This is a genomic window from Angustibacter peucedani (assembly GCF_054779595.1).
Genome location: NZ_BAAGXY010000004.1, coordinates 1 through 57509, shown reverse-complemented (window position 1 = coordinate 57509; position 57509 = coordinate 1). Strand labels below are relative to the sequence as shown.

Sequence of the window (57509 nt, the reverse complement as noted above, 5' to 3'; positions counted from 1 at the left end):
AGGCGCTGATCGCCAGCCAGCGGCCGTCCATCGAGACCGAGACGCCGTAGTAGTTGGTCTTCTCCAGCCCCTCGCCGAAGACCAGCACGTCGTCGTCCGGGCTCTGGCCGACCCGGTGCAGCCACACCCGGCGGTGGTACTGCTGCTCGTCGTCGGGCAGGTCGGAGGTGTCGATGCGACGCACGTAGTAGAAGGCCTCGCCGCCCGGCAGCCAGGCCACGGGGGAGTAGCGCGCGCGGTCGACCGGGCCGTCGACGGTCTCGCCGGTGGCGACGTCCATGACGCGCAGCACCGACTCCTCGCGGCCGCCCTCGCTGAGCTGGTACGCCAGCAGGTGGCCCTCCTTGCTGGGCTGCCAGCTGTCGAGGGTCGTGGCACCCGTGGCGTCGATCGCCACGGGGTCGATCAGCACGCGCTCGGTGCCGTCGGGGTCGGTGGTCAGCAGGACCGCGTGCTCCTGACCGGCCACCCGGCGCACGACGAACTGCCGCTCGCCGCGCCAGACCGGCGCGCTGACGACGCCGGCGCCGAGCAGCTCGGTGACCCGCTCGCGCAGCCGGTCGCGGCCCGACCACGTGCCGCGGTGCTCGGCGAGCAGCTCGTCCTGCGCGCGCGACCAGGCCTGCGTCGCCTCGGACGTCGGGTCCTCCAGCCAGCGGTAGGGGTCGGCGACGTCGTAGGTGGGGTCCTGCTCGGGGAGCCGCTCGACGAGCGGGAGGCGCTCCGCCTGCGGGTAGGCGCGGGCGTGCTGCGGGGCGCTGGAGGGCATGCGGCGCATGCTACGTGGCAGGATCGGACGCTGCACCGCCCCCACGCCGCCCCCACACCGCCCTCCCGGACTGCGAGCCGATCCATGACCGACGTCCCGCACGAGCCTCCCAGCGCACCGCTGGTCGAGCTCGCGCGCCTGCACGGCGTGGCCACCGAGTACTGGGACTGGCTGGGCCAGCACGTGCTCGTGCCCGCCACCACCGTGCGGACGGTGCTGCACGCGCTCGGGGTCGACGCGTCGTCCGACGCTGCCGCCCAGGTGGCGCTCGAGGAGGCCGCCGAGAAGCCCTGGCGCCGCACGCTGCCGCCGGTGGTCGTCACGCGCAGCGGGTGGACGCCGTGGGTGCCCGTGCACCTGCCGCACGGCGGCACCGCCCAGGTGTGGGTCGACCTCGAGGGCGGCGGCCGCCGCGAGCTGGTGCAGCGCGACCACTGGGTCGAGCCGCGCGTCGTCGACGGCGTGCAGGTGGGCGAGGCGACGTTCGAGGTGCCGGGCGACCTGCCCCTCGGCTGGCACCAGGTCGTGGCCCGCACCGGCGGCCGGACGTCGTCCTGCCCGCTGGTCGTGACGCCGGCCGAGCTCGAGCTGCCGGCGGCGCTGAGCGGCGAGCACCGGGCGTGGGGCTTCATGACCCAGCTGTACTCGGTGCGCTCGTCGCGCTCGTGGGGCACCGGCGACCTCGACGATCTGGCCGAGCTCGCCGTGTGGAGCGCCGCCGACCTGGGCGCCGACTTCGTCCTGGCCAACCCGCTGCACGCGGCCGAGCCGGTCGGCGTCATGGAGCCCTCGCCGTACCTGCCCACCACGCGGCGCTTCGTCAACCCGCTCTACATCCGCGTCGAGGCGATCCCCGAGGTCGGCACCATGCCGGCGTCCGAGCGCCAGCTGGTCGAGTGGCAGGCCGACGCCGCGCGCGCCGCCAACACCGAGGACACGGTCGACCGCGACGCCGCCTGGACCGCCAAGCGCTCGGCGCTCGAGCTGGTCTACGCCCAGCCGCGCACCCCCGGCCGCGAGCGCGAGTACGAGGCGTTCTGCGTCGAGCAAGGCCAGGGCCTGGTCGACTTCGCGACCTGGTGCGCCCTCGCCGAGGAGCACGGGCTGCCGTGGGGCGCCTGGCCCAAGGAGCTGCACGACCCGACGTCCGAGGCGGTGGCCGACGAGCGCGACCGGCTGGCCGAGCGGGTCGAGCTGCACCGCTGGATGCAGTGGGTCGCCGACGAGCAGCTCGCCGCCGCGCACCGCCGCGCCCGTGGCGCCGGCATGTCCCTCGGGGTCGTGCACGACCTCGCGGTCGGCGTGCACCCCGAGGGCGCCGACGCCTGGGCCCTCGGGCCGGCGCTCGCCCGCGGCGTCTCCGTCGGGGCGCCGCCCGACCCGTTCACCCAGCAGGGCCAGGACTGGAGCCAGCCGCCGTGGCGGCCCGACCAGCTGGCCGAGCTCGGGTACGCGCCCTACCGCGACATGCTGCGCACCGTGCTGCGGCACGCGGGCGGCGTGCGTGTCGACCACGTGCTGGGCCTGTTCCGGCTGTGGTGGGTGCCGCAGGGCGCCCCGCCCACCGAGGGCACCTACGTGCGGTACGACCACGAGGCGCTCGTCGGCATCCTGGCGCTCGAGGCGCACCGGGCCGGCGCCGTGGTGATCGGCGAGGACCTCGGCGTGGTCGAGCCGTGGGTGCGCAGCTACCTGCGCGAGCGCGGCGTGTTCGGGACGTCGATCCTGTGGTTCGAGAAGGGCGAGGAGGGCCGCCCGCTGCCGCCGGAGTCCTGGCGCGAGCTGTGCCTGGCGACGGTCACCACCCACGACCTGCCGCCCACCGCGGGCTACCTGGCCGGCACGCACGTCGACCTGCGCGAGCGGCTCGGGCTGCTGACCCGGCCGGTCGAGGAGGAGCGCGCGGCCGACGAGGCCGACCGCGCCGCCGTGCTCGCGGTGCTGGTCGAGCGCGGGCTGCTGCGCGAGGGCGCGGGAGAGCGCGAGACCGTCGAGGCGCTGCACCGCTACCTGACCTGGACGCCGTCCCGCCTGATCGGCGTGGCGCTGCCCGACGCCGTGGGCGACCGCCGCTCGATCAACCAGCCCGGCACCGACGAGGAGTACCCGAACTGGCGGGTCCCGCTGGCCGGGCCGGACGGTACGCCGGTGCTGCTCGACGACCTGCCGCGCGAGCGCCGGGCCCGCGCCCTGGCGCGCGCCGTCCGCGGCCGCTGACCCGCAGGTCGTCGGCCGCGGACGGCGGTGCCGAGGTCAGGCCTCGTGGTCGCGGGCCTGGGCCCGCAGGGCGCGCGCGACGGCGTCGCGGTTCTCGGTGACGAGCCGGCGCATGGCCGGGACGGCGTCGGGGTGCCCCTCGAGCCACGCGTCGCTGGCGTCGACGAGCGTCTGGTCGGCCAGCAGCGTCGGGTACAGTCCGATGACGATCTGCTGGGCGATCTCGTTGGTGCGCGTCGCCCAGACCCGCTCGATCGCCGCGAAGTAGCGCTCGACGAAGGGGCGCAGCAGCTCGGCGTCGTGCACGCGGCCGATGCCGAGGATGACCGACTCCTGCACGGCGTTCGGCAGCTCGTCGGACTCGACGACGCTGTCCCACGCCGCCGTCTTGGCCTCGGCGGTGGGCGTCGCGGCGCGCGCCACGGCGGCCGCGCGCTGGCCGTTGGCCGTCGAGTCGCGGTCGAGCTCGCGCTCGATCGCGTCCTCGCCGACCGCGCCGGCCGACACCAGCGAGGTGAGCAGCGTCCAGCGCATGTCGGTGTCGACCGCCAGGCCCTCGAGCTCGCCCGTGCCCTCGTACAGCCCGCGGACGACGTCCACGTGCTCGGGCGTGCGGGCGGACGACGCGAACGCCGTCACCAGCTGCAGCTGGCGGTCGCTGCCGGGCTCGGCCGAGCGGGCGAGGTCCAGCAGCGTGGCGGTGACGTGCGCGACGACGTCGGCCCGGTGCTCGGGCGCCGTGTAGACGCGCGCGGTGGTCGACAGCTGCGCGAGGAGCAGGCGCAGCACCGTGGAGTCGGACTCGGTGGCGATCGCGCGCAGCGCCAGCTCGACGAACTGGCGGGCGGGCGACTCGGCGTCGCGGGTCATGTCCCACGCCGCCCCGAGCACCAGCGAGCGCGGCATCGAGTCGGCGAAGCCGTCCAGGTGCGCCACGGCGGTCGCGAAGGACGCGTCGTCCAGCCGGATCTTGCCGTAGGCCAGGTCGTCGTCGTTGACGAGCAGCAGGTCGGGACGGGCCCGGCCGACCAGCTCGGGGATCTCGGTGCGGTCGCCGACGACGTCCGTCTCGATCCGGTCGGTGCGCTGCAGTCGGCCGTCGACCAGGTCGTAGCAGCCGATCGCCAGGCGGTGCGGGCGCAGCACGGCGTGCGCCGCAGGCGCGGTCTGGACGACGGCGACCGAGGTGTAGCGGCCCTCGTCGTCGACCTGGACGTCGGGCACCAGCGTGTTGACGCCGGCGCGCTGCAGCCACTGGGCGCTCCAGCCGCGCAGGTCGCGGCCGCTGGTGACCTCGAGCTCGCGCAGCAGGTCGGCCAGCTCGGTGTTGCCCCACGCGTGCGCCTTGAAGTAGCGGCGCAGGCCCTGCACGAACTCCTCCTCGCCGACGTAGGCGACGAGCTGCTTGAGCACCGAGGCGCCCTTGGCGTAGGTGATGCCGTCGAAGTTCACCTCGACGTCCTCGAGGTCGCGGATGTCGGCGACGATCGGGTGCGTCGTGGGCAGCTGGTCCTGGCGGTAGGCCCACGACTTCTCGGCGGTGCCGAACGTCGTCCAGGCCCACGGCCAGCGGGTGTTCTCGGCCTGGGCGCTCGTGCTGGCCCACTCGGCGAACGACTCGTTGAGCCACAGGTCGTCCCACCAGCGCATGGTGACCAGGTCGCCGAACCACATGTGCGCCAGCTCGTGCAGCACGGTCAGGGCGCGGCGCTCGACCAGCGCCTCGGGCACCTTGGACCGGAAGACGTAGGTCTCGAGGAAGGTCACGGCACCGGCGTTCTCCATGGCCCCGGCGTTGAACTCGGGCACGAAGAGCTGGTCGTACTTCTCGAACGGGTAGGGCAGGTCGAAGACGCGCTCGAAGTACTCGAAGCCCTGCTTGGTGACCTCGACGAGGTTGCCGGCGTCCAGGTGCTCGCGCAGCGAGTGGCGGCAGAAGACGCCGAGCGGGATGGTGCGGCCGTCCGAGCTGGTGAGCTCGTCGCGCTCGACGTGGTACGGCCCGGCGATGATCGCGGTGACGTACGACGCGAGGCGCGGGGTGGGGGCGAACTCCCACACGGCCTTGCCCTCGGGCAGCTCGCGCGGCTCGGGGGTGGGGGAGTTGCTCACCACGGTCCAGTGGTTCGGGGCCGTCACGGTGAAGCGGAACTCGCCCTTGAGGTCGGGCTGCTCGAACACGGTGAACACGCGGCGCGAGTCGGCCACCTCGAACTGGCTGTAGAGGTAGACCTCCTTGTCGACCGGGTCGACGAAGCGGTGCAGGCCCTCGCCGGTGTTCATGTAGAGGCAGTCGGCCACGACGCGCAGCGTGTTCTCGGCGGCCAGGTCGTCGAGCTGCAGGCGCGAGTCGTCGAACACCGCGGACGGGTCGAGGGTGCGCCCGTTGAGCTCGACCGCGTGCACCGCACGGGCGACGAGGTCGACGAAGGTGCTGGCACCGGGGGTGCTGCTCGAGAACGTCACCACGGTCTCGGACCGGAAGACCTCCGGGCCGGTGGTCAGGTCGAGGACGACGTCGTACGACTGCACCGTGACGTGAGCGGCGCGCTGCGCGGCCTCGTCGCGGGTGAGGTTCATGCCAGGCACGCGGGTCTCCGGTCGTTCGGGGGCTTCGGGGGCTTCGGGGCTGCTGCGGGAACTGCGGTCGGGGGGCCCGACCGCACCGGCGGCGGGGCGGCGTCCATGCTCGCACGGATCCGGGAATGTCCACAGGGCGGGACGCCTTGACCCCAGCAGACGCCGCGGGCACCCCTGCCCGCGGCACGCCCCGACGTCCAGGAGAGCCCGTGACCGCGCAGACCGAGCAGACCACCGAGCCGACCGGCACCCAGAGCGTCGACTTCTGGTTCGACCCGATCTGCCCCTGGGCCTGGATGACGTCGCGGTGGATCGGCAAGGTCGAGAAGGTGCGCGACGTCTCGGTGACCTGGCACGTGATGAGCCTGGCCGTGCTGAACGAGGGCCGCGACCTGCCCGAGAACTACCGCGAGATGATGGACCGCGCGTGGGGCCCGGTGCGCGTCGTCGTCGCGGCGCAGAAGCAGTTCGGCGACGACGTCGTCAAGAAGCTCTACGACGCCATCGGCACCCGCATCCACCCGGGCGGCGAGAAGGACTACACCGTCGCCGTCGCCGGTGCGCTGGACGAGCTCGGCCTGCCGGCCGACCTGATCGAGGCCGCCACCTCGACCGACTACGACGACGCGCTCAAGGCCAGCCACTCCGAGGGCATCAGCCTGGTCGGCGAGGACGTCGGCACGCCCGTCGTGTCGGTCAACGGCACCGCGTTCTTCGGCCCGGTCGTCACGCCGGCGCCCAAGGGCGAGGCGGCAGGACGGCTGTGGGACGGCTGCGTCCTGGTGGCCGGCACCCCCGGCTTCTACGAGCTCAAGCGCACGCGCACCCAGGGCCCGGTCTTCGACTGAGACCGTCGGGCCGGCAGTCTGGCGATCAGTGCCAGACTGTGGGCCATGCGCGTGCACATCGGCGGCGACCACGCCGCGTACGACCTGAAGGTCCACCTCGTGCAGCACCTGCTCTCGCAGGGCTTCGACGTCGTCGACCACGGTCCCGAGTCCTTCGACAAGGACGACGACTACCCGGTCCACGTGCTGCGCGCCGCCACCGGCGTCCGCAGCGACGAGGGCAGCCTGGGCGTCGTCCTCGGCGGGTCGGGCAACGGCGAGCAGATCGCCGCCAACAAGGTGCTCGGCATCCGCGCGGCGCTCGCGTGGAGCGTCGAGACCGCCCAGCTCGCCCGCGAGCACAACGACGCGCAGGTCGTGTCGATCGGGGCGCGGATGCACTCGCTCGAGGACGCGACGGCGATCGTCGACGCGTTCCTCGCGACGACCTTCAGCAAGGACGACCGGCACCGCCGGCGCCTGGCGATGGTCTCGCGCTACGAGGACCACGAGGAGCTCCCGCCCTGGCCCGCCACCGAGGGCTGAGCGGCTAGAAGCCGAAGGTCGTCGCCGGCTCGACCGCCGAGCGGAAGGCCGCCGACGTCCGCGCCAGGACGCCGGGAGTGCGCTCGTGCACGAGCCCGGCCTCGGCGAGCGCCACGAGCGTCACGCCGCCGGCCAGCACCGAGCCGAGCTCGCGGACGTCGAGCGCCAGGTCGGGCGCGTCGTCCGTGCGCGTGCAGGTGGCTCCGTCAGGTCCGCCGGTGAGCCGCCAGGTGCCGGCGTTCCACGGGCAGAGCTCGTCGGCGACGTCGAGGACGAGGTCCATCGGGTGGCCGTAGCCGCGCGCGGTGAGGGCGCGGTCGACGTCGACCACGCGCAGCCACAGCTCGTCGGTGCGCACCGGCTTGATCGAGCGGGGGTCGACGAGCCAGGCGAGCAGCGCGTCGTCCGGCTTGACCCGCCAGGACTTGGTCGTCGACGTGAGGTCGAAGTCGGTGACCGCGCGCCACAGGCGGTGCTCGCTCTCGCGGTCGACCGCGGCGATCTCGAAGACCAGGACGGTGCCGTCCGGCGACCCGTCCTTCCACTCGACCGAGCGCCGCAGCACGGCGTAGCCGGTGGGGGTGCCGTCGCGCTCGGCGACCAGCAGCCGCAGCGGCTCGTCGCGCTCGAGCTGGCGCGGGGTCATCCGCAGCAGGTCGCGCGTCAGCGCCTCGCCGCGGTCGACCATGCCCGGACGACGGGCGCAGGCCCGCGTGTGGACGTCGGCGACCAGCTGCCAGTGGGTGTCGGGGTCGGCGCTCACGAACCTCAGCGCGACGTCGTCCGAGCCGGGCAGGTCGCGCAGCGTGGCGCCGCGTCCGAGCGTGACCTGGTAGCCGACGGTCGCCAGGCCGTAGCCGAAGCGGCCGTAGATGGCGGTCTCGGAGGCGTGCAGGCCCGACACCGGCTCGGCGCCGCGCTCGTGCAGGTCGTGCAGGTGGGCCGTGATCATCGCCCGCAGCACGCCGCGGCGGCGGTGGCCGGGGTGCACCGACACCCAGCTCAGCCCGGCCATCGGCACGACCGTGGTGCCGGTGCCGAGCTCGCCGGTGGGCAGGCTGACGCTCAGGCTGAAGACCGTGTTGACGCCCACCAGCTCGCCGTCGTCGGTGCGGACGCCGGAGGTGCGGTCCCACTCGAAGTAGTCCAGCGTGTGGCCGGGGTCGTCGGGGAAGACGAAGGCGGCCTGGTCGACCCACAGCAGCTCGGCGCGCTCGTCGGAGCCGATGGCGACGACGGTGCCGGGCGAGGGGCGGTCTGCGGGGTCGGTCGGGGGCATGAGGTCAGCTTGACGACGGGAGGTGGGCGGGCGCAACGGATATCCCGGACGCCCCGGCGCGCTCGAACGGTCATGCGTTGGTCAAGTGGTCCGGACGTGCCCGGGTGATCAGTAGGGTTCCCCCGTGGCGACGTCGCTGAGGGCGAGCGGGGCACCGCGCCGACGCCTGCCCCTCTGGCGCCGCGCGCGCTCGGTCGTGCGTCGGCAGGTGCTGCCGAGCTCGACGTTCCACCTCGTGGGGCTGGCCGCGCTCGCGGTCGCCATCACGTTCGCCACCCTCAACGCCAGCGACTGGGTGCCGGTGGCGGCCTTCGCGCTGGTGCTCACGGGCGGCGGCTTCCTGCTGCGCCCGATCGGGCTCGCGCTGCTGTACGTGCTGGTGGTGGGGTGCCTGGTGGTTGTGCAGGTCAACCGCACGCCGGGGCTGAACCGCGGTGTGGTCGTGGTGCTCGTGACGATGGCGCTGCTCATGTGGTTCGTCGCCCGCTCGAGGGCCCGGCTGGGGCTGCAGGGCAACCTCGGCGAGACGATGCTGGTCGACCTGCGCGACCGGCTGCGCCAGCAGGGCGAGATGCCCGCGCTGCCGCCCGACTGGCAGGTCGAGAGCGTGCTGCGCTCGGCCTACGGCGACTCGTTCTCCGGCGACTTCCTCGTGGCCAACCGCTCGACCGACGGCACCCGGCTGGAGGTCGCGCTCGTCGACGTCTCGGGCAAGGGAGCGGCGGCCGGCACGCGGGCGCTGATGCTGTCGGGCGCGCTGGGCGGCCTGCTCGGCGCGATGGCACCGCACGACTTCCTGCACGCGGCCAACCAGTACCTGCTCCGCCAGCGCTGGGACGAGGGCTTCGCCACCGCCGTGCACCTCGACCTCGACTTCGTCACCGGCCGGTTCCGGATCGCGGGCGCCGGGCACCCGCCGGCGGCGCACTTCCAGGCCGGCTCGGGCCGCTGGGTGCTCACGACGGGCGGCGGGGGCCCGCTGCTCGGCGTCATGGACGGCGTGAACTTTCCCGGAGTCGTCGGCACGCTCGAGCGCGGCGACGCTCTGCTGATGTACACCGACGGCGTGGTCGAGATCCCCGGACGCGACCTCGACCTCGGCATCGACCGCATGCTCGGGCAGGCAGAACGCCTGGTGCGCACCGGTTTTCGCGGTGGCGCCCGACGGATCGTCGAGGGCGCCCTGGCCGGCGAGACCGACGACCGCGCGCTCGTCCTCATCTGGCGCGCCTGACCCGCGCTGCCCACCATCCGGCCAGGTCAGCCGAAGCTGCGACCCTCGCCCCGGTAGGTCGGCGTCGAGCCGACCACGGCGTCGCCGTCCACCAGGTGCAGGACGTCGAACCGCTCGCACAGCTCGCCCGCCTTGGCGTGCCGGAACCACACGCGGTCGCCGACGCGCAGCGTGCGCGCCGCCGCGCCCCGCACCGGCGTCTGCACCTCGCCCGCGCCCTCGGTGCCGAGCAGCTTGAGCCCCTCGGGTGCGACGGGCAGCGGTTGGCGGGTGCGACCGGTCGGCCCGGACGCGATGTAGCCGCCGCCGAAGCAGGTGGCGACGTCGTCGGCCGGACGGCGCACGACGGGCAGCGCGAAGTACGCGGCCGGTCGGGCGGTGAACGCGTCGTAGCCGTCGAACAGCGTGGGGCAGTAGAGACCTGACCCGGCGGTGAGCTCGGTGACGGCGTCGTCGGCAGCCGTCGCCTCGAGGCTGCCGGTACCGCCGCCGTTCACCAGGTCGAGCGGGTGGCCCACCGACTGCTCGACTGCGCGGACGACGGCGCCGCGGCGGGTGGCGAGCTCGGCCAGCGAGCGCTGCTTGACCAGCCGCACGGCCGGGCTGCGGTCGGGGAGCCCTGCCACCTGCGCCTCGTAGAACATCAGCCCGACCACCCGCACCCGGGTGTCGGTCTCGGCGGCGCGCGCGAGCCGGGCGGCGTCGTCCGGGCTGCGCAGCGGCGAACGGCGCACGCCGAGGTGAGCGGGTCCGACGCGCAGCGAGGCGTCGACGTCCAGGCAGACGCGCAGCGGTGCGTCGCCGACGTCGGCGGGGAGGGCGGCAGCGGCCGCCCGCACCTGGGCCTCGTCGTCGACCATCACGGCGACGGCGCGCCGCAGGTCGGCGTCGGCGGCCAGCTCGGCGAGCGCCGCGCGGTCGACGCTGGGGTACGCGACGACGACGTCGTCGGTCGTGCCGCTGCGGACGAGCCAGAGCGCCTCGGCCACCGAGTAGGCCAGGACGCCTTGGAAGCCGTTGTGCTGCAACGCTTCTGAGACCATGCGACGCGACCGCACGGACTTGCTGGCCACCCGGATCGGGACGCCGCGCGAGCGGCGGGCCAGGTCGTCGGCGTTGGCGCGCCAGGCGCCGAGGTCGACGACGGCGAAGGGCGGGTCGAGGTCGGCGGTCGCGGCGTCGAGCCGACGTCCGAGGTCGCTCATGCGTCCACCTCCTGGCGGGCACCGCGCATCGTGGCGAAGGCCCGGGCCAGCACCGCCACGCCGACGCCCGCCACGAGCGGCGCGACGTAGCCGACCCGCAGGCTGCCCACCGTGCCGAGCAGGCCGACCACGACGCCGCCCAGCACGAAGCCGACGTAGTTCGACAGGTTGAGCCGGGCGATGGTCGCGTCGCGCACGGCGGGCGCGAGGTGGTCGGTCGTCGCGAACGACAGCGGCGCCACGACCGCCAGCCCGAGGCCGGCGACCGCGAAGCCCAGCACGGCGACGGCACCGCCGGGTGCCACCACGACGAGCAGCAGGCCCACCGCACCGACGACGCCGGCCAACCGCACCACCCGCACCGCACCGACCCGGCGCACCGCGAGGTCGGCCAGCGACCGCGACACCAACGAGCAGGCCTGGTAGGCCGCGTAGCCGACGGCGGCGAACGCCAGCGACGTGTGCAGCTCGTCGCGCAGGTACAGCGAGCTCCAGCTCGAGATGCCCGAGTCGACGACGTAGAAGCAGACGACGGCCAGGCCCACCAGCAGCATCGGGCGCCACGGCACGGTGGGCGTCTCCGCGGCGTGCACGGGGTCGGGCGCGGCGTCGGCCGCGGTCTGCGCGGGCAGGCGCGTCAGCACCACGGCCAGCACGTCGACCACCGCCGCGACGACGAGCACCGACGTCCGCAACCCGACGTGCCAGCGGTCGTCGGCCGACGTCCACAGGGCGCCGGCGATGCCGCCGAGGCTCCACGCCGCGTGGAACTGCGCGAGCACGCTGCGCCCGAGCCGGGCCTGCACGTCCACCGCCTGCATGTTCATGCTGGCGTCGACGCCGCCCACCGCGAGCCCCCACAGCAGGAAGGCCGGGAAGAACAGCGCCTTGTCGGGCGCCAGCACCGTCAGCGCGGCGCCGATCCCGATGCCCAGCACGGCACCCGACAGCGCCCGGCCGCTGCCGGCGCGTGCCGCGACCGCACCGGCCACCAGGCTGCCCGCGCCCGCGCACACCGACACGCCCAGCACCAGCAGCGTCACGGCCGCGTCGGACACGTCCCAGCGGTCGGTGTACGCCGGCAGGTGGGTCAGCAGCGTGGCGAAGGTCAGGCCCTGCGCGAAGAAGCCGGCTGCCACCAGGGCTCGCCGCCGCCCCAGCGGAGCCGGCGAGGTGGTCACGCGCCCATCATGCCGTCCCGGCACCGGCCGGCACGGCATCATCTCCCCATGACCACCTGGACCAACTGGGCCCGCACCGAGGTCGCGCACCCGGCCGCCGTCGTCCTGCCGCGCGACGTCGACGAGGTGGGCCGGGTGGTCCGCGCCGCGGCCGACGCCGGACGACGGGTCAAGGCGGTCGGGTCCGGCCACTCCTTCACGGGCGTGGCGGTCACCGACGGGGTCCACGTGCGCACCGACCACCTCAGCCGGAGGCTCGACGTCCACGGCGACGGGCTGGTGACGGTGGGAGCCGGCTGGCGGCTGCACGACCTCGGCCCGGCGCTCGCGGCGCGCGGGCTGGCCATGAGCAACCTGGGCGACATCGACGTCCAGACGATCTCGGGGGCGATCGGCACCGGCACGCACGGCACCGGCCTGCGGTTCGGCGGCATCGCCGACCAGGTCCGCGGGCTGCAGCTGGTGCTGGCCGACGGGTCGGTGGTCGAGGTGTCGGCGGACGACGACCCCGACCTGTTCGAGTCGGCGCGGATCGGGCTCGGGGCGTTCGGCGTCGTCACCGCGGTGACCCTGCAGTGCGAGCCGGTCTACGCGCTGCACGCCGTCGAGGCGCCGATGGGGATCGGCGAGGTGCTGGGCGGCCTCGACGACCTGGTCGAGGGCAACGAGCACTTCGAGTTCTACTGGTTCCCGCACACCGACCGCACGCTCACCAAGCGCAACAACCGGATGCCGGCGGGCTCGCCGACCGTGCCGCTGGGCAAGGTGCGCGGCTACGTCGACGACGAGCTGCTGTCGAACCGCGTCTTCGGGGTGCTCAACCACGTCGCATCGCTCGCGCCCGGCGCGGTGCCCGGCATGGCCGCGCTCAGCGCCCGGGCGCTGGGGCGGCGCGAGTTCAGCGACGCGTCGTACCGGGTCTTCGCCTCGTCGCGCACCGTGCGGTTCCGGGAGAGCGAGTGGGCGCTGCCGCGGGCGGCGATGCCGTACGTGCTGCGCGAGATCCGCACCTGGGTCGAGCGCAGCGGCGAGCGCCTGCCGTTCCCGGTGGAGGTGCGCTTCGGGGCTGCCGACCGGCCGTGGCTGTCGACCGCGCACGGCCGCGAGACGGCCTGGATCGCCGTCCACCAGTTCCACCGCATGCAGCACGACCGGTACTTCCGTGCCGTGCAGTCGATCGCGGCCGAGGTCGACGGGCGGCCGCACTGGGGCAAGCTGCACACCCTCGGCGCCGACCGGCTGCGCGAGCTCTACCCGCGCTTCGACGACGCGCTGGCGGTGCGCGAGCGGGTCGACCCCGGACGCGTCTTCACCAACGACTACCTGCGCAGGGTGCTCGGTTCCTGACCGACCACGTCGGCCACCGGCACCTGCGGGACGTCGGCGAGCTCGTCGCGCTGGCGGGCGCTGAGCCGCAGCGTGATGTCGGCGCACTCCTCGCAGACCGAGCGCGGGATGACGCCCGCCCGCATCAGCAGGCTGAACGCGATGCAACCGACGCAGAGGCCGAGGCCCGCCTCGAGCGCGGGGAACACCACCATGACCGCGCCGATCAGCCAGGTGGGCAGGTGCCAGCCGCCGGCGTACCAGGTCAGCGAGGCGCCCACGGTCATGACGGCCCCGATGGCCGCGGCGAAGCGCTTGGGCGGGCCGGGCGTCGGGCGCGGCGCCGCCGGAACACGAGGCCGGGCGACGGCTGCGAGCCGGGCCAGCGGGCTGACCTGCGGCCCGACCACCGAGCGCAGCACGAAGTCGACGGCCAGCACGACGTACAGCCACGGCTGCTGCAGCGCGAGCGCCAGGACGGCGAGCACCAGCACCTCGGCGGCGACGACGCGCACGGTGACGTCGTCGACCGTGCGGGGGAAGCGGGACAGGCTCATGACGGCTCCTCGCGGTGCGGACCCCAGCACCTCTAGCGAACCGCAGATCTCACGCTCTGATTCCGCCGTCTCACGTGCTGGAACGCCTTTCCGCCACGCCGACCGCTTTCCGCCGGAGGAACCGCTGCTGGGTGGCGCAAAGCGGTTCGGCTGGCGGAAAGGTCAGGGCCGGGCGATGGGGGCTGTGCGGGCGGCCCGGGCGAGCACGAGCGCGGCGAGCCCGGCGCCGCAGGTGCCGAGCACCATGTCGCCCAGCGTGTCCTGGTAGGCGGTGGCGAGCTCGGTGCCGCCACGGATGAACGCGAACCACTCGCCGACCTCCCAGGCGAGCGCGAGCACTGCGCCCCCGCCGACGACCACGGTCGAGCGGGCCCAGCCAGGGACGAGCCGCGCCGCACCGACGACCAGCGCCAGGCCGAGGCAGAGCAGGAACCAGTTCACGAAGTGGTTGGCGTCGTCCCACCAGGTGACCCGGTCGTACAGGTCGAGGGTGTTGCCGGTGACGTCGACGAGGAAGGGCGCCATGACGAGCGCGAAGCCGGCCCACGGGGGACGGCTCGCGGTGAGCCGGCGGCGGTGGGCGACCCACCAGAGCGCGGGCACCAGCAGCATCAGCACTGGGTACGCGACGAGCCGGGCGGCGAAGGCCTTGCCGGCGAACTGCGGCAGGTCCGTGGCGACGCTGGCCACCACGAGCTGGACGACGGTCGCGACGAGCACGAGGGCGCAGGTCAGGCGTCCGCGGTGCTGGCTCATGGCGCCAGGGTGCCACTCACCGGACGAGCTCGGCCCGCACTCCGACCAACCGCACCGGTCGCGCCTCGAACCGGTCGAGCGCCTCGAGCGCCGCGGCCACCACCGCGTCGGGGTCGGTCGTGGGGGCGGCGAGCGCCCGGCCGTGCGTCTCGGTGAAGAACGGCACGTACCGCACCTTGACCACGACGCGCAGCGCGTCGCGACCCTCGTCGACCACCTCGCCGGCGACCCGGCGGGCCACCTGCTCGACCTCGCGACGGACGTCGGCCCACTCGACGAGGTCGGTCTGGAAGGTGACCTCGCGGCCGAGCGAGCGCCGGACGTACGGCGAGCTGTCGATGCGCGCGCTGTCGCGGCCGGCGCCCACCCGTTGCAGCCACGGGCCGGTGGTGGGCCCGAAGCGCGCGGCCAGCGCGTCGACGTCCGCCTCGGCCAGGCCGCGCACGGTTGTGATGCCCAGCTCGGCCAGCTTGGCCGAGGTCTTGGACCCGATGCCCCACAACGCGTCGGGGGCGAGGTCGCCGAGCTCGGCGAACCAGGTCGCGCCGGTGATGCGGTGGGTGCCCGCGGGCTTGCCGTAGCTCGTGGCGATCTTGGCCTGCAGCCGGTTGCGGCCGATGCCGACCGAGCAGTCCAGCTGCGTGGCCTCCAGCACGCGGCGCTGCACCTCGCGCGCGACGGCCTCGGGGTCGTCGTCCGGCGGGTCGTCGACGCCGAGGAAGGCCTCGTCCCAGCCGAGCACCTCGACCTCGGGCGTCACCGTGCGCAGGGTGGCCATGACGACGTCCGACACGGCCTCGTAGTGCTCGCGGTCGACGGGCAGGAAGACCGCGTCGGGGATCCGCTTCAGCGCGGTGCGTAGCGGCGTGCCCGACCCGACGCCGCGCTCGCGCGCCTCGTACGACGCGGTGCTGACGACGCCGCGCTTGGTGGGGTCGCCGTCCCCGCCCACCACGACGGGCAGGCCCGCGAGCTCGGGGTGGCGCAGCACCTCGACCGCGGCCAGGAACTGGTCGAGGTCGACGTGCAGCACCCACCGGGTCACGGCGGTCAGTCTGCCCTGGGAGCGGCCCGCACCCGGGCTACAGGCAGAGGCAGAACGGGTGACCCGCCGGGTCGGTGTAGACCCGCCAGTCGTCGCCCTCGCCCACGCGCACCGCACCGAGCTCGAGCGCGCGGGGCTCGGCGGCGGCCAGGTCCGTCACCGCGAGGTCGAGGTGCGCCTGCTGCGGGTGCGCAGGGTCGGGCCACTGCGGCGGCGTGTAGCCCTCGACCTGCTGGAACATCAGGCTGCCGCCCTCGAACGCCACCAGTGCGCCCTCGGGCCCGTCGTACCCCACCTCGGTGCCGAGCAGGTCGGCGTAGAAGCGGGCGAGCGCCGAGGCGTCGGGCGCGTCGATCGTGGCGGCGTAGAGCACCGTGCCCGCGCCGATCCCGTCGGCCTGGCACAGGTCGAACGGGTGCCCGTCGGGGTCGGCCAGCGTCATCCAGCTGGCGCCGTCGGCCAGCCGGCTCGCGCCCAGGCCGACCGCCCGCTCGGCGGCGGCCTCGTGGCCCTCGACCTGCAGGTCGAGGTGGACCTGCTGCGGGCGCTCCTGCCCCGGCCACTGCGGCGGCTGGTGGTCGAGCGCGCGCTGGAAGCACAGCCGCAGACCGCCGGCGCCGGTGGCGGTCGAGACCCACTCGTCGTCCTGGTACGTCACCTCCCAGCCGGTCAGGGCGGTGTAGAACGACGCGGCCTTCGCCACGTCGGGGACGTCGAGGACCACGCTGCGCAGCGTCGGGGTGACCGTCATGCGGCGATCCTGCCGCGAGCCACCGACATCGGGCGAGGGCTACAGCTCCTTGCGCAGGTGGACGTCGGCCTGGTCCGGGGTCGGGACGCCGTCCCAGCGGAAGATCTCGCGGTAGCCGTGCCGCTCGTAGAAGGCCGGCGCCTGGAACGTGAACGACGTGACGAACACGTGCGTGCAGCCGCGGGCGCGCGCCTCGGCCTCGAAGGCGTCGAGCAGCCGTCGACCGGCCCCGGTGCCTCGCGCGTCCTCGCGCACCCAGACCATGGCCAGCCAGGCGGCGACGCCCCAGGTCCAGCCGCTCGCGCCGGCGACCAGCTCGCCCGCTCGGTCTTGCAGGTGCACGGTGAGCTCGACGCCCTTCTCGATGCCGGGCGTGGCGGCGGCGTTGAACCGGTCGAGCTCGTCGGACAGGCGCTGGTCGAGCGCGGCGTCCGCGCGGCCGACCGCGAGGCGGAGGTCGTCTGCAGAGGTCACGACCGCCGATGCTCCCACGCGGGGTCGATGAGTTCGGCCTCGTGTGGTGGTCTACACCGCATGACGTTCACGACGGCACACCTGTCCATCTCGCTCGACGGCTTCGCGGCCGGGCCGGACCAGTCGCTCGACCACCCGCTCGGCCGCGGCGGCTTCGACCTGCACCGGTGGCACATCGAGACCGAGGGCCAGCACGAGGTCGACGCCGGCTGGACCGAGCAGCTGCTGCGTCCGCGCGGCGCGTACGTCATGGGGCGCAACATGTTCGGCCCCGTGCGCGGCCCGTGGGAGACCTGGGACGGCGAGTGGACCGGCTGGTGGGGCGACGAGCCGCCGTACCACGCCCCGGTGTTCGTGCTGACCCACCACGAGCGCGAGCCGGTGGAGCTGCAGGGCACGACGTTCCACTTCGTCACGGGCGGTGTCGCCGAGGCGCTCGAGCGCGCACGCGAGGCGGGGGACGGGGACGTCGACATCGCCGGCGGTGCCTCGGCCGTGCGCCAGGTGATGGCGCTCGGCGAGCTGGACGAGCTCAGCCTGGACGTCGCCCCCGTGCTGCTCGGCTCGGGGGAGCGGCTCTTCGACGACGGCCTGCGAGGTCGGCTGGAGCAGGTCGAGGTGGAGCACTCACCGCTGGTGACGCACCTGCGGTACCGCGTCGCGCGCTAAGTCCGCGCGCTGAGTCCGCGCACTCAGCCCAGGACGCGGTCAAGGTCGTCGAGCGAGTCGTTCCAGCTGCGCGCCAGCACCGTCGGGACGTCGCCCGCCAGCGCCTCGGCCACCGCTCGGCGCAGCGCGCGCCGGGCGTCGTCCGGCAGCGGCAGCCAGGGGAAGGCCGCGCCGATGACGCGGCCCATCGCCTGCCCGGAGGCGCGACCGAGCGCTGCCGCGTCCACGACGTAGCGCTCGACGTACGGCGCCACCAGCTCGGCCTGCTCCCAGCCCCAGAAGCCCGACGCGACCGCGCGGAACTCGTGGCTGCCCAGCGTGCCGCCCATCAGCAGGTCCCACGCCTCGCGCTTCGCCTCCGGCGTGGGGACGGCGGCTCGAGCGGCCAGGGACGCGTGGTGACCCGGCACCGACCGGTCGCGCTCCTCCTCCGGCGCGATGAACGAGGCGTCGCCCAGGCTCGCCAGTCGCTGCACGGCGGCCCAGCGCACCTCGGGATCGACGTCCGGCTGCTCGAGCCAACGGACGAGGTGGTCGCGGTCGGCGGACGTCGACGCCACCGCCCGCGAGGCCGCCGGGGCGAGCGCGGGGTCGTCGCGGTCGAGGGCGGCCTGCGCCACGTCGCAGGTCCGGGCGAGCAGGCCCGGCACGTCCTCGGGCGCGGCGTGGCGCCGCACGGTGCGCAGCACCAGCCCGAGCACCGCCTCGAAGATCACCGGGTGCTGCTCGCCGCGCAGGTGCTGGTTGAGCAGGTCGACGAGGTCGTCGAGGGTGAGCGTCCCGGACTGCGCGAGCTCGATCGCCGTCCACCAGAGCATCGCGCGGGTCAGCGGTGACTCGACGGACGACAGGCCCGAACGGACGGCACTCCACGACTGCTCGTCGAGCCGGAGGGCGGCGAACGTCTCGTCGCCCGCGTTCGGGACGACGACGAGCCCGGCGAGGTCGTCGAGCCGCAATGGTTCGTCGGACAGGTCGACGGTCCGCGTCGACACCAGCCGCATCGCGTCGTCGTAGCCCGCGACGGTGAACCGGTGCGGTCGGGAGCCCTCGCGGGTCAGCACCGGCACGTCGCCGTCGCGGGTGACCACCAGCGTGTCGAACCCCGTCGAGCGCAGCCAGGCGTCGGCCCACGAGCGCACGTCGCGGTCGGTCTCGGACTCCAGGGCGTCGAGGAACTGCGCCAAGGTGGCGTTGCCGAAGGCGTGCGCCGACAGGTGCCGGTTGACGCCGGCGAGGAAGTCCTCACCCAGCCAGGTGCCGAGCTGGCGCAGCACGGCGTTGCCCTTGGCGTAGGTGATCATGTCGAAATTGGCGAACGCGGTGTCGACGTCGACGAGCGTCTCGGGGTCCTCGGCGATGCGGTGGGTGGAGCGGCGGCGGTCGGCGAGGTAGCCGGTCGGCTTGCGGGTCAGCGCCGCGCCCGTCCACGAGTCGGTGTAGCCCGCGGCGGCGCCGGCCACCTCGTAGCCCAGGAAGTCGGCGAACGACTCGTTCAGCCACGTGTCCTCCCACCACGTCATCGTCACGAGGTCGCCGAACCACATGTGGGCCATCTCGTGGGCGATGACGGCCGCCATGTCCTCCCAGTCCAGGGCGCTCGGCGTTCCCTGCCGCAGGTACTCGTCGCGGTGGGCGACCGCGCCCGGGAACTCCATCGCGCCCCAGTTCAGGCCGGGCGCGAAGACCTGCTGGTAGTCGCCGAAGGCGTAGGGCTCGTCGAAGACGGTCGTGTAGTGCTGGAAGCAGGCGCTCGTGATGCGCCGCAGCTCGTCGGCGTCGCGCCGCAGCTCGCGCTCCTGCGCCTTGCGGGCGTGCCAGCCGAACGGCAGCGTGCCGCCCGGCGCCGGCGCGTACGGCTCGTCCCAGGTGACCGACACCCACGGGCCGCCCGCGACGAAGAAGAGGTACGTCGCGATGCGCGGCGTCGGCGCGAACGACCACCGGACGCCGTCGCCGTCCGGGGTGGACCCGGTGTGCACGCCGTTGGCCAGCACGGTCCAGTGCGACGGCGCGGTGACCGAGACGGCGAACGTCGTCTTGAGGTCGGGCTGGTCGAAGCAGGGGATCACCTTCTGCGCGATGTCCATCGCGGTGAAGCCGCAGACGTAGCGCTCGCCGTCGGCCGGGTCGACGGTCACGGTCATGCCGTCCCCGTCGGTGACGTAGGGCAGGCGGGCCGTGACCCGCACCTCGTTGGTCGCGGCCAGGTCGGTCAGCGCGATGCGCGTGCCGTCGTACGTCGCCGGGCGGCCGTCGAGCGTGACGTCGGTGGCGCTGCCGAGCTCGAGGAAGGACGATGCGCCGGGCCGGGTGCAGCCGAAGCGGATCGTCGCCTCCACGGCGAAGTCCTCGCTCGACGTCAGGTCGAGGTGGACCTCCGTCTCGACGTCGGTGATGAGCGCGGCGCGCTCGCGGGCCTCGGTGAGAGTCAGGGACACCCGAGGGACGGTAGCGGCGACCGCCGAGAGGCGCCGGAGCGGATGACGGGATCCGGGTTGGAGCGGATGACGGGAATCGAACCCGCGTAGCCAGTTTGGAAGACTGGGGCTCTACCATTGAGCTACATCCGCGCGTGCGGCCAGGCGACGATCACCCGGCCGTGGACGCCGTCCAGCCTACCGGCCCTGCGCCCCGGTCCAGGACGTCGGCCACCGGGCGGGTACGGGGTGTGGCGCAGCTTGGTAGCGCGTCCGCTTTGGGAGCGGAAGGCCCCCGGTTCAAATCCGGGTACCCCGACCAGCACGACCGCGTGATGATGGCGCGATGAGCCGCACCACGCTGGGCCTGATCTTCCCGCCCGACCTGCCGCCCGAGCGGCTGCGGTCCGTGGCGCTCGCCGCCGACGAGGCCGGCCTCGAGCAGCTGTGGCTGTGGGAGGACTGCTTCAAGGAGGGCGGCATCAGCACGCTCGCCGCCGCGCTGGCCTGGACCGAGCAGGTGCAGGTCGGCCTCGGCCTGATGCCGGTGCCGCTGCGCAACGTGGCGGTGACGGCCATGGAGGTCGCGAGCCTGGAGCGCATGTTCCCCGGCCGCGTCGTCCCGGGCATCGGGCACGGCGTCCTGGACTGGATGGGCCAGGTCGGCGTCCGGGCGGAGTCGCCGATGACGTTGCTGCGCGAGTACACGACGGCGTTGCGGGCCCTGCTGGACGGCGAGCGGCTGACGACGTCCGGGCGGTACGTGCACCTGGACGACGTCGCCCTCGACTGGCCGCCCTCGCCGCCCCCGCCGCTGCTGGTCGGCGCCATGGGCGACAAGACCACCCGGCTGGCCGGCGAGCTCGGCGACGGCGTGATCTTCGCCGAGATGTCGCCCGAGCGGGTGCGCGCCGCCGTCGAGCACCTGCGTGCGGGCCGCGAGGCCGCCGGCCGCGAGGGCCTGGGAGACGTCGTCGTGTTCCTCGCGGTCACCGGGCCCCTGGACGTCGACCGGGTCGCCGCGCAGGTGGCCGAGATGGCCGACGCCGGGGCCACCCACGTGCCGGTGCTCGCGCTCGACACCGCCCACGGCAAGCACGGCGCGACCCCGCTGGAGGACGTCACCCGCTGGGTCGCCACCGAGCTGCGGGCCGCCGTCCCGTAGGCGGAGCCGCAGGTCAGGCGGGCGATTGGGTCACCACGGCAGCGGCGGATAGCATGGGCGGTCGCGCGCCAGCACGCGCGTCCCTCGATCCCGCCAGGAGAACACCGCAGTGAAGAGTGCCGTCGAGACCCTCAACCCCACCCGGGTGAAGCTCACCGTCGAGGTGCCGTTCGAGGAGCTCAAGCCGAGCCTGGACGCCGCCTACCAGACCATCGGGTCGCAGGTGCAGATCCCCGGCTTCCGCAAGGGCAAGGTCCCGGCGCGCATCATCGACCAGCGGGTCGGTCGCGGCGCGGTGCTGGAGGAGGCCGTGAACAACGCCCTCCCCACCTTCTACGGCCAGGCGGTCGAGGAGGCCAAGATCCGTCCCCTCGGCCAGCCCGAGGTCGAGATCACCGAGGCGCCCGACCCGGCGTCCGGCGGCGACTTGAAGTTCAGCGTCGAGGTCGACGTCCGCCCCGAGGTCGAGCTGCCCGACTACTCCTCGCTGAGCGTCCAGGTCGACGACATCACGGTGCAGGACGCCGACGTCGACGCCGAGATCACCGCCCTGCGCCAGCGCTTCGGCACCCTGGTGGGCGTCGAGCGCGCGGCCGTCGAGGGCGACTTCGTGTCGATCGACCTGAAGGCCGAGATCGACGGCGACGAGATCGACGCCGTCACCGGCGTCTCGTACGAGATCGGCAGCAAGAACATGCTGGAGGGCCTCGACGAGGCGCTCGTGGGCATGAGCGCCGGCGAGACCAAGGACTTCACCGCCCCGCTCGCCGGCGGCGACCGCGAGGGCCAGGACGCCGACGTCACCGTCACGGTGCAGTCGGTCAAGGAGCGCGAGCTGCCCGAGCTCGACGACGACTTCGCCCAGCTCGCCAGCGAGTTCGACACCCTCGACGAGCTGACCGCCGACCTGCGCACGCAGGCCGAGCGCACCCAGCGCCTGCAGCAGGGCGTCCAGGCCCGCGACAAGGTGCTCGACGCGCTGCTCGACGCCGCCGACATCCCGGTGCCGGCTGCGCTCGTCGAGGCCGAGGTGCACAGCCACCTCGAGGGCGAGAACCGCCTGGACGACGACGAGCACCGCACCGAGGTCGGCGAGAACGCCACCAAGGCCCTGCAGGCGCAGTTCCTGCTGGACGCCATCGTCGAGCAGGAGAAGGTCTCGGTCAGCCAGCCCGAGCTCGTCGAGTACCTCGTCATGAGCGCGCAGCAGTACGGCATGTCGCCCGACGCGTTCGCGCAGGCCGTCGACGAGGCCGGCCAGGTGCAGGCGATGGTGGCCGAGGTCGCCCGCCGCAAGGCGCTCGCCGTCGTCCTCGAGAAGGCCAAGGTCACCGACGCCAGCGGCAACGACGTCGACCTCGAGGCGCTGCGCCCCACGGCCGACGAGGCCGGCGCCCCGGTCGTCGAGGCCGAGCACGACCACGACCACGAGGGTCACGAGCACTGACCTCCCCGCACCACGACGAAGGGCCCCGGACGACGTCCGGGGCCCTTCGTCGTCCGGCCGGCTACGGCGCGGCGAACCAGGTGAGCGAGCGCTGCACCAGGTCGGCCCGCTGCGCGGCGCTCCCGTAGGCCTCGAGCGGGAAGGCCAGGAAGACCACCTTGTACGACCCGTCGGCCACGGACAGCGCGTCCGGGTCGGACGCGTCATCGGTGAACGCCGCGGTGGCCGGGGCGATCGGCGTGACCCGGTCCTCGAAGTTCGCGCCGAGCACCGAGTGGTCGAGCGGCACCGTGCCGATGCCGTTCGTCACCGGGTTGCCGCTCACACCGGTCACCGACGCCGTCGCCTTGTCGTTCTGGGTCTCCGTGCCGTCCCAGTCGACGTGCAGGTAGTCGTGCACGAACGCCGTCGTGCCCGCGGCCTGGTCGAGGATGTCCTGCCCCGACATCAGCAGCCGGCCGCCGCCGTCCAGGAACCCCTTCAGCACCCGCTCGTACGGCGTGATCGGGCCCGGGTAGGCGTTGCCGGTGAACCACACCGCGTTGGCGTGCGCGCTCAGGTACGACTGCGGCAGCTGCGGGTCCTCGGCGAGGTCCCAGCTGCCGAACGACGCTCCGGCCGCGGTGAGCGCCGCGCGGTACGAGGGCGCGGAGTCCACCGGGTCGTTCGTGTCGCCGTCGACGAGCACGGTGTCGCTGGCGACCGCGATGGTCGACAGGTCGGCCGACGCCTTCACCGACGCGTCGGCGGACGACGTCGCCGTCACCGTCGACGGGCTGCGCGCGTCGTCCGCGGCGCCGGACGGCACCGCGACCTTGACGCAGACGTCGGTCGACGCGCCCGGCTGCACGGTCGGCGTCACCGGCAGCGGCGTGGTGCACGACGCGTCGTACGTCGTCGTGGTCCACGCCCCGGTCGTCGACAGGGCGTAGGTGTCGGGCTCGTACCCCTCGTTGGTGACGTGCTCGGTGAAGGTCGCGGACGTGCCGACCTTCGCGCCCTCGAGGCCCGTCGCCGGGTCGACCGACACGGCGTGCGCGTCGGCGATCGGGGTCGCTTGCGGGCTGCCGCTGGTGCTGACGCCCTGGGCCGAGCGCACCTGGATCCCGTCGTTGACGATCGCCTGCACCGTCGACGGCAGGTTCTGGGCGATGGTCACGGTGAAGGTCAGGTCGACCTTCCCGCCGGCCGGGATGGTGAGGTTGCGCCACACCACCTCGCCGTTGCGGTAGCTGCCGCCCTGGCCGGCCGAGACGAACCGCGTGCGCCCGGGGAGCGGGTCGCGCACCGAGACACCCGTGGCGGACGCGTTGCCGATGTTCTTGACCGTCACCGTGTAGTCGATGTCGCGGCCCGGGCCCACCGGGACGCCGCTGTCGACCTTGGAGACGACCAGCGCGGGCAACGCGTTGCGGTTCTGCAGCGTGTACGCGCCGCGGCCGTGGGTGCCGGCCGCCAGGACGCCGTGGCTGGCGTCGTAGTCCAGCTGCCAGACGGCGACCTTGGGCATCCCGCTGCCGAGCCGCTTCCACTTCCCGCCGCCGTTGGTCGAGACGAACGCGCCGACGTCCGTTCCGGCGTAGACGGTGCGGGTGTCGGACGGGTCGATCACGACGCTGTTGACCGGGACGTCGGGCAGGTTGGCGCTGACGTCGGTCCAGTGCCGGCCGCCGTCCGACGTCGAGAACACGTGCCCGCTGCGTCGCGGCGTGGCCGCGTTGAAGCCGCCGTAAGCCGCGTAGGCGATCCGCCAGTTCGACCGGTCCACGGCGATCTGGTTGACCGGGCGGTTGGGCAGCACGTTGGTTCCGGTGCGCTGCCAGGTCGGGCTGTCGGACGTGACGGCGTCCGGGCTGACCTGGATCCAGCCCTCGTCGGTGCCGACGTAGACGCCGGTGCCGCCGTCCGCGAGGCCGATCGTCGAGATGAAGCAGCCGCGGGCGCCGTTGGGTGCGGAGCCGGTGCAGCCGCTCGTGAGGTCGTCGCTGACCTTCGCGAACGTGACGTCGCCGGCGGACGGCGCCTCCACGTTGTCACTGCGGTACAAGCGGTACGTCCCCAAGAACATCTGGTTGACGTTGCCGCGGTTCTGCGTCCACGGGACGTAGAACTCGGCCCGGTCGTTCAGGTCGATCCCGCCGTCGATCGCCTCGTTGCCGAAGAAGGTGTTCGTCTCGGTGGGGTCGTAGCGGTAGGGCGAGATGTCGAAGTACGTGCCGAACACGTACGCCGGCACGGACGGGTTGACGGTGTTGGGCGTCGTCTGGTCGACGATGACCTGGCCGCCGTCACCGCCGGCCTGGTCGAACCACCGGCTGTTGGCCAGCGACTTGCGCAGCGTGCCGTTGTCCTGCGTGCCGCCCCAGTACTGGCCGGGCACCAGCGGCACGGTGGCCATCGACGTGAACTGCGTGATCGCCAGGTGGCTCGAGCTCACGAGGGCAGCGGTGGCCGGGTCCACCTGGCCGTTGAGGTTCTCCCAGTCGGCAGCCGAGAGCGGGTCGCCGGCGCCGTTGCGGCCACCGCCCGTCGACGACTGCCACACGCCGCCGTCGTTGCCGATCGCCACGTGGCTGGTGTCGTCGGGCTCGAAGGCGACGGCGTGGAAGTCCGGGTGCAGGTCGTAGCCGAGGTTCTTCCAGGTCTGCCCGCCGTCCTTCGAGCGGTACACGCCGCCGGACTGCGGGACGTTGCCGTAGCCGTACGAGCCCAGGACGTAGACGACGTCCGGGTTCGTCGGGTCGGGCTTGACCTCGTTGTCGTAGAAGCACTGCGTGCCGCAGTAGTCCTTGATCGAGTCGGTGCCGGTGCCCGTCGCGGTCGCCGCCCACGTCACGCCGTCGTCGGTCGTCTTGTAGACCTGGCTCTGGTGGTAGGCGTCGCTGGAGTCGAAGTAGTCGAACCCGGTGTAGACCGTCGCGCGGGCCGCGTTCGCCGGGTGGGAGAGGCCGAGCGAGAAGCGCGTGCCGCCCTCGCTGAAGTTGCCGGCCGGCAGGTTGCCGAGCGCGCTCGCCCAGGTCTGCCCGCCGTTGGTCGAGCGGTAGATGCCGTCACCCCAGAACGACGCCCACAGCACCCGGGGGTTGCGCGGGTCCATCACGAGGTCGGTCGCGCCGTGGATCTCCTCCGACGTGCCCTTGCGCAGGTTCCAGCTCTGGCCGCCGTTGCTCGACTCCCAGACGCCGTACTTCACGTCGGTCGGGTGGGTGGTGCGGTGGTTGCCGCCACGGCCGCGGACCGTCGACACGTACAGGTGGTTCGCGTTGCCGGGGTCGACGACGATGTCCGTCACGGCCTGGCCGGTGAACAGGGTCGACACGTGCGTCCAGGTCAGCCCGCCGTCGCGCGAGCGGTACACGCCGTCGCCGTAGTACGAGTCGCCGGACAGCGCTCCCTCGCCCGAGCCCATGTACATCACGCGGTCGTCGCTGGGAGCGGTGGCGAGCGCCCCGACGGACTGGGTGTCGGCGTCGTTGGTGCGCGACGTCCAGGTGCCCGTGCCCTCGTCGTAGGTCCAGACGCCGCCCTGCGCCGCACCGAGGACGACGGTGCCGTCCTTGCGGATCACCAGGGCGCCGACGCGACCGGCGACCGCCTCGAAGGTGTTGCTCGTGCGGCCGACCTGCACGATCGGGTCGGGGCCCTGCGACGTCCACGTGCCGCCGCGGGCGGCGCCGCGGTTGCGCTCGTTGCTGATGGACGACGCACGCGTGCTCGCGGTGGAGCGGAGCTTCGCCGCCTCGCCGAGCGTCAGCTCGTCGTCGCCGGACAGCAGCCGGCTCCAGTAGTACGCGTCGCGCAGCTTGTCGAAGCCCGCCTCGTCCTCGCCGGTCTCGTGCTCGCCCTTCGGGGTCAGCAGCACGGGGGTGTCGTCGCCCGGCGGGGCGGAGTGCGCGGCGGGTGCCACGACCGTGAGCAGGCTCCCTGCCAGGACCAAGGCGAGCGCTGCCGAGCCAGCGGGCGAGGTACGAAGCGGCTTCATGTGGACCGACCTTCCGCGAGGGAGGGGGCGGCGCCTGGGTGTCGGCGCCGACGTCCCAGCAGGGGAGCGTGCTCCTGCTCTGGCCCGCTGCGCAAGAGGCGGCGCACACTGATCTGGACGGCGCCCGCCGTGCGAGCTCGTCGCCGCCGTCGGAGGTCATGATGACGTCGTGGTCCCGCGCGTGGATCGGTTGTGCCGCAACGGTGCTGCTGGTCGCCGTGGCCGGGTGCGGTGGCGGCTCGTCCGGCGGGGACGACGTCCCCTCAGCGGGTTCTCAGGCACCCCCTCCCGCGACGACCTGCGGGACGGTGCCGACGTCCGAGGGGCCGGCCACGGCGCTGGTCACGGTGCGGCTCGACGCGCCGTCGACGGCGAGCGCGGGCGAGGAGGTCGCGGTCACCGTCACGCTCGACGTGACCTCCGACGGACCGCGCCTGATCACGGTGCCGGCGTCGTCGCGGCTGCTGCTCGTGCGGGACGGTGCGGTGGTCGGCGCCAGCGGGCCGGGGAGCGGGCCGGCCGGCGTCCCCGTGATGCTGTCGGCGGGTGCGTCACGGCCGGCGCAGGCGGTGCCCGACCGGGTCGCGCTGGTGGGCTGCCCGACGGGGGACGGGAGCGCTGGCTCGCCGCTGGCGCCGGGTGCCTACGACCTGGTGGCGGTGCTCGGCTACGGCTCGGACCCGTTGCAGGGCAACGCTGGTGGGTCCGGGGGGCGGGCCTTCACGCTGGTCAGCGCACCGCACCGGTTGACGGTGCGGTGACCGGTCGCTCAGAGCAGGGTGACGACGTCCCCGACGCGCACCGTGCCCGGCGTGACGACGTCGCTCATCACGCCGAGCTCGACGTCGCGCGGACCGAGCGACTTCAGCAATCGGTTGTCGGCGGGCAGCCCCCGCTGGTCCGCCGACACCATGACGCAGCGGGGCATGCCCCCGCCGATCGCGAGCTCGACCTCGCCGACCCGCAGCCGCCGCCCGCGCCAGGCGTCCTCGACGAACCCGTCGTCCAGGGCGGGGTCGACGTCCACGAGGAGGTTCGCCCTTGCGCGGCGCGGGTCGACGTCGGCGCCGGCGAGCTCGCCCCAGGCGCGCAGGGTAGACGTCGTGACGAGGTGCACCGGGCACTCGTCGTGGTGCGGGACGTCGGACTCCTCGCGCACCCGCACCGGCCGGCCCAGCTGCTGCGAGAGCCGCTCGTCGAGCCCGGGGTCGTCGCCGGCCAGCTCCTCGCCGTCCGGCAGCCGCACGACCAGGCGCCCGCCGTCCACGCGCGAGGAGAGGTCGAGCAACCCGTCGACCCGGCGGAACCGCGTCGTGGCCTTGCCGCTGCCGATCCCGCCGTCCGGCAGGTACACCGCCCAGCGCCGGTCGTGCTCGAGCCCGCGCGGCGTGACGACCGCCGCGCCGACCGGCTCGCCGCCGACGGACTTGAGCGGGTGGCGGGTCACCCGGAGCACGCGGCCGACGTCCACGGCACGACCCTACGGCCCGCTGCGCGACCTTGCGCCGACGGCGAACACCGGGGGTTCGGGGGAGTGGACCGTCGGGACCCGACGTTAGGGTCACCGTCAGGACGGCGGAGGACGTCGTCCCAGATCGACCACAGGAGACCAGCGTGAGCGAGATCGGCACGGTCCAGGCCGCCCAGGGGCCGCAGCAGGGCATGGGGCTGGACGACAGCATCTACAACCGGCTGCTGAAGGAGCGCATCATCTTCCTCGGCTCGGAGGTGCGCGACGAGAACGCCAACGCCATCTGCGCCCAGCTGCTCCTGCTCGCCGCCGAGGACCCGGAGCGCGACATCTGGCTCTACATCAACTCGCCCGGCGGGTCGGTCTCGGCCGGCATGGCGATCTTCGACACCATGCAGTTCGTCCAGCCCGACGTCGCCACGGTGGCCATGGGCCTGGCGGCCTCGATGGGCCAGTTCCTGCTGTCGGCCGGCACCCCCGGCAAGCGGTACGCCACGCCGCACGCGCGGATCATGATGCACCAGCCCTCGGGCGGCATCGGCGGCACCGCGAGCGACATCAAGATCCAGGCCGAGCAGATGCTGCACATCAAGAAGCAGATGGCCGACCTCATCGCCCAGCACACCGGGCAGACCGTCGAGCAGGTCGAGAAGGACTCCGACCGCGACCGCTGGTTCACCGCGGAGCAGGCCAAGGAGTACGGCTTCGTCGACCACGTCGTCGAGAGCGCCAACGAGGCGCGCGGCGGCGGCGGCACCACCGACTGACGGCGCTCGCCGCCCCCACGACACCCTTCGACCGATCAGGAGAGCCAGCGCGATGAGCGTCCCCACCCCGTACGGCGGCCTGCAGGTGCCAGGCCCCAGCAGCCGCTACATCCTGCCCCAGTTCGAGGAGCGCACGTCCTACGGGATGAAGCGCCTCGACCCCTACACGAAGCTGTTCGAGGACCGCATCATCTTCCTCGGCGTGCAGGTCGACGACGCGTCAGCGGACGACATCATCGCCCAGCTGATCGTGCTGGAGTCGCAGGACCCCGACCGCGACATCCTCATGTACATCAACTCGCCCGGCGGCTCGTTCACGGCCCTCACGGCGATCTACGACACGATGCAGTACGTCCGCCCCGACATCCAGACGTACGTGCTGGGCCAGGCCGCGTCGGCCGCCGCGGTGCTCCTCGGCGCCGGCGCGAAGGGCAAGCGGTACGCCCTGCCGAACGCGCGCATCCTGATCCACCAGCCGGCCATGGAGGGCACGGGCGGCATGGCGAGCGACCTGGAGATCCAGGCCAACGAGGTGCTGCGCATGCGCGGCTGGCTCGAGGACACGCTGGCCCTGCACACCGGCCGCACCGCCGAGCAGGTCCGCGCCGACATCGAGCGCGACAAGATCCTCACCGCCGAGCAGGCGGTCGAGTACGGCCTCGTCGACGAGGTCCTCGCCAGCCGCAAGGCCTCGGCGGAGTGACCGCCGGCCCCGGGTCACGCCAGGTGCGCGACCCGGGGCGCGGCACGCCGTCGTCCGCTCTCGGCGTACAGGGCTGACGCGGCGGGCGACACCGGCGTTCAATAGGAGCAGGGCCGTACCCCAGGAGGTACCGTCGCTGCACGGATCGACGCCCCGGCCGGGGTGACGGTGATCGAGGGAGGACCCGCACGTGGCGCGCATCGGTGACGGTGGTGACCTGCTCAAGTGCTCGTTCTGCGGCAAGAGCCAGAAGCAGGTCAAGAAGCTGATCGCCGGCCCGGGCGTGTACATCTGCGACGAGTGCATCGACCTCTGCAACGAGATCATCGAGGAGGAGCTCGCCGAGACCAGCGAGCTGGGGCTGGACGAGCTGCCCAAGCCGCGCGAGATCTTCGAGTTCCTCGAGCAGTACGTCGTCGGCCAGGAGCCCGCCAAGAAGGCGCTCGCGGTGGCCGTCTACAACCACTACAAGCGCGTCCAGGCCGCCGAGCCCGCCCGCAAGGGCGAGGAGCCGATTGACCTGGCCAAGTCCAACATCCTGCTCATCGGCCCCACTGGCTGCGGCAAGACCTACCTCGCGCAGACGCTGGCGCGCATGCTGAACGTCCCGTTCGCCATCGCCGACGCCACCGCGCTGACCGAGGCCGGCTACGTCGGCGAGGACGTCGAGAACATCCTGCTCAAGCTGATCCAGGCCGCCGACTACGACGTCAAGAAGGCCGAGACCGGCATCATCTACATCGACGAGGTCGACAAGATCGCCCGCAAGAGCGAGAACCCGTCGATCACGCGCGACGTCTCCGGCGAGGGCGTGCAGCAGGCGCTGCTGAAGATCCTCGAGGGCACGACTGCCTCGGTGCCGCCGCAGGGCGGGCGCAAGCACCCGCACCAGGAGTTCATCCAGATCGACACGACGAACGTGCTGTTCATCGTCGGCGGGGCGTTCGCCGGGCTCGACAAGCTGATCGAGCAGCGCGCGGGCAAGAAGGGCCTCGGGTTCGGCGCGCAGCTGCACATGCCGGCCGACCCGACGTCCGACACCTACGCCGACGTCATGCCCGAGGACCTGATGAAGTTCGGGCTCATCCCCGAGTTCATCGGCCGCCTGCCGGTCATCACCACGGTGTCGAACCTCGACCGCGACGCGCTGGTGCGCATCCTCACCACGCCGCGCAACGCGCTGTCCAAGCAGTACCAGCGGATGTTCGAGATCGACGGCGTCGAGCTCGAGTTCACCCCCGAGGCGCTCGAGGCGGTCGCCGACCAGGCGATCCTGCGCGGCACCGGGGCCCGCGGCCTGCGCGCCATCATGGAGGAGGTGCTGCTGCCGGTGATGTTCGACGTCCCGAGCGACGACGGCATCGCCCGCGTGGTGGTCACCAAGGAGGTCGTGCTCGACAACGTCAACCCCACGATCGTGCGGCGCGACGCCCCCGAGCCGCGCAAGCGCGCGCCGCGCGAGAAGTCCGCCTGATCGAGGCCGGCTCGTGGCGGGGACCCGCGTGGTGCTCGAGCGCGGCCGCACGTGGACCTTCGCCTCCGCCGTCGACTGGCCGGGGTGGTGCCGGCGCGGCAAGAACCGCGACGGCGGTGACGAGGCCGCGCTCGAGGCGCTGCTCGGGCACGCCGACCGCTACGCCGTGATCGCCGGGCCGGGCTTCGCGCCGGGCGACCTCGAGGTGGTGGGGGCGTCGTCCGGCACCGTGACCACGGACTTCGGCGCGCCCGACGTCCGGGGGGAGTGGGACGACGAGCCGTTGGACGACGCCGCGGCCGACCGGCTCGCCGGGTTGCTGGAGGGCTGCTGGGCCGAGCTCGACCGGGTGGCGCGGACGTCGCCGGAGGAGCTGCGCAAGGGTCCGCGCGGCGGGGGTCGCGACCGCACCGCGATGCTCGACCACGTGCGCGAGGCCGAGCGGTCGTACGCGCGCTCGATCGGCGTCCGGCTGCCACCGCGCACGCCGTGGGACGAGCAGCGGGTCGCAATCGCCGACGCCGTGCGGACGGCCCCCGGTGCCGAGCCGCGCTCGACCGGTTGGCCCGTGCGCTACTTCGTGCGACGCACCGCCTGGCACGTCACCGACCACGCCTGGGAGATGACCGACCGCTCCACCCCCTGAGCCACTGGTGAAGGGTTTCCAACCCCTCAGCCGGTGCTGAGGGGTTGGCAACCCTTCACAAGTCCCAGAGCGCGCGGGTCAGGCGGGGAGGGGGTCGCCGTCGGTGGCGGGGGCCTTGCGTCGGCTGGCCGCGTGCTCGCTGGCCCAGGTCAGCACCTCGCTGGCCACCATCGGCCGGGCGAACCAGAAGCCCTGCAGGTCGTCGCAGTCCAGCTCCTGCAGCCGCTGCGCGGTGGCGGCGGTCTCGACACCCTCGGCCACGATCGAGAGCCCCAGCCGGTGGCCGAGCTCGATGATCGAGGTGACGACGGCGTCGTCGGACGGCGAGCGCTCGAGCGAGGTGATGAACTGCCGGTCGATCTTGAGCTGGTGCACCGGCAGCCCGCGCAGCTGCGACAGGCTCGTGAACCCGGCGCCGAAGTCGTCGACCGACACCTGGATCCCGCGGTCGCGCAGCGCCTCGACGACGGCCCGCGCCACGTCGGGGTTGTCGGTGACGGCGCTCTCGGTGATCTCGAGCACCAGGAGCTCGGCCGGCCAGCGGTAGAGCGCGAGCACTTCCTCGACGATGCCGAGCAGGCCGAACTCCAGCGACACCGGGCTGATGTTGACCGCCACGGTGGCCTCGAGCCCCTGCTGGCGCCAGCGGGTGGCGTCGCGCACGGCGGTCAGCAGCACCCAGCGGGTGAGCGCGTGGATCAGGCTGGTGCGCTCGGCGATCGGGATGAACTCCGAGGGCAGCAGCAGGCCGCGCTCGGGGTGCTGCCAGCGCAGCAGGGCCTCGAAGCCGGTGAGCGCGTGGTCCTCGGCCCGGATGACGGGCTGGTAGCGCACGTGCAGCTGGTCCTCGAGCATGGCCTCGCGCAGGTGGGCCAGGGTCTCGAGCCGGTCGGTGGAGTGCTCGTCGAACGCCGGGTCGTAGCAGGCGACGCCGCTGCGGCCGCGCTTGGCCTGGTACATCGCGATGTCGGCGTGCTGGAGCAGCTCGTTCAGCGAGCGACCGTCCTGCGGGGCGACCGTGACGCCGATGCTGGCGCGGATGTCGATCGCCACGCCGCGGGTGCGGAACTCGTTGAGGGTCAGGGCGCCCAGGATGCGCTTGGCCCGCACGCTGGCACCCGACATGTTGATGGGCCCGCGCACCAGGACGGCGAACTCGTCGCCGCCGAGCCGGGTGACGAGGGCGTCGGTGCCGGCGGCGGCCACCAGCTGCTGGGCCACCTCCACGAGCACCTCGTCGCCCGCGACGTGCCCGAGCGTGTCGTTGACGTCCTTGAAGCCGTCCAGGTCGACGAGCAGCAGGGCGGGCCCGTGGCTGCCGTTGCCGTCCATCTGGTCGAGGTCGCCGAGCACGCGGTCGGCGGCCTCGGCGAGCAGCGTGCGGTTGCCCAGCTGGGTCAGGGGGTCGCGGCGTGCCACGCGCTCGCGCTCGCGGTCGCGCTGCACGAGCAGGACGGCGAGGGCGACGGCAGAGACGACCGCCACCACCACGCACACCACGGTGATGATCAGCGCCAGCCCAGCCATGGGACATCCTCTCGCCGCTCGGCAGGCTGCTCCCGCCGACTCCTGCCCTTCGGCACGCAGAGGGGCCGCCTTGAGGAACTTCCCCCGACCGGGCTGGGCCGACCGGGTGACGGACCAGCGCGGTCCGTCACCCAGCGTGGTCGGGCCTCAGGCCGACTCGTCCTGGACGGCGAGCTCGACGTCCTCGACGACGGGCCCGGCCGCACCCGCGTCGGCCGCCGCCTCGACCAGCGAGAGGTCCTCGACCCGGCCGGCAGCGCGCAGGTCGGCCGCCGCCGCAGCCAGCCGCTCGACGTCCGCGGCCGACGCGCGCACGACCGCCCGCGTGACGGGCGTGCGCTGCGAGACCTTGGCCTGCGACTTGGCGCCGCGCACCCCGGCCAGGGCGGTGGCGACGGCACCCAGCAGCGCCGGGTCGCCGTCGCCGGTCAGGCCGGCCTCGTCGGGCGTGGGCCAGGGGGCGCGGTGCACCGAGCCCTCCTGCCACCACGACCACGCCTCCTCGGTGACGAACGGCAGCACCGGCGCGAGCAGGCGCAGCTGCACCGACAGCGCCACGGCCAGGGCGGTGCGGGCCGACTGCGCGCCCGGGCCCTCGGCGTACGCGCGCTCCTTGACCAGCTCGACGTAGTCGTCGCAGAAGCTCCAGAAGAACCGCTCGGTGACCTCGAGCGCGCGGGTGTAGTCGAAGGCTGCGAAGGCGTCGCCCGCCTCGCGCACCGTGCGCGCCAGGGCGGCGAGCATCGAGGCGTCGAGCGGCTCGGTGACCGGCCCGGCGTCCAGGCTCGCGCCGGCGCCCAGCACGAACTTGCTGGCGTTGAGCACCTTGATGGCCAGCCGTCGTCCGACCTTCATCTGGGTCTCGTCGAACGGCGAGTCCATGCCCGGGCGGGCCATGGCGGCGCGCCAGCGCACGGCGTCGGTGCCGTACTTCTCCAGGATGTCGGTGGGCACGACGGCGTTGCCCTTGGACTTGCTCATCTTCTTGCGGTCGGGGTCGACCACGAAGCCCGAGATCATCGAGCGCTTCCACGGCAGCGAGCCGTTCTCGTAGTGCGCCCGGACGACGCGCGAGAAGAGCCAGGTGCGGATGATCTCGTGGGCGTGGGTGTTGAGGTCCATCGGGAAGGTGCGCGCGAACAGGTCCGGGTCGCGCTCCCAGCCACACGCGATGTGCGGGGTGAGGGACGACGTCGCCCAGGTGTCCATCACGTCGGGGTCGCCGACGAACCCACCCGGCACGCCGCGCTGGTCGTTCGTGAACCCCGGCGCCGGGTCGGACGACGGGTCGACCGGCAGCGACGCCTCGTCGGCGACGAGCGGGTGCTCGTGGTCGACCTCGCCGTGCTCGTCCAGGCGGTACCAGACCGGGAACGGCACGCCGAAGAAGCGCTGGCGGCTGATCAGCCAGTCGCCGTTCAGGCCGCTGACCCAGTTCTCGTAGCGGTGTCCCATGAACTCGGGAACCCACGCCAGCTCGTGCCCGCGCTCGACGAAGGTCGCGCGCAGGTCGGCGTCGCGCCCGCCGTTGCGGATGTACCACTGGCGGCTGGTGACGATCTCGAGCGGCTTGTCGCCCTTCTCGTAGAAGTTCGCCATGCGCTGCGTGGCCGTCGGCTCGCCCAGCAGGTCGCCGCTCTCGCGCAGCGCGGCCACGACCGTCTCGCGGGCCGAGAACGTCGTCTTGCCGGCCAGCTCGGCGTACAGCGCGCCGCCCGCCTCGGACGTGATCCAGTCCGGGACGTCGCGCAGCAGCCGACCGTCGCGACCGACCACCGCGCGGGTGGGCAGCTGCAGCTCGCGCCACCACTGGACGTCGGTGAGGTCGCCGAAGGTGCAGCACATGGCGATGCCGGCGCCCTTGTCCATCTCGGCGGCGGGGTGGGCCAGGACCGGGATCTCGACGTCGAACAGCGGCGAGCGCACGGTGGTGCCGAACAGCGGCTGGTAGCGCTCGTCGTCCGGGTGGGCGATGAGCGCGACGACGGCCGGCACCAGCTCGGGGCGGGTCGTCTCGATCGGCACCGGGCCGTCGGCGCCGTGGAACGCCACGCGGTGGTAGTGCCCGGGGTACTCGCGCGCCTCGAGCTCGGCCTGCGCCACCGCGGTCTGGAACGTGACGTCCCAGAGGCTCGGCGCCTCGCTCTGGTAGGCCTCGCCGCGCGCGAGGTTGCGCAGGAACGCCCGCTGCGACGCCGTGCGCGAATCGACGCTGATCGTCTCGTACTGCGTCGACCAGTCGACCGAGAGCCCGAGCTGGCGCAGCAGCTGCTCGAACGCCTTCTCGTCCTCGACCGTCAGCCGCGAGCAGAGCTCGACGAAGTTGGGCCGGCTGATCGGCACCTGGCGCTTGGGGTCCGGCTTCTCCGGCGGCTCGAAGTCCGGGTCGTACGGCAGCGAGGGGTCGCAGCGCACGCCGAAGTAGTTCTGCACCCGGCGCTCGGTCGGCAGGCCGTTGTCGTCCCAGCCGATCGGGTAGAAGACCTGCTTGCCGGTCATCCGCTGGTAGCGCGCGACGACGTCGGTGTGGGTGTAGCTGAACACGTGGCCGACGTGCAGGCTGCCGCTGACGGTCGGCGGCGGGGTGTCGATCGAGAAGACGTCCTCGCGCTCGGCCGTGCGGTCGAAGGTGTACGTGCCCTGCTCGCGCCATACCGAGACCCAGCGGTCCTCGAGTCCGTCGAGGGTGGGCTTGTCGGGCACGCGCGGGCTGTTCGGCATGCCGTCAATCGTCCCAGATGCGCGCGGGCGTCCGCGCCAGGGTTTCGGTCAGCCGGTCGGGTGCACGTCGGTCACGTCGGCGACGTCCACCCAGTCGGTGCCGACGCGCACCTGCGCGGGGCGGCCGTCGAGCTGGCGCAGCGTGCCGAGCGCGCCGGTGGAGCCGTCCCCGGTGGCCGTGAGCTGGTGCTCGCTGCCCGCCGCGATCGCGACGACGAGCGAGCGCAGCTGGGCGTCGGTCAGCCCGGACGTCGAGCTGCCAGCCGTGGCGCCGGTGATCACCGCGTCGTCGTGGGTGGCCCCGAGCAGCGCGAAGTAGGCCTGCAGCACCGCGGCCCGGCTGCGCAGCTGCTCGTTCGTCGCCTCGGCGCGGCCGCGGACGTCGTTGGCCACGATGTAGGCGACGCCGAGCACCACCGCCGACGCGAAGACGGGGATGCCGATGCCGGCGCCGTCCTGCAGCGGCTTCGGGATCTTGTCCCACGCGGTGAGCGCGGCGGCGAGCGTGGCCGAGCCGACGCCGGCGGCGGACCACCACTTGGCGGCGGCCGACATGCCGGACTTGATGACGGCGACGCTGTCCGGGGTGCCCTTGACGGCGCTGACGTCGTCCGCCGAGCCCGACGGCAGCAGCTGCCAGGTCTGCAGCATGGCGGTCGCAGGGGCCACGAGGTCCTTGGCGTCCGGGGCGACGAAGCCGCCAGGCACCTGGGTCCCGCTGTCGGTGTCGGTCATGGGCCCTCCCGAGCCGCGCGCCGGAGTTCCGTGGTCGCGACGCTAGCCCTGGGGGAGACCCGCCGTCCGGCGTTCGGCCGAAGCGCCGCGGAGAAGGGGCGTGCGGCGGGACGTGCCGCGTCGGTAGACTGGGCACCAGGCGTCGACCCGGCCATCACCGGTGAGCCTCCGGAAGAACAGGTCCGACCCCGCGAGGGGCCGGGTCCCAGTAGAACCGGGCGGACCGGCCCGCACCCCCGCCGGCCAGAGCGGCGTCCCACCCAGGGGCGCAAGCGAGGTGGTACCGCGGTGCCGCCCGGGACGTGCCGGGCGACGTCGTCCTCGTAGGAGCGACCAGACGCACCGCGAGAGGCACCGATGACGTACCCCAAGGTCGGCCCCGACGCCCACGGCAGCACCGACGTCCCCGCCAGCCCGCGCTTCCCCTCGGTCGAGGAGCGCATCTCGCGGTACTGGGACGCCGACGGCACCTTCCTGGCCAGCGTCGAGCAGCGCGAGGCCGGCGAGAACGGCAGCAACGAGTTCGTCTTCTACGACGGTCCGCCGTTCGCCAACGGCCTTCCGCACTACGGTCACCTGCTCACGGGCTACGTCAAGGACGTCGTCCCGCGCTACATGACGATGCGCGGCCGTCGGGTCGAGCGCCGCTTCGGCTGGGACTGCCACGGCCTGCCCGCCGAGATCGAGGCCGAGAAGCAACTCGGCATCACGCACAAGTCCGAGATCGACGCCATGGGCATCGAGACGTTCAACGACGTGTGCCGCTCGTCGGTGCTCACGTACACCAAGGACTGGGAGGAGTACGTCCACCGCCAGGCCCGCTGGGTGGACTTCGAGCACGACTACAAGACCCTCGACACCGACTACATGGAGTCGGTCATGTGGGCCTTCAAGTCGTTGTGGGACAAGGGACTCGTCTACGAGGGCTTCCGGGTGCTCGCGTACTGCTGGCGCTGCGAGACGCCGCTGTCGAACACCGAGACCCGCATGGACGACGTCTACCGCCAGCGCCAGGACCCCGCCGTCACCGTGGGGCTGCAGCTGGAGACCGGCGAGTACGCCCTGATCTGGACGACGACGCCGTGGACCCTGCCGAGCAACCTCGCGGCCGCGGTGAACCCGACGATCGACTACGTGGTCGTCACGGGTCCGGCCGAGGGCGCCTTCGCCGGCGAGAAGGTCGTGCTGGCGGCAGACCGGTTGGGGCACTACGAGCGCGAGCTCGGGCTGAAGGACGTCGCGGACGCCGAGGCGCAGGGCCGGCTGGTCGAGCGGCTGACGGGCGCCGACTTGCTGGGCCGTCGCTACACGCCGCCGTTCGACTTCTTCGCCGGGCGCACCAACGCCCACCAGGTGCTCGAGGCCGACTACGTCACCACCGACGAGGGCACCGGCATCGTGCACATCGCCCCCGCCTTCGGCGAGGAGGACAAGGTCGTCACGGACGCCGCGGGCATCGAGCCGGTCGTCCCGGTCGACTCGCGCGGCGAGTTCACGGCGGAGGTGCCGACGTACGCGGGGCAGCACGTCTTCGAGGCCAACAAGGCGATCGCGCGCGACCTGCGCGAGGCGGGTCTGCTGCTGCGGCTGGAGACCTACGACCACCCGTACCCGCACTGCTGGCGGTGCGACCAGCCGCTGATCTACCGCGCGGTCTCGAGCTGGTTCGTCAAGGTCACGCAGTTCCGCGACCGCATGATCGAGCTCAACCGCGACATCACCTGGGTGCCCGACCACATCCAGGACGGCTCGTTCGGCAAGTGGATCGAGAACGCCCGCGACTGGTCGATCAGCCGCAACCGCTACTGGGGCAGCCCGATCCCGGTCTGGACGTCGGACGACCCGACCTACCCGCGGGTCGACGTGTACGGCTCGTTGGACGAGCTCGAGCGCGACTTCGGCGTACGGCCGGACGACCTGCACCGCCCGCACATCGACCAGCTGACCCGGCCCAACCCGGACGACCCGACCGGCAAGAGCACCATGCGCCGCGTGCCCGAGGTGCTCGACTGCTGGTTCGAGTCCGGGTCGATGCCGTTCGCCCAGGTGCACTACCCGTTCGAGAACGCGGACTGGTTCGAGCACCACTACCCGGGTGACTTCATCGTCGAGTACATCGGCCAGACCCGCGGCTGGTTCTACACGATGCACGTGCTGGCCACCGCGCTGTTCGACCGGCCGGCGTTCCGCAGCTGCGTGAGCCACGGGATCCTGCTCGGCGACGACGGCCGCAAGATGAGCAAGAGCCTGCGCAACTACCCCGACGTCCGCGAGGTCTTCGACCGCGACGGCTCGGACGCGATGCGCTGGTTCCTCATGTCGTCGCCCGTCCTGCGCGGCGGCAACCTCGTCGTCACCGAGCGCGGCATCCGCGACGGCGTGCGCCAGGTGCTCATCCCGCTGTGGAACGCCTGGTACTTCTTCTCGTTGTACGCCAACGCGTTGCACGACGGGAAGGGCTACGACGCGCAGTGGTCGACGTCGTCCACCGACGTGCTCGACCGATACCTGCTCGCCAAGCTGCGCGACCTCGTCACGGGTGTGCAGGCCCAGCTGGACGTCTACGACGTGAGCGCGGCCTGCCAGTCGGTGCGCGACTTCCTCGACGTCCTGACCAACTGGTACATCCGGCGGTCGCGCGAGCGGTTCTGGGGCGAGGACGACACCGCGGCCTTCGACACGCTCTACACGACGCTCGAGGTGCTGACGCGCGTCGCCGCGCCGCTGCTGCCGCTGACGACCGAGGAGGTCTGGCGCGGGCTCACCGGTGGGCGCAGCGTGCACCTGACGGACTGGCCGGACGCCGGGCAGCTGCCGGCCGACGACGCGCTCGTCGCGACCATGGACCGCACGCGCGAGGTCTGCTCGTCGGCCCTGGCGCTGCGCAAGGCCGAGCAGCTGCGGGTGCGGCTGCCGCTGCCCTCGCTGACCGTCGTGGCGGGCGACGCGCAGACCCTCGGCGACTACGCCTCGCTCGTGGCCGACGAGGTGAACGTGCGCGAGGTGCGGCTGGTCGACCTCGACGACGCGGGTGACGCGCAGTTCGGTGTCTCGCAACGGCTCACGGTCAACGCGCGCGCCGCGGGGCCGCGCCTCGGCAAGGACGTGCAGGTCGCGATCCGTGGCAGCAAGAGCGGCGACTGGCAGGTGGCGGACGACGGCACGGTGACCTCGGGCGGCATCGCGCTGGCCGAGGGCGAGTACGTCGTCGAGACGGTCGTGGCCGGCGGAGACGAGTCGGACCACCGCGCGGTGGGTGTCCTGCCGCGCGAGGGGTTCGTCGTCCTGGACACCGAGGTCACGCCCGAGCTCGAGGCGATCGGGTTGGTGCGCGACGTCGTCCGGGTCGTGCAGCAGGCGAGGCGCGACGCCGGGCTGCACGTCAGCGACCGCATCCGGCTGACGCTCGCCGGCGACCAGCCGGTCTGGGAGGCCGTGATGGCGCACCAGGACCTGCTGATGTCGGAGACCTTGGCCGTGCAGGTCGGTGCCACGGCCGACCTCGGCCAGGTGCCGCTGGACGACGACGTGAGCGAGCAGTCGGTGGGCGACGGCCTGCGGGTGCGCGTGAAGGTCGAGCGCCTGGACCAAGCCTGACCTTCGGACCTCGACATCTCGGCAGGTCGTGTCACCCGAGTGACACGACCTGCCGAGATCCGGCCACAGGGCAGTGGTCGTCGCACGGGCGGAGCCGGCCGCGCCACCCGTGGCGCTCCAGCACGGCAGCGACCTCCACGGCGGTACGGCGGCGGTGCCGCGTGACGTCGATCCACGTGTAGCGGAGGACCGCGACCCCGACCACGAGGCTCGCGTTGTCGCGACGGTGGTCGTCGGCGAGTTGGGCCACCGCGTGGCTCGCGGTGCCGTCGAGCTCGACGCTCACCTGGAACTCGTCGTACAGCACGTCGCGGTACCGGCGACGTCCCGCCAGCACCACCGCATGGTTGAGCGACCCTCTCGGCAGCCCGTGAGCCCGCTCCACGTCACGCCGGTAGCGGAGCTCCATTGGCGAGGCGACGCCGTCCTGGACGTCAGCGAGCACGACACCCCGTCGCCCGGGTGAGCCAGCCGACGACGCCGCCTTCGTCCTCCGCCAGCTCGACCAGGTCCAGGGTGGTGTCCTCGACGTGGGTCTGCGGCGGCACGCGCGCGGGGTGGCGCCGACCGGCCAGCTGGGTTGAGCGCCGCACCCGCAGGCCGGGGCGGCCGGTGACCCGGTGCTCGTCGGGCACGAGCACGTCGACGAGCGCCGGCACGTCGTCGAGCAGCCCTTGGAGGGAGGCCGCTGTGGCGTGGCTGAGCACGGCATCCGGACCGGCGTGCGCGAGAGCTGCCCAGCACCGCGCCAGGTGGTCGGGCGACCCGGTGTACGTGAGGTAGACGCCCGGGTGCAGGCGCTGCCACCGGCCTGAGCGCACCAGGTGGCCGACCTGCGCCGAGGTGAGCCCGGCGTCCAGCGCCTGGATCCGGTGCACGACGCCGGCCTGGGACGCCGCGACCTCGGGGGTGATGGGCACCACCGCGATCCTGCCGCGTCGGGCGCTCAGCCCTCGGCCGTCGTCCACAGCCCCTGGACGTCGGCAACCTGTGTCAGCCCGTTGACACCCGTTGCCGAGTTGACGGGCTCGACGCTCGCGGTCAGGGCGTGAGGCACACGGGCGGCAGCTCGAACCACCGCAGCCGCTCGAACTCCTCGTCGACGACGCCGTCGCGCACCAGCCGGGGCGCGGCGGCGTCGTCGTCCCCGGCGCCGTCCCCCTGCTCGTCGGCGCGGGCGGCGAGGAGCGCCCTCGCCTCGTCCAGGTAGCCGCGCAGCGCGCTCTCGGGGGCGGGGTCGTGGTGCGCCTCGTAGGCCAGCGTGCCGTCGTCCGCGTAGGTCAGGTCGTGCAGGCGCAGCGGCGGCTCGGCCGCGCCGTCGCGGTGCTTCCACAGCCCGGACGTCGGCTCGAACCGGTAGTCGGGCAGCAGCCGCCAGCCCTCCTCGGCGACCAGCCGCACCGCCTCGACGACGTACTCGAGCACGGCGTGCGAGATGAAGTAGTTGAAGTTCACCCGCACCCAGCCGGGCTTGATGCCCTCGCAGCCCCGGCTGATCTCGCTCTCGAACTCGTGCGATCGCTCGAGGTCGATGCCGAGCAGCCGGTGGCCGTACGGGCCGGCGCACGAGCAGCCGCCGCGCGACTGGATGCCGAACAGGTCGTTCAGCACCGCCACGACGAAGTTGTGGTGCAGGTAGCGCCCACCCGGACGCCGGACGACGAAGCTGACGATCGAGAGCCGCTCGGCGTCGAGGTTGCCGAGGATCTCGACCGACGGGCACTCGCGCCAGGCAGCCACGGCCTGCTGCAGGAAGTGCTCCTCGTGCGCCCGGATGACGTCGATGCCGACGGCCTGCTTGAGCTGGAACACCAGCCCGGCGCGGATCGACTCGACGATCGCCGGGGTGCCGGCTTCCTCGCGGTGCTCGGGCTGGTCGAGGTACTTGTGCTCGCTCGGGTTCACGTAGGCGACCGTGCCGCCGCCGACCACCGTCGGCACCCGGTTGGTCAGGAGCGAGCGCCGGACGACGAGCACGCCCGGGGTCCCAGGTCCGCCGATCAGCTTGTGCGGGCTGATGAACACCGCGTCCTTGCCGGCGGCGAGGTCGCCGCCCGGCGTCATGCAGATGTCGACGTAGGGCGCGGCGGCCGCGAAGTCCCAGAACGCGAGTGCGCCGTGCGCGTGCAGCAGCCGGGTCACCCGGTCGGTGTCGGTGACGATGCCGGTGACGTTGCTGGCGGCCGAGAACGAGCCGATCTTGAGCGGCCGGTCGGCGTGCCGCTCCAGCTCGCGCTCGAGCTGGTCGAGGTCGATGTGGCCGTCGGCGTCCTCGGGAACGGTGACGACGTCCGCGATGCTCTCGCGCCACGGCAGCTCGTTGGAGTGGTGCTCGAACGGGCCGATGAACACGACCGGGCGCTGGTCGGCCGGGATGCGGTGGCTGAGCTGCCAGCGGTCCTCGAGCGGCGAGGGGATGCGCAGGCCGAGCAGGCCGACGACCTTGTCGATCGCGCCGGTCGAGCCCGATCCGCAGAACAGCACGGCGCAGTCGTCGCCGGCCCCGACGGCGTCCGCGACGATGCGGCGGGCGTCCTCGCGCAGCCGGGTCGTCTGCAGGCCGGTGCCAGAGGACTCGGTGTGGGTGTTGGCGTACCGCGGCAGCACCTCGGCCCGGATGAAGTCCTCGACGAAGTCCAGCGACCGCCCGCTCGCGGTGTAGTCCGCGTAGGTGACGCGGCGCGGCCCGTACGGCCCGGGGAGGGTGAGGTCGTCGCCGACGATGCCCTCCCGGATCCGGCGCAGCAGCGCGGTGTCCGGCGGGCAGGTGTCGGGCGTGCAGGGCACGGGTCTCCGTCCGTCGTCGGCTTCGTCGTCGGGCTGCCCTGCAGTGTGCCGTACCGTCGTGGCCGTGAGCAGCAGCCCCGACGAGGACGTCTCGACCCGGCTGGCCGAGGTCGAGCACGCCGTCCTGGCCCGCACGCCCGAGCACCAGGTCGACCCGTCGCTCGACGCGATCCGCGCCCTGACCGACCTCATGGGCGAGCCCCAGCGGGCGTACCCGGTGGTGCACATCACCGGCACCAACGGCAAGACGTCGACGTCCCGCATGGTCGAGCGGCTGCTGCGCGAGCTCGGGCTGCGCACCGGGCGGTTCACGAGCCCGCACCTGACCGACGTCCGCGAGCGCATCGCGCTCGACGGCGAGCCGATCTCGGCCGAGAAGTTCGTCGCCGCGTGGGACGACGTCGCTCCGTACCTCGAGATCGTCGACCAGCGCTCGCGCGACGCGGGCGAGCCGGTCATCAACTACTTCCAGGTGCTGACGGCGATGGCGTTCTCGGCGTTCGCGGACGCGCCGGTCGACGTCGCCGTCGTCGAGGTCGGCCTGGGCGGCACGTGGGACTCGACCAACGTCGCCGACGGCCAGGTCGCCGTGATCACGCCCATCGCGATCGACCACGAGCGGCTGCTCGGCTCGACCGTCGAGGCCATCGCGGGCGAGAAGGCCGGGATCATCAAGGCCGGCGCGGTCGCGGTGCTCGGCCAGCAGCCCCGCGGCGCGGCCGAGGTGCTGCTGCAGCGGGCCGGCGAGGTCGGCGCCGACGTCGTGCTCGAGGGGCAGCAGGTCGGGCTGCTCTCGCGCGAGGTCGCGGTGGGGGGCCAGCTGGTGAGCTTGCGGGGGATCGGTGGCGACTACGAGGACCTGTTCCTCCCGCTGCACGGCGAGCACCAGGCGCACAACCTGGTGACGGCGATCGCGGCGGTCGAGGCGTTCGTCGGTGGCGGCACCGACCGGCTCGACGTCGACGTGGTGAGGGCCGCGGTGGCCGACATGGACTCGCCCGGACGGCTCGAGATCGTCCGCAGCAGCCCGACCGTGCTGGTCGACGCGGCGCACAACCCGGCCGGCGCGCAGGTCGTGGCGGCGTCCATAGCGGAGTCGTTCGGCTTCACCCGGCTCGTCGGCGTCGTGGCCGTTCTGGCCGACAAGGACGCCGTGGGCATCCTGGCCGCCCTCGAGCCGGTGCTCGACGAGGTGGTGCTCACCCGGACGACGTCCGCGCGCGCCACCGACCCCGAGTCCCTGCGCGAGGTCGCCCTCGACGTCTTCGACGAGGACCGCGTGCACGTGGCACGGTCGCTGCCCGAGGCGCTGGCGCTGGCCGTCGACCTGGCCGAGCGCGAGGGCGACGGCATGGGCGCGGGCGTGCTGGCCACCGGCTCGGTGACCATGGCGGCCGACGTCCGCGTGCTGCTGGGTCTGCGGTGAGCGCGGAGGGTCCCGAGCCGGCCCCGAGGTCGCTGCGCCGCTCCTTCGCGGCCATGGTGCTGGTCGGCGAGCTGCTCGTCGTCGGCTTCGCCTCGCTCGTGGCGGTGCAGCTGTCGGACGTCGACGGCGCGACGCTGGCGTGGGTGGCCGGCGGGGCCGCCGTGCTGTGCGTGCTGGCGGCAGGTTCGCTGCGCTCGCCGGCGGGCTACGCGCTGGGGTGGCTCGTGCAGCTGTTGCTGGTGCTCGGCGGCTTCTGGGTGCCGATGATGTTCGGCGTGGGGCTGGTCTTCGCCGGCCTCTGGTACGCCGCGCTGCGGTACGGCGGTCGCGCCGACGCGATCACGGCCCGCCGCTTCCAGCAGCACTGACCTCGCCCCGCGCGGGTTCAGAAGAGCACGCGCATGGCGAGCAGGCCCTCGCCGGGGGCCCGGCCCGACAGCGCGCGGCAGAACTCGACCGCGTCGAGCTCGAGCTGGGGACCGTCGTCACCCGACCGGAAGCGGCCGCCGGCTGCGCCGGTGAGCTCGAGCCGGAACGGCCGACCGTGCCGACCGGCCCACTCCCGGACGACGTCGGCGACCACCCGGCGGTCGAGTGCCGGGTCGACGACCAGCTCCGCGCCAGCCGCCCGTGCGACGTCGACCCGGTGCAGCCAGACGTCGCGCGTGTAGACGACGTCGACCAGCTCGGCGAGCGTCAGCGACGTCGGCATGCCGCTCGCCGTCGAGCCGCCCTGCGACATCGGCACCCGCACCCACCGCAGCGGGCGCGGCAGCCGCATCCGGCCGTCGACCGCTGCCGGCGCCAGCTCGTGCAGGCGACCGAGCCGTGCGCTCGCGGTCAGGTCGGCGTGGTCGCGCACCTGCAGGGCGTTGACCGCGTCGAGCTCGTTGCCGGCGAACTCGCCGCGGTGCCGACGTCCCCACAGCTGCTGCCGGCCGGCCTCGCGCAGGGAGGCCCCGGAGCGCGCGGCGCCGATCAGGTGGCCGACCATGTCGCTCACGGTCCAGGGCGCGCACTCGGTGGGGGCGGCCCAGCCGGCCTCGTCGAGCCGGCCGAGCTGGTCGAGCAGCGCGTCGTAGGCCGCGGTCGCGACCTCGCGGGCGTCGGTGCGTCGCGTGATGGGCGGGACGGCGCGGACGTCGATCTCGGTCTCCGTGGTCATCGGGTCCTCCGGCGGTGGTGGGCGAGGAACATCTCGACGGCCGGGCGGGCGAGCCGCCGCCACCGGTCGCCGCCCGGCTCGTTGGCCAGCTGCTGGGCGGCCAGGCCGGACATCAGGGCGAGCAACAGGTCGAGGTCGTCCTGCTCGGTGATCCCGACCGACGCCAGACGCTCGGCCACCCGGCCGTACACCTGCAGGGAGGCCGCGTAGGCGTCGTCCGACACCGTCCAGTCCGGGACGGCGGCCGTGAACATCAGCTGGTAGCGCGCGACCGACTCCTGGCCGAACGCGACGAACTCCTCGACGGCGGTCGTGAGCGAGGTCAGGACGTCGCGCGGGTCGAGCGCGACGGCCTCCATGCGCGCGCCGAGCGCCTGGTAGCCCTCGACGAACATGGCGTCGTAGATGGCGCCCTTGCTCGCGACGTAGGTGTAGAGCGAGGGAGCCTTCATGCCGACCTCGCGCGCCACCTCGCGGAGCGACAGCGCGCCGACGCCGTGCTGCTCGGCCAGGCGCCAGGCGGCGGCGACGACCTCGGCGCGGGTGTCGTCGCGCCGGCGGTCTCGGGCGGTCAGGGTGGTCACCGTTCTCCTAACACTGTTCGGGTTATGGAACAGTGTTAGGCATCTGTGCCTGCGTGTCAACGGCGTCGAACCTGCTCGGCGTGATCACCGGCGAGAGCCAGGGTCGGGCGGGCGTCGGTAGGGTGGGCGGGCTCCGCGGAGCTCCCGTCCCTCGACCCGAAGGTGTCCCATGACCGAGCGCAGCCTCGTCCTCGTCAAGCCGGACGGCGTCCGGCGCGGCCTGACCGGTGAGGTCCTGCGGCGCATCGAGGCCAAGGGCTACACCCTGGTCGCCCTCGACCGTCGCACCGCCGAGCGCGACCTGCTGGCGCAGCACTACGCCGAGCACGAGGGCAAGCCGTTCTACGAGCCGCTCGTCGAGTTCATGGGCTCCGGCCCGGTCGTGGCCGTCGTCATCGAGGGCGAGCGCTGCATCGAGGGCTTCCGGGCCCTCGCCGGCGCCACCGACCCGACCGCCGCGCTGCCCGGCACGATCCGCGGCGACCTCGGTCGCGACTGGGGGCTCGCCGTCCAGCAGAACATCGTGCACGGGTCCGACAGCCCCGAGTCCTCGGCGCGCGAGATCGGCATCTGGTTCCCCGACCTGGGTTGAGCACCGGCGCCGCGGGTCTGCGGCCCAGCCAGCGAGACGGACGGCGAAACGGACGGATCGGTCGGTCCGGACCAGCGTCCGGGCCGCGTAGCATGGCGCCCGCACCCTTGACCCGCAGCGATCCGGAAGTCGTGGTACCCCCTTCATGAGCAGCCTGTCGTTCATCGGCCGAGACATGGCCGTCGACCTCGGAACCGCCAACACCCTCGTCTACGTCCGCGGCCGCGGCGTGGTGCTCGACGAGCCCAGCGTGGTGGCCGTCGACGAGCACACCGGCCGGCTGGTCGCCGTCGGGCTCGAGGCCAAGCGCATGATCGGCCGCACCCCCGGCTACATCAAGGCGATCCGCCCGCTGAAGGACGGCGTCATCAGCGACGCCGACACGACCGAGCGCATGCTGCGCTACTTCATCCACAAGGTGCACAAGCGCTCGCGCTTCGCCCGCCCGCGCATCGTCATCTGCGTGCCGAGCGGCATCACCGGCGTCGAGCGCCGCGCCGTCGAGGACGCCGCGAGCCACGCGGGCGCCCGGCGGGTGTACATCATCGAGGAGCCCATGGCGGCGGCGATCGGTGCGGGCCTGCCGATCGAGGAGCCCACCGGCAACATGGTCGTCGACATCGGCGGCGGCACCACCGAGGTCGCGGTCATCAGCCTCGGCGGCATCGTCACCGCCCAGTCGATCCGGGTCGGCGGCGACGAGCTCGACAACGCGATCATCCAGTACGTCAAGAAGGAGTACTCGCTGATGCTCGGCGAGCGCTCCGCCGAGGAGATCAAGATCACGATCGGCTCGGCCTTCCCGCTGAGCGACGACCCGACCGCCGAGATCCGCGGCCGCGACCTGGTGAGCGGTCTGCCCAAGACCATCACCGTGGGCGCCGAAGAGATCCGCAAGGCGATCGAGGAGCCCGTCAACGCGATCGTCGACGCCGTGAAGTCGACCCTCGACAAGTGCCCGCCCGAGCTGTCCGGCGACATCATGGACCGGGGCATCGTGCTGACCGGCGGCGGCGCCTCGCTCAAGGGCCTGGACGAGCGGCTGCGGCACGAGACCGGCATGCCGATCCACGTCGCCGAGGAGCCGCTGATGTCGGTGGCGCTCGGCTCCGGCCGGTGCGTCGAGGACTTCGACGCGCTCCAGCGCGTGCTCGTGCCCGAGCGGCGCATGTGACGCTGTGCGCCGGTCGCCCCGCCGCTCGGGTGCTGTCCTCGCACCTCTCGTCGTCCTCACCGTCCTGCTCCTCCTGCTCGACGTCGCCGCCGGCCGCGGCGGCCCCACCGACCGCGTGCGCGGGATCGCGGCCGCCGTGCTCGGCCCGGCCGAGCGCGCCGCGTCCACCGTCGGGCGCTCGCTGCAGGACGCCGCGAACGGCCTGACCGGTCGCACCCGCGGCCAGCTCGACGACCTGCGCCGCGAGAACGACGCCCTGCGGCTCGCCGACCGCGCGCACGAGGACGACCGCCGCCGGGCCGAGGAGCTCGACGGCCTGCTGCGCACCGCCGGGCTCGGCCGCTACGAGGTCGTGCCCGCGCGCGTCGTCGCCGCGTCGTCCGAGCAGGACGCCCGGCGCGAGGTCACCCTCGACGCCGGCAGCCGCGACGGCATCCGGGCCGAGATGACCGTGCTGTCGGGCCAGGGCCTGGTCGGCCGGGTGGTGCGGGTCGCACCGACGACCTGCGACGTGCTGCTGGTCACCGACCCGTCGTTCTCGGTCGGCGTGCGGCTCGAGGCGAGCGGGCTGATCGGCGTCGCGACGGGCGGGGGCGACGACCCCATGAGCCTGAAGCTGCTGGACGCGCAGACCCGCGTGGCGACCGGCGCCCGGCTGGTGACCTTGGGCAGCGCCAACGGCACGCCGTTCGTGCCCGGCGTGCCGGTGGGGGAGGTGCGCGACGTCCGGACGGCGCCAGGGACGTTGTCGCGCACCGGTTCTGTCGCGCCGTACGTGACGCCGTCGACCGTCGACCTCGTGGGCGTGGTGGTGCAGCCGCCGCGTCGCGACCCGCGCGACGCGGTGCTGCCGCCGGTGCCGAGGGCCACGCCGTGAGCCCGGCGCGCACGGTGCTGGCGGCCGGGCTCGTCGTCCTGGCGCAGGTGCTGGACGTCGCCGTGCTGGCTCGGTGGTCGTGGCCCGGGGCGACGCCCGACCTGACCTTGCTCGTCGTCGTCGCGCTGGCGCTGCTCGGCGGACCGACGTCCGGCGCGGTCGCCGGGCTGTCGGCGGGCCTGCTCGCCGACCTCACCCCGCCGGCCAGCGGGCTGCTCGGGCTGGGCGCGACCGGCTACGGGCTGGCCGGTCTGGTCGCGGGACGCTGGCACCGGCCGGGCGAGCGGTCGCTGCTGGTGCCGGTGGTCGCCGCCGCGGTCGCGGCGAGCGCCCTCGCGGTGGTGCAGGGCCTGGCGGCGCTGGTGGGCGGCCGGGGGCTGGGGGCCGTCGTGGGCACCGCGGCCGCCTCGGTCGGCTGGGCGGCGCTCGGGGCGCTGGTGGTCGTGCCGCTCGTCGTCCTGCTCGACCGCGTGGTCGAGGGCGACCAGCCCGAGGCGGTGCGGCTGTGAACGGCGGGGCGCGCAGCGTGCGGCTGCTCGTGGTCGGCGTCTTCGTCGTGTCGCTCATGGTGACGCTGGTGGCGCGGCTCTTCACCGTGCAGGTGGTCGGCGCCGACGGGTACCGCGCCGCCGCGGCGACCAACCGCGAGCGCGAGATCGTCACGCCGGCCGTGCGCGGCCTGGTGCTCGACGACCGCGGCCGCCCGCTGGTGTCGAACCGGTCGGCGCTGGTGGTGTCGGTGAGCCGCACGACGCTGCTCGACAGCGACGACGAGGGCCGGGCGCTGGTGGGCCGGCTCGCCGCGGCGCTGGGGCTGCCGTTCAAGACCGTGTGGGGGCGGACGCAGCTGTGCGGCACGAAGGGCGCCCCCAAGCCGCCGGTCTGCTACAACGGCGCGCCCTACCAGCCGGTGCCGGTGGCCGAGGACGTCTCGCCGCGCGTGGGGCTGCAGATCATGGAGCGCCAGGAGGACTTCCCCGGCGTCACGGCCGAGCTGCAGGCGGTGCGCACCATCCCGCGGCCGCTCGGCGTCAACGCCGCGCACCTGCTCGGCTACCTCGGCCCGGTGACGGACGACGAGCTCAAGGCGAGCTCGCAGGCGGCGCGCGACGGCCGGGCCGAGCTGCAGCGCACCGACCGGGTCGGGCGGGCGGGGCTGGAGAAGCAGTACGACACCGCGCTGCGCGGCCAGCCGGGCATCACCGACGTCGGCGTCGACATCCGCGGCCGGATCACCGGCACGCTGCAGAGCACCCCGCCGGTGCCGGGCAACCACCTCGTCACGAGCATCGACGCGAAGGTGCAGGCGGCCACCGAGAAGGCGCTGGCGCACGGGATCCTGGCCGCGCGGCAGCGGCAGGACAGCGGTGGCCGCGGCAAGCTCAAGGCCGACTCCGGCGCGGCGGTGGTGCTCGACGTCCGCACCGGTCAGGTCGTGGCGATGGCGAGCTACCCGTCGTACGACCCGCGGGTGTGGCTCGACGGCATCACCGACAAGGAGCTGTCCGGGCTGACGAGCGCCAAGGCCGGCACGCCGCTGGTGTCGCGCGCGACGCAGGGGCAGTTCCCGCCGGCGTCCACGTTCAAGGTCGTGTCGCTCCCGGCCGCGGTGCAGCACGGCTTCGACCTGCACGGCCGGTACGACTGCGCGAGCTCGTACCAGGTCGGCGACCGCGCCTTCCACAACTACGAGTCGGAGGCGTACGGCGTCATCGACCTGCACAAGGCGATCGTCATCTCGTGCGACACGATCTTCTACCAGTTCGCGTACAAGACCTGGCTGCGGCTCGGCGGCTCCGACGCCAAGGACGACGCGAGCGACCCGTTCGTGCGGATGGCCCAGTCGTTCGGGCTCGGCAAGGCCACCGGCGTCGACCTGCCGGACGACTCGTCGGGCCGCATCCCCGACCGCGCGTGGAAGCAGAGCTACTGGGAGGAGACCCGGAAGTACTACTGCGGCAAGGCCCGCACCGGTTTCCCGGAGGTCGCGCGCACCGACCCGTCGCGCGCGCGGTTCCTCACCCAGCTGGCCAAGGAGAACTGCGCCGACGGCAACGTGTTCCGCGCCGGCGACGAGGCGAACTTCGCCATCGGGCAGGGCGACGTGACCGTCACGCCGCTGCAGATGGCGCGCGTCTACGCCGCGATCGCCAACGGCGGCACGCTCTGGACGCCGCACGTCGGCAAGGCGGTCGTGTCGCCGTCCGGCAAGGTCGTGCAGCGGATCACGCCGCACGCCGCGGGGAAGGTGCCGCTGCGGCCGGAGGTGCTGCGGTTCCTGCAGAGCGCGCTGCGCGGCGTCGTCACGTCGGGCACCGCAGCCGGCGCGTTCGCGGGCTTCCCGGTCTCGGTGGCCGGCAAGACGGGCACCGGCGAGGTCTACGGCAAGCAGGCCACGGCGTGGTTCTCGTCGTACGCGCCGGCCACGAACCCGCGGTACGCGGTGTCCGTGGTGGTCAGCCAGGGCGGCACGGGCGGGACGACGTCCGCGCCGATCGTGCGTGACATCTACTCCGCGATCTTCGGGGTGAAGGGCGACAAGCTCGTGCGCGGGACGGCGGCGCTGCCGAACGGGCGCGTGCCGACCGCGCTGCCGACGATCCGCCAGGACGGCACGATCGTCACGCCCGAGGGCGTCGTCGCGGCCACCGAGGGGCTGCCCGACCCGCGAGGCCGGCGATGACCGGCTGGGGTCTGCTCGACACGCGCACCCGACGGGCCCGCGAGCACGGCAGCGTGTGGGTGCGGCTCGACTGGGGGCTGCTCGTCGCGGCGCTCGGGCTGTCGCTGCTCGGCGCGGTGCTGGTCTGGTCGGCCACCCGGCGCAGCGTCGGCGACGCGCTGCTGGCCAAGCACCTGGTGAACCTCGCGATCGGCGTGCTGCTCGGCGGTGCGGTGGCGCTCGTCGACTACCGCGGGCTGCGCGCGTACTCGCCGGTGCTCTACGTCGTGTCGATCCTCGGCCTGCTCGCGGTGCTCACGCCGCTGGGCTCGACCATCAACGGCTCGCACTCGTGGATCGTGCTGCCCGCCGGCTTCTCCGTGCAGCCGTCGGAGTTCGCCAAGGTCGCACTGGTGGTGGCGCTGGCCCTGCTGCTGGCCGAGAAGCGGGACGCCGAGGACCGGCCCCGGCACGTCGACGTCCTGCTGGCGCTCGTGGTGGCGGCGGTGCCCATGGCGCTGGTGCTGCTGCAGCCCGACCTCGGCTCGGTGCTGGTGCTCGCGGCGCTGCTGGTCGGCGTCGTGACGGTGAGCGGGGCGCCCGCCCGCTGGGTGGTCGGGCTGCTGCTGGTGGGTGCGGTCGGCGTCGGGGTGGGGTTGTCGACCGACGTCCTCGACACGTACCAGAAGGACCGGCTGACGGCCTTCGCCGACCCCACGGCCGACCCGCGCGGCATCGGCTACCAGACCCGGCAGGTGCGCATCGCGATCGGCACCGGCGGCGTCGAGGGGCAGGGTCTGACGCACGGCGTCCAGACGCAGGGCGGCTTCGTGCCGTACCAGCAGACCGACTTCGTGTTCTCCGTCGCGGGGGAGGAGCTCGGCTTCGTCGGAGCCGCCGGACTCCTTGCGCTGCAGGCGTTCGTGCTCTTCCGCGGGCTGGTGGTGGCGCGCCGGGCGGAGGAGATGTTCGGCCGGCTCGTGGCCATCGGGGTGGTGTGCTGGTTCACGTTCCAGGTGTTCGAGAACGTCGGGATGAACCTCGGGATCATGCCGGTGACGGGGCTGCCGCTGCCCTTCGTCTCGTACGGCGGCTCGTCGATGTTCGCCTCCTGGCTCGCGATCGGCTTGCTGCAGAACGTCCGCCTCGGCATGAGCGCCCGCCAGCCCTGACCTCTGCCACCACACTTGTGAAGGGTTTCCAACCCCTCGAACGCGCGTGAGGGGTTGGAAACCCTTCACAAGTGGCCCGGTGGTCGGGGCCGTCGTCCGGGTGTGGGATGATGAGCGTGGCGGTCCGGGTGGGTCATCCACCGGGCCGCGGTCGAGTGCAGCGCCGTTCAACGGCGCCAGGAACGCCGCGAGAGCTCGCGGGCGCCATGCATCAGCGGCCGCCCACGTACCTCTTGAGAGGCTGTACCCCCTTGTCCCAGAACGTCTCTGCCGTGCCCGCCGCTGTCTCGGCGTCCTTCGCCGACCTCGGCGTGCCGGCCCCGCTCGTCGCCTCGCTGGCGACCCGCGGCATCACCTTCCCCTTCCCGATCCAGGCCGCGACGCTGCCGGACTCCCTGGCCGGCCGTGACGTGCTCGGCCGCGGCCGCACCGGCAGCGGCAAGACCGTCGCCTTCGCGCTGCCCACCGTCGCGGCGCTCAAGCAGAGCGGCACCACCCGCCGTCCGAACCGGCCGCGCGCGCTGGTGCTGCTGCCGACCCGCGAGCTGGCCAACCAGGTCGCGGACACGCTGCGGCCGCTGGCGGAGGCGGTCGGCCTGTCGGTCGCGACCGTCTTCGGCGGCGTGAGCCAGAACCCGCAGGTGACCGCGCTGCGCAAGGGCGTCGACGTCCTCGTCGCGTGCCCCGGTCGGCTCGAGGACCTCATCGGCCAGGGCCACGTGCACCTCGACGCGATCGAGGTCACGGTGCTCGACGAGGCCGACCACATGGCCGACCTCGGCTTCCTGCCCGGCGTGAAGCGCATCCTCGACCGCACGCCGCGCGGCACGCAGCGCCTGCTGTTCTCGGCCACGCTCGACAACGGCGTCGACGTGCTGGTCAAGCGCTACCTCGACCAGCCCGTGACGCACTCGGTCGAGCCGGCCAAGGCCGACACCGTCGCCATGGAGCACCACGTGCTGGCCGTCGACAAGGCCGACAAGCCGGCCGTCGTGCGCGAGCTCGCCGGTGGCCAGGGCCGCAGCCTGCTCTTCATGCGCACCAAGCACACAGCGAAGAAGCTGGCGCGCCAGCTGACCGCCGCGGGCATCCCGGCCGTCGACCTGCACGGCAACCTGTCGCAGAACGCGCGCGAGCGGAACCTCGCGGCGTACGCCGACGGCTCGGTGCGGGTGCTCGTGGCCACCGACATCGCCGCGCGCGGCATCCACGTCGACGACGTCAACCTCGTCGTGCACGTCGACCCGCCGGCCGAGCACAAGGCGTACACGCACCGCTCCGGCCGGACGGCGCGGGCCGGCGCTGCCGGTGTCGTCGTGACGCTGATGACGCCCGACCAGCACGGCGACGTCCGGGTGCTGACGCGCCAGGCCGGCATCAAGCCGCAGCAGGCGGCCGTCGTCCCGGGGGACGCGCTGCTGCGCGACCTGGCCGGACCGGCGGCGGCGTACGTCGAGCCGGTTGCTGCTCCCGCGGCAGCCGGTACCCCGGCGCGAGGTGCGGTGCAGCGCAACGGTTCTGCGCGCTCGTCGCGCCCGGGTCAGGGTCGTCGCCGCGGCGGCTCCGGCTCCGGTGGGGCCGGCCAGGCGGCGACGCACAACAACCAGAGCGGCCAGACCGCGTCCGGTGGCGGCGTGGGTGGCGGCGGTCGCCGTCGCCGTCGTCGTCCCAGCGCCCGCTGATCCGTCGCGCGCTGCCGGACGTCTGCGCAGGCAGACGCGGGGGGTCGGTGTCGCTGACGCGCACGGATCCCCCTGTCTGCCTGCCGAGCCGGCGTGGTGGTCAGACCGGCGCCGGTACGAGGCGGCGCACGGCCGACATGCGCATCAGCGCACAGGCGGGGGGCCGCGTGCTCGGCCGATGCGGGCCGCAGCCGTTGCGCATGTTGGTCGGGTGGTCAGCCGCCGGCGTCGAGGTAGGTCCAGCGGCCGTCGACCCGCACGAACCGGCTGCGCTCGCGCAGCACGCCCCGCGCGCCGTCGTGCCGGTAGCGCGCCTCGAACGCCACCACGCCCTCGGTGTCCAGGAACCCGCCGCCGCTAACCTCGGTGACGTCGAGCCGCACCCAGCGCTGGGCCGGGTCGAGGTCGACGGACGACGGCGCTGTCGTCGGGTGCCACGTGCGCAGCAGGTACTCGGCGTCGCCGACGGCGAAGGCCGCGTAGCGCGAGCGCATCAGCTGCTCGGCGGTGGCGGCGTGCGAGTCACCGCGGTGCAGCCGGCCGCAGCACAGGTCGTACGGATCGCCCGACCCGCACGGGCACGACTGCTCCATCCGGGCATCATGCCCGCACCCGCGCCAGGTGGTCAGCGCTGGGCGCCGACCAGCTCGCGACGAGTGGTGACCTCGGCGTCAGCGCCGTCCGCCGGGGCGGGGTCGGGACGGCGGGCGCGCAGCCTGCGACGGGCCGGCACCTCGACCCAGCGGTGCATGGCCACCGCCACGCCGGCCAGCGCCCCGGCGTAGGCGAGCAGCACCAGCCCCCGCAGCCACCACGCCGAGCCGCTCACGGACGACGGCGCCAGCACCTGGTGCAGCACCGGCGTCAGCAGCACGTGCGTCATGTACAGGCTGTACGACACCTCGCCCCAGTAGCGGAAGGTCGACGAGCCGAGCAGCTTTCCCAGCGGTCCGCTGTCGAGTGCGACGCAGAGCACCAGCACGCCGAGCGCCGGCGCCAGCCAGTACCCGACGCGCACCTCGGGCACCAGCAGCACGACCGCCGCGATCGCGACCGCCAGCGGCACCGTGCAGCGCCCGACCCACCGCGGCTGCGCCTGGTAGACCCGCAGCAGCAGCAGCCCGGCGCAGAAATCGGTGGCCAGCCGCAGCATGCCCGCGTGCGGCACGTTGCCGTTGGGCAGCGCCCACAGCGCGAAGACGGTCAGCATCGCCGCGTACGCCGCGAGCACACCGAACGACGCCGCGACCGCCGAGCGCACGCGCCGCAGCCCCAGCAGCAGCAAGGGGCAGGCGAGGTAGGCGGCCCACTCGGCGCTGATGGACCACGCGGGACCGTTGAAGCTCGGCCGGTCGGTGAACCACTGGTGGGTCATCGTCAGGTTCGCGACGTACGCGTCCGGCGTGCGGCGGTGGCCGCCGTCCGTGACGCCGAGCGTGCCGACGACCGCAGCGAGGGCGAGGTCGAGGTGGAGGGTCACGACGTGGACGGGCCACACGCGGGCGAGCCGGTTGCGCACGAACGCGCGCGTGCGGTCCCCCCGCCAGCGGGCCAGCGCGTCGGAGTAGTTGTAGGCGAGCACGAAGCCGCTGAGCACGAAGAAGACGTCGACGCCGAGGTAGCCGGCGTCGAGCAGGGGGGCGACCGGGCGTAGCCCGGGCACCAGCGCGAGGACGTCGGCGCGGTAGTGGAACAGCACGACCCAGACGGCCGCGACGGCGCGCAGCCCGGTCAGGGCGCCGACGTGCGGGCGGGGGGTCTCGCGGCCCTGCATCGTGCTCCTCTACGTGGCCCCCGCCGGACAATTCGGACCAATCGATCCTACCGGGGACGTCGGGGGCCCGCCCGCGCACGCCGACGGCCGCCCCGACGTCCCGCGTTATCCTGGGGAGGTCCTCCCGTGCGTCGGGGACGTCCCCCCACACCTCTGGAAGGTCTTCCGTCATGCCGGTCGAGTCCGTGTTCGGTGCGCTGGAGCCGTTGCTCGCGCGCGTGAGCAAGCCGATCCAGTACGTCGGCGGCGAGCTCAACTCGACGGTCAAGGAGTGGGACGACGTCGCCGTCCGCTGGGCGCTGATGTACCCCGACGCCTACGAGGTGGGCGTGCCCAACCAGGGCACGATGATCTTGTACGAGGTGCTGAACGAGCGGCCCGACGCCCTCGCCGAGCGCACCTACGCCGTGTGGCCGGACCTCGAGGCCCTGATGCGCGAGCACGGGGTGCCGCAGTTCACCGTCGACGCGCACCGTCCGGTCGGCGCGTTCGACGTCCTGGGCGTGTCGTTCTCGACCGAGCTCGGCTACACCAACCTGCTCACGGCGCTCGACCTCGCCGGCGTGCCGCTGCACGCGCGCGACCGCGGTGACGACGACCCTCTCGTGCTCGCCGGCGGGCACGCCGCGTTCAACCCCGAGCCGATCGCCGACTTCCTCGACGCCGCCGTGGTCGGCGACGGCGAGGAGGCCGTGCTGACGATCACCGACGTGATCCGCGACCACAAGGCCGAGGGCAGCCCCGGCGGCCGCGAGGAGCTGCTGCTGCGCCTGGCTCGTACCGGCGGCGTCTACGTGCCGGCGTTCTACGACGTCGACTACCTGCCCGACGGCCGGATCAAGCGCGTGGCGCCGAACCGCCCGGGCGTGCCGTGGCGGGTCAGCAAGCACACCGTGATGGACCTCGACGAGTGGCCGTACCCCAAGCAGCCGCTGGTGCCGCTGGCCGAGAGCGTCCACGAGCGGATGAGCGTCGAGATCTTCCGCGGATGCACGCGCGGCTGCCGCTTCTGCCAGGCCGGCATGATCACGCGCCCGGTGCGCGAACGCAGCCTGCAGGGCATCGGCGAGATGGTCGAGAAGGGCCTGGCTGCGACGGGTTTCGAGGAGGTCGGGCTGCTCTCGCTGTCGAGCGCCGACCATTCCGAGATCGCCGACGTCACCAAGGGCCTGGCCGACCGCTACGAGGGCACCAACACCGGGCTGTCGCTGCCGTCGACCCGCGTCGACGCGTTCAACATCGACCTCGCCAACGAGCTCTCGCGCGGCGGACGACGCAGCGGCCTGACGTTCGCGCCCGAGGGCGGCAGCGAGCGGCTGCGCAAGGTCATCAACAAGATGGTCAGCGAGGACGACCTGATCCGCACCGTCGCGGCCGCCTACGCCAACGGCTGGCGCCAGGTGAAGCTCTACTTCATGTGCGGCCTGCCCACCGAGACCGACGAGGACGTGCTGCAGATCGCCGAGATGGCGGCGCGCGTGATCCAGACCGGCCGGCAGGTCAGCGGGCAGAACGACATCCGGTGCACGGTGAGCATCGGCGG

General features: G+C 73.3%; 47 protein-coding genes and 2 tRNA genes (1 of these 49 running past the window's edge). 25 read left to right on the top strand and 24 right to left on the bottom strand.

The genetic code is table 11. The features are described 5' to 3' along the window. On the bottom strand, nt 1-769 hold the beginning of the coding sequence (locus ACYVJ4_RS01845; protein WP_460458403.1) for a prolyl oligopeptidase family serine peptidase. It extends 1355 nt beyond the left edge of the window; only the first 769 of its 2124 coding nucleotides appear in the window; the start codon lies at nt 767-769; its stop codon lies beyond the left edge, outside the window. A gap of 84 nt (nt 770-853) precedes the next feature. Here ACYVJ4_RS01845 and malQ point away from each other — a divergent pair, with 84 nt between their 5' ends. Beyond that, nucleotides 854-2986 (top strand): 4-alpha-glucanotransferase, encoded by a 2133-nt coding sequence (gene malQ, locus ACYVJ4_RS01840; protein ID WP_460458402.1) that lies wholly within the window; start codon nt 854-856, stop codon nt 2984-2986. Between the two features lie 36 nt (nt 2987-3022). Here malQ and pepN (ACYVJ4_RS01835) read toward each other — a convergent pair whose 3' ends face one another. Further along, the gene (gene pepN, locus ACYVJ4_RS01835) at nt 3023-5575 is read right to left on the bottom strand and encodes an aminopeptidase N (RefSeq protein ID WP_460458401.1); all 2553 of its coding nucleotides are present in this window, start codon (nt 5573-5575) and stop codon (nt 3023-3025) included. Between the two features lie 200 nt (nt 5576-5775). Between pepN (ACYVJ4_RS01835) and ACYVJ4_RS01830 the strand changes: the two genes are divergently transcribed. After that, entirely contained in the window at nt 5776-6414 is a 639-nt protein-coding gene (locus ACYVJ4_RS01830; RefSeq protein ID WP_460458400.1) for a mycothiol-dependent nitroreductase Rv2466c family protein, read from the top strand. Nucleotides 6415-6459: 45 nt separating this feature from the next. Further along, nucleotides 6460-6939: a ribose-5-phosphate isomerase gene (locus ACYVJ4_RS01825; protein WP_460458399.1), complete on the top strand. Its 480-nt coding sequence runs from the start codon at nt 6460-6462 to the stop codon at nt 6937-6939. Nucleotides 6940-6943: 4 nt separating this feature from the next. Here ACYVJ4_RS01825 and ACYVJ4_RS01820 read toward each other — a convergent pair whose 3' ends face one another. Then, nucleotides 6944-8218 (bottom strand): GNAT family N-acetyltransferase, encoded by a 1275-nt coding sequence (locus ACYVJ4_RS01820; RefSeq protein ID WP_460458398.1) that lies wholly within the window; start codon nt 8216-8218, stop codon nt 6944-6946. Nucleotides 8219-8342: 124 nt separating this feature from the next. Here ACYVJ4_RS01820 and ACYVJ4_RS01815 point away from each other — a divergent pair, with 124 nt between their 5' ends. Next, nucleotides 8343-9452 (top strand): PP2C family protein-serine/threonine phosphatase, encoded by a 1110-nt coding sequence (locus ACYVJ4_RS01815; protein ID WP_460458397.1) that lies wholly within the window; start codon nt 8343-8345, stop codon nt 9450-9452. 26 nt (nt 9453-9478) lie between these two features. On the opposite strand, the gene ACYVJ4_RS01810 is transcribed toward ACYVJ4_RS01815, so the two are convergent. Together ACYVJ4_RS01810 and ACYVJ4_RS01805 are read right to left on the bottom strand one after the other, a co-directional pair. Continuing rightward, nucleotides 9479-10657, bottom strand: a complete 1179-nt coding sequence (locus ACYVJ4_RS01810; protein ID WP_460458396.1) for an alanine racemase — start codon at nt 10655-10657, stop codon at nt 9479-9481. Continuing rightward, complete coding sequence (locus ACYVJ4_RS01805; RefSeq protein ID WP_460458395.1) at nt 10654-11838, bottom strand: MFS transporter; 1185 nt, start codon at nt 11836-11838, stop codon at nt 10654-10656. The genes ACYVJ4_RS01810 and ACYVJ4_RS01805 overlap by 4 nt, the downstream gene beginning before the upstream one ends. Nucleotides 11839-11886: 48 nt before the next feature. Here ACYVJ4_RS01805 and ACYVJ4_RS01800 point away from each other — a divergent pair, with 48 nt between their 5' ends. Then, entirely contained in the window at nt 11887-13185 is a 1299-nt protein-coding gene (locus ACYVJ4_RS01800; RefSeq protein WP_460458394.1) for a D-arabinono-1,4-lactone oxidase, read from the top strand. On the opposite strand, the gene ACYVJ4_RS01795 is transcribed toward ACYVJ4_RS01800, so the two are convergent. From ACYVJ4_RS01795 to ACYVJ4_RS01775, 5 genes are all read right to left on the bottom strand, one after another. Next, complete coding sequence (locus tag ACYVJ4_RS01795) at nt 13158-13721, bottom strand: DUF4395 domain-containing protein (protein ID WP_460458393.1); 564 nt, start codon at nt 13719-13721, stop codon at nt 13158-13160. The genes ACYVJ4_RS01800 and ACYVJ4_RS01795 overlap by 28 nt on opposite strands. Before the next feature lie 162 nt (nt 13722-13883). Then, nucleotides 13884-14477, bottom strand: a complete 594-nt coding sequence (locus ACYVJ4_RS01790; protein WP_460458392.1) for a hypothetical protein — start codon at nt 14475-14477, stop codon at nt 13884-13886. A gap of 16 nt (nt 14478-14493) precedes the next feature. Next, the gene (locus ACYVJ4_RS01785) at nt 14494-15522 is read right to left on the bottom strand and encodes a DNA polymerase IV (protein WP_460458391.1); all 1029 of its coding nucleotides are present in this window, start codon (nt 15520-15522) and stop codon (nt 14494-14496) included. Between the two features lie 37 nt (nt 15523-15559). Continuing rightward, a complete protein-coding gene (locus ACYVJ4_RS01780; RefSeq protein WP_460458390.1) occupies nt 15560-16273 on the bottom strand; it encodes a VOC family protein in 714 nt (237 codons plus the stop codon). A gap of 39 nt (nt 16274-16312) precedes the next feature. After that, complete coding sequence (locus ACYVJ4_RS01775; protein ID WP_460458389.1) at nt 16313-16747, bottom strand: GNAT family N-acetyltransferase; 435 nt, start codon at nt 16745-16747, stop codon at nt 16313-16315. Between the two features lie 60 nt (nt 16748-16807). Here ACYVJ4_RS01775 and ACYVJ4_RS01770 point away from each other — a divergent pair, with 60 nt between their 5' ends. After that, the gene (locus tag ACYVJ4_RS01770; RefSeq protein WP_460458388.1) at nt 16808-17416 is read left to right on the top strand and encodes a dihydrofolate reductase family protein; all 609 of its coding nucleotides are present in this window, start codon (nt 16808-16810) and stop codon (nt 17414-17416) included. A 23-nt stretch (nt 17417-17439) separates the two neighbouring features. Here the strand turns inward: ACYVJ4_RS01770 and pepN (ACYVJ4_RS01765) are convergent, their stop codons facing one another. Beyond that, nucleotides 17440-19857: an aminopeptidase N gene (gene pepN, locus ACYVJ4_RS01765; protein WP_460458387.1), complete on the bottom strand. Its 2418-nt coding sequence runs from the start codon at nt 19855-19857 to the stop codon at nt 17440-17442. Nucleotides 19858-19915: 58 nt separating this feature from the next. Further along, nucleotides 19916-19989, bottom strand: a tRNA-Gly gene (locus ACYVJ4_RS01760). Between the two features lie 92 nt (nt 19990-20081). Here ACYVJ4_RS01760 and ACYVJ4_RS01755 point away from each other — a divergent pair. From ACYVJ4_RS01755 to tig, 3 genes are all read left to right on the top strand, one after another. Continuing rightward, a tRNA-Pro gene (locus ACYVJ4_RS01755) sits at nt 20082-20158 on the top strand. A gap of 24 nt (nt 20159-20182) precedes the next feature. Continuing rightward, a complete protein-coding gene (locus ACYVJ4_RS01750; protein WP_460458386.1) occupies nt 20183-21001 on the top strand; it encodes an LLM class flavin-dependent oxidoreductase in 819 nt (272 codons plus the stop codon). 109 nt (nt 21002-21110) lie between these two features. Then, nucleotides 21111-22448 (top strand): trigger factor, encoded by a 1338-nt coding sequence (gene tig, locus ACYVJ4_RS01745; RefSeq protein WP_460458385.1) that lies wholly within the window; start codon nt 21111-21113, stop codon nt 22446-22448. Nucleotides 22449-22509: 61 nt separating this feature from the next. Here the strand turns inward: tig and ACYVJ4_RS01740 are convergent, their stop codons facing one another. After that, entirely contained in the window at nt 22510-26355 is a 3846-nt protein-coding gene (locus tag ACYVJ4_RS01740) for a hypothetical protein (RefSeq protein WP_460458384.1), read from the bottom strand. A 236-nt stretch (nt 26356-26591) separates the two neighbouring features. Here ACYVJ4_RS01740 and ACYVJ4_RS01735 point away from each other — a divergent pair, with 236 nt between their 5' ends. Further along, a complete protein-coding gene (locus tag ACYVJ4_RS01735) occupies nt 26592-27191 on the top strand; it encodes a hypothetical protein (RefSeq protein WP_460458383.1) in 600 nt (199 codons plus the stop codon). Nucleotides 27192-27199: 8 nt separating this feature from the next. Here the strand turns inward: ACYVJ4_RS01735 and ACYVJ4_RS01730 are convergent, their stop codons facing one another. Continuing rightward, nucleotides 27200-27901, bottom strand: coding sequence for an MOSC domain-containing protein (locus tag ACYVJ4_RS01730; protein WP_460458382.1), 702 nt, complete (start codon nt 27899-27901; stop codon nt 27200-27202). A gap of 191 nt (nt 27902-28092) precedes the next feature. Here ACYVJ4_RS01730 and ACYVJ4_RS01725 point away from each other — a divergent pair, with 191 nt between their 5' ends. From ACYVJ4_RS01725 to ACYVJ4_RS01710, 4 genes are all read left to right on the top strand, one after another. Further along, on the top strand, nt 28093-28668 hold the full coding sequence (locus ACYVJ4_RS01725; protein ID WP_460458408.1) for an ATP-dependent Clp protease proteolytic subunit: 576 nt from the start codon (nt 28093-28095) through the stop codon (nt 28666-28668). A gap of 52 nt (nt 28669-28720) precedes the next feature. Further along, nucleotides 28721-29371: an ATP-dependent Clp protease proteolytic subunit gene (locus tag ACYVJ4_RS01720; protein WP_460458381.1), complete on the top strand. Its 651-nt coding sequence runs from the start codon at nt 28721-28723 to the stop codon at nt 29369-29371. A 190-nt stretch (nt 29372-29561) separates the two neighbouring features. Beyond that, the gene (clpX, locus tag ACYVJ4_RS01715) at nt 29562-30845 is read left to right on the top strand and encodes an ATP-dependent Clp protease ATP-binding subunit ClpX (RefSeq protein ID WP_460458380.1); all 1284 of its coding nucleotides are present in this window, start codon (nt 29562-29564) and stop codon (nt 30843-30845) included. Nucleotides 30846-30858: 13 nt separating this feature from the next. Next, nucleotides 30859-31491 (top strand): hypothetical protein, encoded by a 633-nt coding sequence (locus tag ACYVJ4_RS01710; RefSeq protein WP_460458379.1) that lies wholly within the window; start codon nt 30859-30861, stop codon nt 31489-31491. A gap of 78 nt (nt 31492-31569) precedes the next feature. On the opposite strand, the gene ACYVJ4_RS01705 is transcribed toward ACYVJ4_RS01710, so the two are convergent. The 3 genes from ACYVJ4_RS01705 to ACYVJ4_RS01695 form a co-directional block, all read right to left on the bottom strand. Then, entirely contained in the window at nt 31570-33018 is a 1449-nt protein-coding gene (locus ACYVJ4_RS01705; protein WP_460458378.1) for a putative bifunctional diguanylate cyclase/phosphodiesterase, read from the bottom strand. A gap of 147 nt (nt 33019-33165) precedes the next feature. Beyond that, complete coding sequence (gene valS / locus ACYVJ4_RS01700) at nt 33166-35739, bottom strand: valine--tRNA ligase (RefSeq protein ID WP_460458377.1); 2574 nt, start codon at nt 35737-35739, stop codon at nt 33166-33168. Between the two features lie 48 nt (nt 35740-35787). Beyond that, nucleotides 35788-36474 (bottom strand): hypothetical protein, encoded by a 687-nt coding sequence (locus ACYVJ4_RS01695; protein WP_460458376.1) that lies wholly within the window; start codon nt 36472-36474, stop codon nt 35788-35790. Between the two features lie 357 nt (nt 36475-36831). Here ACYVJ4_RS01695 and ileS point away from each other — a divergent pair, with 357 nt between their 5' ends. After that, nucleotides 36832-40071 carry an isoleucine--tRNA ligase gene (ileS, locus tag ACYVJ4_RS01690; protein ID WP_460458375.1) on the top strand — a complete coding sequence of 1080 codons (3240 nt, stop codon included), beginning with the start codon at nt 36832-36834 and terminating at the stop codon, nt 40069-40071. A gap of 31 nt (nt 40072-40102) precedes the next feature. Here the strand turns inward: ileS and ACYVJ4_RS01685 are convergent, their stop codons facing one another. The 3 genes from ACYVJ4_RS01685 to ACYVJ4_RS01675 all read right to left on the bottom strand — a co-directional run bounded on the left by ACYVJ4_RS01685 (nt 40103) and on the right by ACYVJ4_RS01675 (nt 42858). Beyond that, nucleotides 40103-40408 (bottom strand): hypothetical protein, encoded by a 306-nt coding sequence (locus ACYVJ4_RS01685; protein ID WP_460458374.1) that lies wholly within the window; start codon nt 40406-40408, stop codon nt 40103-40105. Nucleotides 40409-40505: 97 nt separating this feature from the next. After that, a complete protein-coding gene (locus tag ACYVJ4_RS01680) occupies nt 40506-40991 on the bottom strand; it encodes a type IV toxin-antitoxin system AbiEi family antitoxin domain-containing protein (RefSeq protein ID WP_460458373.1) in 486 nt (161 codons plus the stop codon). A gap of 121 nt (nt 40992-41112) precedes the next feature. Then, nucleotides 41113-42858, bottom strand: a complete 1746-nt coding sequence (locus tag ACYVJ4_RS01675) for an aminotransferase class V-fold PLP-dependent enzyme (protein WP_460458372.1) — start codon at nt 42856-42858, stop codon at nt 41113-41115. A 64-nt stretch (nt 42859-42922) separates the two neighbouring features. Here ACYVJ4_RS01675 and ACYVJ4_RS01670 point away from each other — a divergent pair, with 64 nt between their 5' ends. Continuing rightward, nucleotides 42923-44284: a bifunctional folylpolyglutamate synthase/dihydrofolate synthase gene (locus ACYVJ4_RS01670; RefSeq protein WP_460458371.1), complete on the top strand. Its 1362-nt coding sequence runs from the start codon at nt 42923-42925 to the stop codon at nt 44282-44284. Then, entirely contained in the window at nt 44281-44652 is a 372-nt protein-coding gene (locus tag ACYVJ4_RS01665) for a DUF4233 domain-containing protein (RefSeq protein ID WP_460458370.1), read from the top strand. Before ACYVJ4_RS01670 ends, ACYVJ4_RS01665 begins: the two co-directional genes overlap by 4 nt. Before the next feature lie 17 nt (nt 44653-44669). On the opposite strand, the gene ACYVJ4_RS01660 is transcribed toward ACYVJ4_RS01665, so the two are convergent. Together ACYVJ4_RS01660 and ACYVJ4_RS01655 are read right to left on the bottom strand one after the other, a co-directional pair. Continuing rightward, nucleotides 44670-45449, bottom strand: a complete 780-nt coding sequence (locus ACYVJ4_RS01660) for a maleylpyruvate isomerase family mycothiol-dependent enzyme (protein WP_460458369.1) — start codon at nt 45447-45449, stop codon at nt 44670-44672. Further along, nucleotides 45446-46033: a TetR/AcrR family transcriptional regulator gene (locus ACYVJ4_RS01655; protein WP_460458368.1), complete on the bottom strand. Its 588-nt coding sequence runs from the start codon at nt 46031-46033 to the stop codon at nt 45446-45448. Before ACYVJ4_RS01655 ends, ACYVJ4_RS01660 begins: the two co-directional genes overlap by 4 nt. Nucleotides 46034-46202: 169 nt before the next feature. Here ACYVJ4_RS01655 and ndk point away from each other — a divergent pair, with 169 nt between their 5' ends. From ndk to ACYVJ4_RS01620, 7 genes are all read left to right on the top strand, one after another. Beyond that, the gene (ndk, locus tag ACYVJ4_RS01650) at nt 46203-46625 is read left to right on the top strand and encodes a nucleoside-diphosphate kinase (RefSeq protein ID WP_460458367.1); all 423 of its coding nucleotides are present in this window, start codon (nt 46203-46205) and stop codon (nt 46623-46625) included. A gap of 154 nt (nt 46626-46779) precedes the next feature. Next, nucleotides 46780-47799, top strand: coding sequence for a rod shape-determining protein (locus ACYVJ4_RS01645; protein ID WP_460458407.1), 1020 nt, complete (start codon nt 46780-46782; stop codon nt 47797-47799). A 4-nt stretch (nt 47800-47803) separates the two neighbouring features. Beyond that, on the top strand, nt 47804-48676 hold the full coding sequence (mreC, locus tag ACYVJ4_RS01640) for a rod shape-determining protein MreC (RefSeq protein WP_460458366.1): 873 nt from the start codon (nt 47804-47806) through the stop codon (nt 48674-48676). After that, nucleotides 48673-49185 carry a rod shape-determining protein MreD gene (gene mreD, locus ACYVJ4_RS01635; RefSeq protein WP_460458365.1) on the top strand — a complete coding sequence of 171 codons (513 nt, stop codon included), beginning with the start codon at nt 48673-48675 and terminating at the stop codon, nt 49183-49185. The genes mreC and mreD overlap by 4 nt, the downstream gene beginning before the upstream one ends. Further along, nucleotides 49182-51359 (top strand): penicillin-binding protein 2, encoded by a 2178-nt coding sequence (gene mrdA / locus ACYVJ4_RS01630; protein WP_460458364.1) that lies wholly within the window; start codon nt 49182-49184, stop codon nt 51357-51359. The genes mreD and mrdA overlap by 4 nt, the downstream gene beginning before the upstream one ends. After that, on the top strand, nt 51356-52510 hold the full coding sequence (gene rodA / locus ACYVJ4_RS01625; protein WP_460458363.1) for a rod shape-determining protein RodA: 1155 nt from the start codon (nt 51356-51358) through the stop codon (nt 52508-52510). The genes mrdA and rodA overlap by 4 nt, the downstream gene beginning before the upstream one ends. 272 nt (nt 52511-52782) lie before the next feature. Next, complete coding sequence (locus ACYVJ4_RS01620) at nt 52783-54192, top strand: DEAD/DEAH box helicase (protein ID WP_460458362.1); 1410 nt, start codon at nt 52783-52785, stop codon at nt 54190-54192. Nucleotides 54193-54407: 215 nt separating this feature from the next. Here the strand turns inward: ACYVJ4_RS01620 and ACYVJ4_RS01615 are convergent, their stop codons facing one another. After that, nucleotides 54408-54785, bottom strand: coding sequence for a YchJ family protein (locus tag ACYVJ4_RS01615; protein WP_460458361.1), 378 nt, complete (start codon nt 54783-54785; stop codon nt 54408-54410). Nucleotides 54786-54817: 32 nt separating this feature from the next. Further along, nucleotides 54818-55966, bottom strand: coding sequence for an acyltransferase family protein (locus tag ACYVJ4_RS01610; protein ID WP_460458360.1), 1149 nt, complete (start codon nt 55964-55966; stop codon nt 54818-54820). 170 nt (nt 55967-56136) lie between these two features. Between ACYVJ4_RS01610 and ACYVJ4_RS01605 the strand changes: the two genes are divergently transcribed. Continuing rightward, the coding region (locus ACYVJ4_RS01605) for a TIGR03960 family B12-binding radical SAM protein (protein WP_460458359.1) at nt 56137-57509 on the top strand (1373 nt) is incomplete at its 3' end.

Bases quoted from the DNA above. Each gene is read 5' to 3' on its own strand.
- ACYVJ4_RS01770 (WP_460458388.1), top strand. From the start codon at position 16,808: ATGACGTTCACGACGGCACACCTGTCCATCTCGCTCGACGGCTTCGCG.
- ACYVJ4_RS01820 (WP_460458398.1), bottom strand. From the start codon at position 8,218: ATGCCCCCGACCGACCCCGCAGACCGCCCCTCGCCCGGCACCGTCGTC.
- ACYVJ4_RS01825 (WP_460458399.1), top strand. From the start codon at position 6,460: ATGCGCGTGCACATCGGCGGCGACCACGCCGCGTACGACCTGAAGGTC.
- ACYVJ4_RS01800 (WP_460458394.1), top strand. From the start codon at position 11,887: ATGACCACCTGGACCAACTGGGCCCGCACCGAGGTCGCGCACCCGGCC.
- ACYVJ4_RS01610 (WP_460458360.1), bottom strand. From the start codon at position 55,966: ATGCAGGGCCGCGAGACCCCCCGCCCGCACGTCGGCGCCCTGACCGGG.
- ACYVJ4_RS01735 (WP_460458383.1), top strand. From the start codon at position 26,592: ATGACGTCGTGGTCCCGCGCGTGGATCGGTTGTGCCGCAACGGTGCTG.
- ACYVJ4_RS01795 (WP_460458393.1), bottom strand. From the start codon at position 13,721: ATGAGCCTGTCCCGCTTCCCCCGCACGGTCGACGACGTCACCGTGCGC.
- valS (WP_460458377.1), bottom strand. From the start codon at position 35,739: ATGCCGAACAGCCCGCGCGTGCCCGACAAGCCCACCCTCGACGGACTC.
- ACYVJ4_RS01780 (WP_460458390.1), bottom strand. From the start codon at position 16,273: ATGACGGTCACCCCGACGCTGCGCAGCGTGGTCCTCGACGTCCCCGAC.
- ACYVJ4_RS01790 (WP_460458392.1), bottom strand. From the start codon at position 14,477: ATGAGCCAGCACCGCGGACGCCTGACCTGCGCCCTCGTGCTCGTCGCG.
- ACYVJ4_RS01720 (WP_460458381.1), top strand. From the start codon at position 28,721: ATGAGCGTCCCCACCCCGTACGGCGGCCTGCAGGTGCCAGGCCCCAGC.
- malQ (WP_460458402.1), top strand. From the start codon at position 854: ATGACCGACGTCCCGCACGAGCCTCCCAGCGCACCGCTGGTCGAGCTC.
- ACYVJ4_RS01810 (WP_460458396.1), bottom strand. From the start codon at position 10,657: ATGAGCGACCTCGGACGTCGGCTCGACGCCGCGACCGCCGACCTCGAC.
- ileS (WP_460458375.1), top strand. From the start codon at position 36,832: ATGACGTACCCCAAGGTCGGCCCCGACGCCCACGGCAGCACCGACGTC.
- ACYVJ4_RS01615 (WP_460458361.1), bottom strand. From the start codon at position 54,785: ATGGAGCAGTCGTGCCCGTGCGGGTCGGGCGATCCGTACGACCTGTGC.
- ACYVJ4_RS01725 (WP_460458408.1), top strand. From the start codon at position 28,093: ATGGGGCTGGACGACAGCATCTACAACCGGCTGCTGAAGGAGCGCATC.
- ACYVJ4_RS01660 (WP_460458369.1), bottom strand. From the start codon at position 45,449: ATGACCACGGAGACCGAGATCGACGTCCGCGCCGTCCCGCCCATCACG.
- ACYVJ4_RS01750 (WP_460458386.1), top strand. From the start codon at position 20,183: ATGAGCCGCACCACGCTGGGCCTGATCTTCCCGCCCGACCTGCCGCCC.
- rodA (WP_460458363.1), top strand. From the start codon at position 51,356: ATGACCGGCTGGGGTCTGCTCGACACGCGCACCCGACGGGCCCGCGAG.
- ACYVJ4_RS01705 (WP_460458378.1), bottom strand. From the start codon at position 33,018: ATGGCTGGGCTGGCGCTGATCATCACCGTGGTGTGCGTGGTGGTGGCG.
- ndk (WP_460458367.1), top strand. From the start codon at position 46,203: ATGACCGAGCGCAGCCTCGTCCTCGTCAAGCCGGACGGCGTCCGGCGC.
- ACYVJ4_RS01695 (WP_460458376.1), bottom strand. From the start codon at position 36,474: ATGACCGACACCGACAGCGGGACCCAGGTGCCTGGCGGCTTCGTCGCC.